This is a genomic window from Nesterenkonia alkaliphila, assembly GCF_009758175.1.
GTDB classification, from domain to species: Bacteria; Actinomycetota; Actinomycetes; order Actinomycetales; family Micrococcaceae; genus Nesterenkonia; species Nesterenkonia alkaliphila.
Map to the genome: position 1 here is coordinate 1 of NZ_WRPM01000080.1, position 56,436 is coordinate 56,436.

The window sequence follows — 56,436 nt, forward strand, 5'->3', positions numbered from 1 at the left end:
CTTTGTGCAGTCGGTCTCCGGTTCGGGCTCCTCCTCCGGGTCATCCAACTCCGGCTCCTCCGGTTCGGGTTCCTCACCATCCGGCTCCTCCGGCTCTGGGTCTTCCAGCTCGGGATCTTCTGGCTCCTCCGGCTCCTCGAACTCTGGGAGCAGCAGCGGGCGGACCGGGCCCAGCAGCGGCCAGCACCGGCAGAGCGCCCAGGGCCCCTACAGTCAGGCCTGGGACCGTCTGGCCCAGTGTGAGTCCTCTGGTAACTGGTCCATCAACACCGGAAACGGCTACTACGGCGGACTGCAGTTCTCAGAATCCTCATGGCGCTGGGTGGGCGGCTCCGGCTTGCCCCACCAGGCCTCTAAGCAGGAGCAGATCGAACGCGCCTACCAACTGTGGCAGCGTCAGGGTTGGGGTGCCTGGCCCTCCTGCTCACGGCAGCTGGGACTCTCCGGAAACCCGGGCGGCTACGGGGACAGCTACTACGAGGTTCATGGCTCCGGCGGCTCGGGCCCTGCCGGACCGGCCGCCGCTTCGCCTGACAGCCAAGGGCTGGCTACCTACTCAGTGCCGCTGCGGGAGGAGCCCAGCTCCAGTGCAGAGCGCCTGGCACAGATCCCGCGCGGGGCAGTACTGACCACCGGCGAGCGCACCGGCGGCTGGCTCAAGGCGCAGTACGACGGGTTCACCGGCTGGGTCAGGGCCCAGTACATCACCCCCGCCTGAGCGGCGCCGGGGCGGGTATGCGGTCCTGCCGCGTGCCGAAAACAGGGGGCGACGGGGCTGCCGCAGCAGGTGCCCTGTCTCCCCCTTGTTTCCCGCTCCCGGGCACCGGCCGGTGCCTGCGAGGGCAGGCAATCTCATTCCGCTTGGCGATCCTTGCGCTCCCGGTAGGCATCCTCCCCGGGGCCGGCGAACTCACGGTTTCGCTCCACGGCGTCGATCGACCCGGTGAACAAGCCCTCCTCGACTGAGCCTTCAGCATCAGTAGCTTCCGAGGGGGTGGCGGCGGTCAGTGGTGAGCCGGCGTCGTCGTCCTCCGGGACCACTCCCAGCTGGCCGGTGGGCACCGATTCCGGTCGCCCGCCCAGGGCCTCCTCCTTGGTGATGAGCATGCGCTGGGTCATCACCGCATAGGGATGCTCAGCACGAAGGAAGTTCACCAGGTCCTCCCGGATCAGGCAGCGCAGGTCCCACAGCTCCCCGGAGTTGCGGGCCGAGACCACCACCCGGACCGTCACATGCCCCTGCACTGCGTCAGTGACCTGCAGGTTGGAGGTCTCACCGTCCCAGAGATCAGTGGTGGACAGCAGCCGCCTGAGCCGCCCGCGCAGCGCATCCATCGGTACCCGCCAATCCACATCCAGCTCCACAGCACCCAGCAGCTCGGTGCCCACCCGGGTCCAGTTCTCGAAGGGGGTGGAGACAAAATAGGCGCTGGGATAGATGAACCGGCGGCCGTCCCAGGACTTCAGCACCACAGTAGAGAGCGTGATCTCCTCCACGGTGGCGAAGTTCTCCTCGATGACCACCACATCGCCGACCCGGATCGAATCGGTGAAGGCCAGTTGAATCCCGGCGAAGAGATTGGCCAGCGTGGACTGCATGGCCAGGCCTGCCACCACCGAGACCACACCGGCTGAGGCCAGCAGCCCGGCGCCCAACCCGCGGACACTCTCGTTGAGCAGCAGCACCGCCGCTACGGCCAGGGTGATGATGATCGCCGCCAGGATCCGGCCGATCAGATCCATCTGGGTCTGAACGCGCCGGCCACGCCGGTCCTCCACTCCGGGCTGTTCCTCGCCGATGTACTTGGCCAGGATCACCGCCTCCACAATCTTGACCACGCGCAGCGCCCACCAAGCCACCGAGATGATCACAGCGATCAGCAGCCCCACATACACCGGCCCGTCCCACCACTGATCCTCCACTGCGTAGCGGACAGTCAGCGCCGAGCCGGCAAAGAGCAGGATGCAGAAGAAGGGGGTCCGGGTACGGTTGATCCTCCGCTTCACGGTGGGTCGCCGCCGGAAGAACTGCTTGAGCACTGTGGAGGTCACCAGGGTGGCGGCCAGGGCCACCAGCGCCGAGATGCCCACCCCTACCAGGATGCCGATCAGCGGCCCGGCCCCGGATATCAGCTCCTCGAACTCTTGAGGGACAAACTCCTCCACATCGGTGGTGATTCCCTCTGCGGGATCATCGGCTGAAAGCATGGTCAAGGGGGTGGAGGGGAAGCTCATCATGGCCGAAATTGTGGCACGCCCAGCTCAGGGGGAACAATGGGCCTATGCTCACTCTCACCGATCTGCGCGGCCGCGACGTTGATATCGCAGCCATCCTGCCCCGGGCTGACCAGGACATTTCAGCCACCCTCGATACTGTGGCCCCTCTTTTGGAGCAGGTGCGCACTGGCGGTGAGTCCGCGCTGCTGGATCTCTCAGAGAAGTACGACGCCGTCCGCCCACCTTCTCTGCGGGTACCCGCCCAGGTGCTGGAACAGGCTCTGGAGCAGCTCGATCCGGTGGTTCGGGATGCCTTGGACGCTTTGATCCTGCGTGCCCGGGAGGTGCACAATGCCCAACTGCCCGCGGCCTCCGTGGTGTCTCCCGGACCGGATGCCAAGATCACCAACCGGTGGGTTCCGGTGCAGCGGGTGGGCCTGTACGTGCCCGGTGGGCAGGCAGTCTACCCCTCTTCTGTGGTGATGAACGTGGTGCCCGCACAGGTGGCCGGCGTGGCTCAGCTGGCCATCTCCTCCCCCCCGCAGAAGGAGCACGGCGGCTGGCCGCACCCCACGATTCTGGCAGCAGCCCAGCTGCTGGGTGTCGAGGAGGTCTATGCGGTTGGGGGTGCCCAGGCGGTGGGGATGTTCGCCTACGGTGTCCGGGATGACTCGGGCGTCGTCGTACCTCCGGTCTCCTTGATCACCGGGCCCGGCAATATCTATGTGGCCACCGCCAAACGAGCAGTGCAGGGCATAGTGGGCATCGATGCTGAGGCCGGCCCCACCGAGATCATGGTGCTGGCCGACTCCACCGCCCCGGCCAATCTCATCGCCGCCGATCTGGTCAGCCAGGCCGAGCACGATGAGCTGGCCGCAGCCGTGCTGGTGACCGACTCCGCGGAGCTGGCTGAGCGTGTCATCTCCCAGGTGGAGGAGCGGGCGGCCATCACCCGGCACCTGGACCGAGTCAAGCAGTCGTTGGCTGGCCGCCAGTCGGCCGCACTTGTGGTGGACTCCATGGACACCGCAGTGGAGGTGGCCAATGAGTACGGTGCCGAGCACCTGGAGATCATGACCGAGGACGACGCCGCCTACGCAGACCGGATTCACAACGCCGGAGCCGTGTTCCTGGGTCACTACACTCCGGTCTCCCTGGGCGACTACTGCGCCGGGTCCAACCATGTGCTGCCCACTGGGGGTGCCGCCCGGTACTCCTCGGGGCTGAATGTGACCAGTTTCCTGCGCTCCCAACAAGTGGTCCGCTATGGCCGGGACGGGCTCTCTCAGGTGGCCGGGCATGTGCAGGCCCTGGCCCAGGCCGAGGACCTGCCCGCGCACGGGGAGGCTGTGGCCGCCCGGTTCCAGTGAGCGGTACCGCGGGCACGGGACCGGAGCTGGGGCAGATCACAGCCGGGCAACACTTGAGTTGCGAACTGGGAACAACCTTCAACCCAGCTGTCACACTGGAGAGCAACCTATTACCGTAGGCAGACGGAATACCAGGAACACCAGCTAGAGCTTGTCTGTGAGGTGAGTACCGGTGCGCCGTGCATCCCCCATCCCTGAAACCGCAGCACTGCCCGCCGCGCTGGGCATAGCTGTCCTGCTGCTTGCCGGCTGCCAGGGTACAGCTGATGAGCCCGTTGAGCACGGTACCGCCACCGCCGAGGAGCAGCCGCCGCTGGATGAGCCCGCCGATGAGCCGGGCACCCTGGACCCCGAGGGGGAGAGCGCAGAGGCCGGAGCAGATGATCCGCAGAGCCTGACCGAGCAGAACGAGGATGAGCCGGATCCGGAGCAGAGCGTTGAGCACGAGACCGGCCAGCCTCGGGACACCGGCGCACCTGAGGACCAGGATCAAGCAGAGGGCGAGGAGGCAGCCGAGGAGCCGGAGGCTGATAATGACGTCCTCGACGTCACCGAGTTCTCCGCTGAGCCTCAACGCTCACGGGGATTCCCCGATCTGCTCACTGAGGTTCCCGAGGACTCCGAGCTGCTGCTGGGCGAGGTGCGTGCAGGGGTCCACGAGGGCTACCACCGGATCGTGTTCGACCACGTGGGGGAGGGGGCTCCCGGCTGGAGCGCGGAGTACGTGGACGAGGCCGTGGAGCCCGGTTCCGGATTCCCCATGGAGCTCGAGGCTGAGGCCATTCTCTATGTAGGGGTGGTGGGACTGGTCCCCGGCAACGCAGGCCAGGAGCAGGGCCAACTGGAGCTGCGGGAGTGGAACGACCCCCAGAACACCATGTTCACCGATGTGGCCACCACATTCGTCCATCACGGTTCGGCCAACTACTACATCGGCTTGGATGCCGAGCGCGAGTTCCGGGTATCCGTCTGGGAACATCCCAACGGTCCCCGGTTGATTATCGACGTTCTGGTCTAGTCACTGCCGGTGCTGGGCACGCCCATCCGCTTATCGGCCGCCCACTGCACCACCGGGTCCGGGATGAACCTCAGTGAGGCCGTCAGCGCACGGTACTGAGCGCTGGGCACACAGACCGCGGCGCCCTGCGCATTGGCAGTCAGCCCCTGGCGCACCACATCCTCAGGGTCCAGCCACATCCACCTCTTGGCACCGGTGACGCTGATCCCGGAGCGCTCGTGGAACTCGGTGCGCACCAGACCCGGGCACAGAGCGGTGACCGTGATGCCCTCGGGCTTCAGCTGAGCATGCATCGCCTTGGAGAAGTTCACCACCCAGGCCTTGGCCGCCGAATAGGTTCCGGTGGGGGTGAACCCGGCGACGGAGGCCACATTGATGATCCGGCCGGCCCGCTGAGCGGCCATCGCCCGCGCTGCGGTATGGGTCAGCTCCATAGGGGTCTGCACATGGAGGCGCAGCAGGTCCCGCTCATCGTCCAAGTCATTGTCCAAAAAGCTGCCGGCCAGTCCGTGCCCCGCATTATTGACCAGCAGATGCACCGGATGCGCTGGATCAGTCAGCCGCTCCTGCACCGCTCCCACGCCATCGTCAGTAGTCAGATCTGCAGCGATGGTCTCCGCGCGGATCCCGTATTGAGCTTCCAGCGCCTCTGACTGGGCCGCCAGGCGCTCCTCCGTGCGGGCAGCCAGTACCAGGTCATAGCCCTGGGAAGCCAGCTGCCGGGCGAAAGAAGCTCCGATGCCCGCGGTAGAACCGGTGATCACTGCTGTATGAGTTCCCATGAGAGATATCGTAGAACCCAGCGTTGCCCGGTCAGGGGAAAAACGTTCAGCCCAAGTCCAGCATGGTGTGCCAGCAGGAAGGAGCCAGCCGATGCGGTGGAGCAGACGCGGAGAATGGGGACCGGAGCTCTTCGGCGGGCGCCGGCTGCGCTCCGATCAGTGGGCACCCCTGGAAGCCACGGTCTACGCTGCGGACATAGAGGCGGTGGAGCAGGCCTTGGAGGAGCTCACCGGGTTCATGGACTACTTCCGCGAGGATGTGGACGGGTCACCGATGACCGGGGTCACCGATGGGCAGCTGGCGGTGGTGCACAGCACCGGGACTGACAGCTTCGGGCGCCGGCTGCTGCAGGTCACCTTCTACGCCGCCGGACCAGTGGGGGAGTCCAGTCCCGACGCCTTCGAACGCCTGCGCCGAGCAGCCTCAGCCCTGGTGGATGAGCTCAACGCCCAGGGCATCGAGGTCCAGGAGATCCGCTGGGCCGAGCAGCCCTACATCATCCGGCCGTTCTGAGCTGTGCTGAGGCAGCGACCTGAGTCCCAGTCCAGGATCGTGTAGCGAAACTGCGGGAACTTCGCCCGCAGAAGCGTGAGTTCCCACAGTTTCGCTACGAAATTGCCCCGGAGGCCGGCGGAATGACCGTGCAGCGCTGGCGCTAGGAGTGCCGAAGGTAATCCAGCTGCGCGGCAGCGATCATGCTGATGATCCTGGGGTCCAGCTCGCTGCGCTCGCCGTAGATATGCCGGCCCAGTTCCTCGGCATTCATCGGGCCGTGCTCAGCCAGCAGACCGCGCACCTGCTCCAGCCTCTGCTGGCGGTGCTCAATGTACTGCTCCACCACTGGACCGAGCCGCTCATGGACCGGTCCGTGGGCGGGCAGCAGCAGGGCATCGCGGTACTCTGCCAGCCGGTGCAGCGAGTCCAGATAATCGGTGAGCGTGCCATCGGGATAGTCGAGCATAGTGGTCCCGCGCCCCAGCACCGTATCCCCGGTGAGCACCGCCTGCGCCTGCGGAAGCCAGAAGCACACCGAGTCTGAGGTGTGCCCGGGAGTGTGCAGCACAGTGAGGGAGCTGCCTGCGGCGGCGATGCTCTCCCCTTCGCGGAGCGGAAGCACTGTGCCCTCGCCCCCAGGCAGGCATACCCCCGGGTCTGCCCCGCGCACCGGGGCGCCGGTCCGTGCCGAGAGCTGTTTAGCGGCCCCCAGGTGATCGCGGTGCCGGTGGGTCACCAGGATCTGGGTGACAGTGCGCTGACCTGCCGTCTCCAGGATCGCCCGGATGTGCTCAGGGTGGCCCTCAGGGCCTGGATCGACGACGACGACCTCCGCAGCCTGCGGGTCACCGACCAAGTAGGTATTGGTGCCCTCCAGGGTCATCGGGGAGGGATTATCGCAGGTGATCTGCTGCACGTCGGTGGGCAGCGGTGTGGTCCTCATGGCACCTAGCCTACGCCGGGGCCTGGCGCATAGTCTGGTGGGTGACGAGGTCCCCATACCGGAAAGAGCTGATCATGAGCGAGCCGAAGAAGACCGCAGAGACTGAGTACTCCACCAAGGGCGCCTATGTCACAGGCGAGGAGTTCACCCGCGACACCAACTACATCGAAGACCGCGTGGTCGCTGACCTACAGGCAGCGCAGGAGGCTCCCACGGAAGAATCCTTCAGCATCGGTGACCCTCGCATCCAAGGCCTCACCGAAGGTGCTCAGGCCTGGCCGGTGGAACCCGGCCGGTACCGGCTGGTGGCCGCCCGCGCCTGCCCCTGGGCCCATCGCTCCATCATTGTCCGGCGTCTGCTGGGTCTGGAGGATGTGATCTCACTGGCGGCCCCGGGGCCGGTGCACGATGCCCGTTCCTGGACCTTCGACCTCACTGAGGACGGGCGCGACCCGGTGCTGGGCTCCGAACGGCTGCAGGAGAACTACTTCGCCCGGTTCCCCGACTACCCACGCGGGATCACCGTGCCTGCTCTGGTGGACGTGCCCTCCGGGGCAGTGGTGACCAATAACTACCCGCAGCTGACCTTCGACTTCTCCACCCAGTGGAAGGCCTTCCACCGCGAGGGGGCCCCGGATCTGATCCCGGAGGGGCTGATCGATGACATGCTGCCGGTGATCAAACGGATCTTCACAGAGATCAACAACGGGGTCTACCGGGCCGGGTTCGCCGGCTCACAGCGGGCCTACCAGGAGGCCTATGACCGTCTCTTCGCCGCCCTGGACTGGGCCGAGGAGCGGCTGGCCGGCCAGCGCTACCTGATGGGGGATCACATCACCGAGGCAGATGTGCGCCTGTTCACCACTCTGGTGCGGTTTGACCCGGTGTACCACGGGCACTTCAAATGCAACCGGCAGAAGCTTACTGAGTTCCCGAACCTCTGGGGCTACGCCCGTGATCTGTTCCAGACCCCGGGCTTCGGCGACACTGTGGACTTTGACCAGATCAAGGCCCACTACTACGTGGTGCACGAGGACATCAACCCCACCCAGATCGTGCCCGTGGGTCCTGATCTTGACTCCTGGCTGAGCGAGCACGGCCGTGATTCTCTGGGCGGCTCACCCTTCGGCGAAGGCACCGCACCCGGCCCCATCGCCCCCGAGGAGCAGCCTCCCGGGGCCAACCCGCTGAAGAGCTAAGGGTATGACATGTAGGCTGGAAATATGGCAGCACGTGATGAGCTGAACGGGCCCTTCGAGAAGCGCTACGTAGCACTAGGGGACTCCTTCACCGAAGGAGTCGGGGATATCGACCCTTCCAGCCCGAACGGCGTCCGCGGTTGGGCCGACCGAGTGGCCGCGCAACTGATCGAGAACGGCGGCTCCTGGGGCTACGCAAATCTGGCGATCCGGGGCAGGAAGCTCCAGCAGGTGCTCGACGAGCAGCTTGATGCGGCACTGGCCCTGGCGCCCACCTTGGTGACCATCTACGCCGGCGGCAATGACATTCTGCGCCCGGTGGTCAATCTGGACGGGATGATGGAGCGCTACCGCTGGGCCCTGGAGAAGCTGGTCGACAGCGGCGCACAGGTGGTGGTCTTCACCGGGTTCGACTCCGGCAAGGCCCCCATGTTCCGGGCTACTCGCGGGCGCACCGCCATTTATAACGAGCACGTGCGCAAAATGGTCGATGACCTTCAGCTGGGCCTGGTGGACTTCTGGCATATGAAGCGATTCCAGGACTGGCGGCTGTGGGATCCGGACCGGATGCACCTGAGCATCGAAGGTCACATCTGGATGGCCAAGGAAGTGCTGTCCGTATTGGGCGAGAAAGACAGCATAGAGGAGCCGGAGCTGGAGGAACCGCCGGTGACCTCACTGCCGGAGAAGTTCATCGGCGAGGTCACCTGGACCAAGGACTATCTCTACCCTTGGGTCAAGCGGCGGGTAACCCGGAAGTCCTCCGGCGATAACCTCTCCCCCAAGTACCCCAAGCTCACCCAAAGGATCTGGTAACGAAGCGCCCACAGAACCTCTGGGGCCTGGCCCGGCTGTTCGCTGGGGCAGCGTCAGTGGGCACACTCTTCGAGGTGCTGGGCGTACCCGCCGGCATGCTGCTGGGCTCCATTATCGGGGCCGCTGTGGTCAACCAACGGTGGCGAGCCCGGTGGAAGCCGGCCGAGGTTCCGGTGCCCCTGCGCCAGGCTGGTTTGGTGACCATGGGATTCGTCACCGGGGTCCTGCTCACCGTTGAGTCCCTTACCTCCACGGCACTGATCGCGCTGCCGGTGGCGGGGGCCTATCTGCTGATCAGCGGGCTCAACCTGGGGCTGGTGACCCTGTTGATGTCGCGCTATGGCGTGGATCCGGCCACCGCAGCCTTCGCGGTCATCCCAGGCGGGCTCGGCGAGGTGATGGCCATGGCCATGGATCGCGGCGCTGAGACAACAGTGGTGCTCACCGTGCATGCCGTGCGGCTGTTCACCCTGGTGCTGATCCTGCTGCCCATCCTGCTGTGGGTGCTGACCTGATGGGCACCCTGTTGCTCGTAGCAGTGATGGCCGGCTCGGTTCTCGCCGCTCTGCTCTTCCGCTGGGCCAAGCTGCCGCTGTGGCCGCTGACCGGGGGACTGGTCGGTGCGGCCGCTGTGAACCTGAGCTTCGGGTTGGCAGTGGAGGTTCCCGGCGTCGTCGCCCTATTGGCCCAGCTGGTGATCGGTGCGGCCATCGGGGCCAGCATCGGCCCGGAGATCTTCCGGCACTTCGCCAGGATCGTGGCACCGGGCACCCTCGCGGTGGTGGTGGTGCTTGGGGCAGGACTGGCCTTCGGCTGGCTCTTCGCCGCCCTGGGGCTGCTGGAGCCGGCCGAGTCAGTCTTCTCGCTGATGCCCGGCGGGGTGGCTGAGATGGTTGCCGCTGCGGTGGCTCTGGGGTACGACGGCGCCGTGGTCATCGGTGCCCATATAGTGCGGCTGTTCACCGTAATCTGGTCCGTGCCCCTGTTCCTCTGGGCGGCTGAGAAGATCTACCGCCGCTGGATTCAGCCGCCGGAGACCCCCGGCCCGTGACTCAGCGCGGGAGCAGCGGGCTCCAGGGCCTTCTCACTGGACCTGCTCGTGGAGCTTCTGCACCTGGGCGCCGAGGATCTCATCGAAGACCTCATCGTCGATGCCCGATTCATTCAGCAGCAGCACATGATTGTGCCCGAAGCTGTAGCCGGCCATATGGAAGGTCGGCTGAGGCTCGCCGTAGACCTCCAGGCTGATATGAACTCCTTCGGCTGAGGAGGTGGTGGGGACCTCGATCAGGTCGCCGTCCGGATCCACATAGCCATCGCAGGCATCCGAAAGCTCCTGGTAATAGGGCCGGAAGAGCTCGTGCTCATCAGGGGTGGCCACGATCATGATCTGCACATCGTGCTCCCCGTCCGAGACGGTGGCCTCCAGGGCATGGGTGGCCGTGACCTCAATGGAGTCGATCGCGTCCATGGCCGCAGAGCATTCATCCTCCAGGACCCATCCCGGAAGCGTCAGACTCTTGCTGAACGGCAGGCCATCACCGGAGATGTCCCCGTGGGTGCTGATCGGCTCCTGGAGCAGAAAGCCCTCCGGGAACTCCTGGACCTCGGAGTCGGCATACTCGCCATCCTCCAGCAGGGCATCGCGCAGCCCCACGGAGTCCAGCGGCTCATCCAGGGACCACTCAAGGTCACCGGAGACAGTCTCATCCTGGGGATCCTCTTCGGCAGGATCTTCGGCAGGATCCTGGTCATCATCCTCGGCCTGGTCATCCCCGGACTGCTCAGTCTCAACGGGGTCAGGCTCCTCGGTGGTGTCCTCTCCAGAGCCCTCCGGGGGTGCAGCCTCGGCGGTGCCCGTGGTGTGCACCGGCTCGGCGGGCCGTTCCTCCCCGGCGGAGCAGCCGGCCAGCAGCAGTGCTGCGAGGCTCAGCGCTGCGCAGCCCCTGATTCCCTGAGTGGTGGTGGCATGTGCCATGTGGTCTCTCCCCTTCTCGTGCGTTTGCTTAGATTTGCAATAGTAACCTGTTGTGGGGTCACTGCAGAAACGGGGAGTGCTCCGCGGCCACTCGCGGTGCTCAGCCCAGTACAGCGTCCAGGGTCTTTTCCCAGATGCTCAGGGCATCATCCACCTGGGCCTCGGTGACCACCAGGGCTGGGATGAACCGGACATTCTGACCGTACATACCGTTGGTCAGCAGCAGCAGCCCGTTCTCGGCGGCCTTCTTGTGCACCGCAGCGGCCGCAGCACCGTCCGGATTCCCGGCAGAATCGGCGAACTCCACACTGACCATCAGGCCCAGCCCGTGCACATCAATGACCTGGCTGTGCCTCTGCCCGATCCGCTGCAGGCCTGCTTTCAACTGCTCGCCGCGGGCGGCAGAGTTGGCCACCAGACCTTCCTCCTTGATGACATCAAGGGTGGCCAGGGCGGCCGCGCAGGCCACAGCATTGGCCCCGTAGGTGCCGCCCTGGGACCCGGGCCAGGCCTTGGCCATGACCTCTTGGGAGGCTGCGATACCGGAGATCGGGAACCCGGAGGCGATGCCCTTGGCGAACATCTGCACATCAGGCTTCAGCCCGAAGTGCTCCTGGCCCCAGAACCTCCCGGTGCGTCCGAAACCGGTCTGCACCTCATCGACAACCAGCAGAATCCCGTGCTCATCCGCCCGCTCGCGCAGTCCGGCGAAGAATCGCTCAGTGCCGGGGATATAGCCGCCCTCGCCGAGTACCGGCTCCACCAGGAAGGCGGCGGTGTCGGCAGGATTGGACTGGGTCTGCAGCACAAGGTCCAGCTCGCGCAGCGCGAAGTCCGTGGCCTGCTCAGCATCCCAGCCATAGGCCCGGTAGTGCGAGGGATTGGGGAAGGGGGAGACCACGACGCCGCCCATCAGAGGGGAGAACCCGGCCCGGAACTTGGTGCCGGAGGTGGTCAGGGAGGCTGCAGCGACAGTCCGCCCGTGGAACCCGCCCTGGAAGACCACAATATTTGGGCGCCCGGTGGCCTGCCGGACCAGGCGCAGCGCCGCCTCAGCCGCCTCGGAGCCCGAGTTGGCGAAGAACAGCGAGTCCAGGCCGCTGGGCAGCACTTCGCCCAACCTGGCGGTGAGCTGCTGCAGCGGCTTATGCATGATGGTGGTGTACTGGCCGTGAATCAAAGTCCCGACCTGCTCCTGGGCGGCGGCTACCACCTTAGGGTGGCAGTGCCCGGTGGAGGTCACGCCGATCCCGGCGGTGAAATCCAGGTGGCGGTTGCCGGCGTCGTCGTAGAGGTATACGCCTTCACCATGAGTGGCGACCACCGGGGTCGCCTGCTTCAACTGGGGGGAGAGCTGGGCCACGAAAAACTCCTGTTCGGATTGTTGACAATCTGCATCCTGATCTAGGCTACACATATGACTTCAGTTGCCCAAGACCAAGAGACCGCAGTTGTTGAGGCCGCCCCTAAGCAGCTCTACATCAACGGGCAGTGGCGCGAGGCCCGCAGTGGAGCCACCCTTCAGGTGCTGGACCCCTCCACCGGGCGTACGCTGTGCCGGGTCGCCGATGCCTCTGAGGAGGACGGCTGGGATGCACTGCGAGCCGCTGAGGCCGCACAGCAGGAATTTGCCGCGGTCCCCCCGCGCAAGCGCGCCGATATGCTCATGCGCGCCTTTGAACTGATGCATGAGCGCAAGGATGACCTCGCCCTGCTGATGACCCTGGAAATGGGCAAACCTCTGGCTGATGCCTATGGGGAGGTCAACTACGCCGCCGAGTTCTTCCGGCACTTCGCCGAGGAGGCCACCCGGATCAGTGGCAATTACCAGACCGCCCCGGCGGGCAATGCGCGGTTTATCGTGCGCAGGGAGCCGGTGGGTCCCTCCATCCTCATCACCCCATGGAACTTCCCGTTGGCTATGGGCACCCGGAAACTGGGCCCGGCCATCGCCGCCGGCTGCACCAGTGTGCTCAAGCCCGCTGAGCTGACCCCGCTGTCCATGCTGGCCCTGGCGCAGGTTCTGGAGGATGCCGGAGTGCCTGCGGGGGTGGTCAATATTGTGGTGACCTCCACGGCGGGGAAAGTGATGGAACCGCTGATCCGCTCCGGGATCGCCCGCAAACTCTCCTTCACCGGTTCCACGGCGGTGGGCAAGAAACTGCTGGAGCAGTGTGCGGAGAAGGTGATGCGCACCTCTATGGAGCTCGGCGGCAATGCCGGGTTCGTAGTCTTTGATGACGCTGATCTGGATCAGGCGGTGGAGGGCGCGATGCAGGCCAAGATGCGCAATTCCGGCGAGGCCTGCACCGCGGCCAACCGGATCTTTGTGCACCGCAGCGTGATCGAGCCCTTCGCCGAGAAGCTGGCCGAACGAATGGGCGGACTCAAAGTCGGCCGTGGCGTGGAGGATGGGGTGCAGGTGGGCCCCATGGTGGACGCCAAGCAGCAGGCCAAGGTCAAAGAGCTGGTCGACGACGCCGTGGGCAAAGGGGCCCAGGTGGTCCTCGGTGCCGAGACCGGGGAGGGGGAGGGCTTCTTCTACCAGCCCACAGTGCTGAAGGAGGTGCCGCCGAGTGCCCGGATGTGGAACGAGGAGATCTTCGGGCCGGTCGCCCCGCTGACCCCCTTCGAGACTGAGGAGGAGGTCATCGAATGGGTCAATGACACGCAGTACGGGCTGGTCAACTATGTGTTCACCCATGACCTCACCCGTGCTCTGCGGGTGGCCGAAGCATTGGAGTCGGGCATGGTGGGGCTCAACCAGGGCGTAGTGTCCAATCCGGCAGCACCCTTCGGCGGGATCAAGGAGTCCGGTCTCGGGCGCGAGGGCGGGGATACCGGCATCGACGAGTTCCTGGAGACCAAGCTCATCGGCATCCAGATGTAGATCGATCTGTCTCAGAGGTCTGTCCCTGTGGATGAGCAGAAGGTGACGATGAATGCCACCTAATCTGGCGGCGTCGTAGGCTTCTGCTCAGAATCGCGGGCCTGAACGGTTGTACTGGGCAGTAGGTGACGACGTCCTCCCTGTGAGGATGACATGTCGTCGTGTACTGCCCAGAGCGGGCAGGAACGGGAATAGGGGAGTCGGCGGCGTCGTTGCGGGTACGTGAAGGCAAAGTTGAGTGCACCTGACTCAAGTCAGTTTGACAAGGGTCCGCTCAAGTTTCAGACTTGAGCCGAACTCGCTCAACTGCGAGATGCACGCCTGAAGATGTCCTGACGAAAGGAGCCCAGATGTCCCGCGCAGTCGGAATTGACCTCGGAACCACCAACTCAGTGGTGACCGTCCTCGAAGGTGGCGAGCCCACCGTGATCGCCAATGCTGAGGGTGCCCGCACCACCCCATCCGTGGTGGCCTTCTCCAAGACCGGCGAAGTGCTGGTGGGCGAGGTCGCCCGCCGCCAGGCGGTGTCCAACCCGGACCGCACCATCGCCTCCGTCAAGCGCCATATGGGCACCGACTGGAGCACCGAGATCGACGGGAAGAAGTACACCCCCCAGGAGATCTCCGCCCGCACCCTGATGAAGCTCAAGCACGACGCCGAGTCCTACCTGGGCGAGGATGTCACCGAGGCCGTCATCACTGTGCCCGCCTACTTCAACGACGCCGAGCGCCAAGCCACCAAGGAGGCCGGGGAGATCGCCGGCCTGAAGGTTTCGCGCATCGTCAACGAGCCCACCGCAGCCGCCCTGGCCTACGGCCTGGAGAAGGGCAAGGAGGACGAGCAGATCCTGGTCTTCGACCTCGGCGGCGGCACCTTCGACGTCTCCCTGCTGGAGGTCGGCAAGGATGAGGACGACTTCTCCACCATCCAGGTCCGCGCCACTGCCGGTGACAACCGGCTGGGCGGCGACGACTGGGACCAGCGGATCATCGACTGGCTGGTCCAGCAGGTCAAGGCCAAGGAGGGGGTGGACCTCTCCAAGGACAAGATCGCCGTGCCGCGCCTGAAGGAGGAGGCCGAGCGTGCCAAGAAGGAGCTCTCCTCCACCACCAGCGCCAATATCAACATCCCCTACGCCACCCAGCATGAGGGTGCCCCGGTGCACGTCAACGAGACCCTGTCCCGGGCCAAGTTCGAGGACCTGACTGCCGATCTGCTGGAGCGGACCAAGAAGCCCTTCCACGATGTGCTCAGTGAGGCCGGGGCCAAGATCTCCGAGATCGACCACGTGATCCTGGTGGGCGGTTCCACCCGGATGCCCGCGGTGGCTGAGCTGGTCAAGGAGCTCACCGGCAAGGAGGCCAATAAGAGTGTCAACCCCGATGAGGTGGTAGCCGTGGGCGCTGCCCTGCAGGCCGGTGTGCTGGCCGGTGAGCGCAAGGACGTGCTGCTCATCGATGTCACCCCGCTGTCCCTGGGCATCGAGACCAAGGGCGGAGTGATGACCAAGCTCATCGAGCGCAACACCGCCATTCCCACCAAGAAGTCTGAGGTCTTCTCCACCGCGGAGGACAACCAGCCCTCGGTGGCCATCCAGGTCTTCCAGGGCGAGCGCGAGTTCACCCGGGACAACAAGCCGCTGGGCACCTTCGAGCTCACCGGCATCGCTCCCGCCCCGCGCGGTATGCCTCAGATCGAGGTCACCTTCGACATCGACGCCAACGGCATCGTGCACGTCTCCGCCAAGGACAAGGGCACCGGCACCGAGCAGTCGATGACCATCACCGGCGGCACCTCCCTGGACAAGGAGGACATCGACCGCATGGTTGCCGACGCTGAGAAGCACGCCGAGGAGGACAAGAAGCGCCGGGAGGCCGCCGAGAAGCGCAATGCCGCCGAGGCCACTGCCTACTCCGTGGACAAGCTGCTCAAGGACAATGCCGAGAAGCTCCCCGAGGAGGTCAAGACCGAGGTCCAGGCCGATGTAGATGCGCTGAAGAAGGCTCTTGAGGGAACCGACAATGATGATGAGGTTTCTGCCGCATTCGAGAAGCTGCAGGCCTCCCAGGTCAAGATCGGTGAGGCGCTCTATGCCCAGGGCGCTGACTCTGCCGCCCCGGGTGCTGAAGAGGCACCTGCCGGCGATGCCCCGGCGGACGAGGATATCGTCGATGCTGAGGTCGTGGACGAGGACGACGACGCCGAGAGCAGCAAGCAGTAACAGGCCCAAGAGGACTTCCCCCGGCTGCACCGTCTCAGAGATGGTGCAGCCGGGCCCTGACAGGAGGACACTGCGATGGCAGAGGACAAGTACAACCCCGAAGAACCGATCCGGTTCACTGATAAGCGCAAGTACCGGCCCGATGATGCCGAGAAGCTGGCGGAGGGCGAGGCCACAGCGGAGGACCGGGAGGCCGCAGCCACTGATCCCGCGGCTGATCCCTTAGCTGAGGCGGAGCGGATTCTGGCCGATGTTCCCGATGAGGCCATTGAGGTGCAGCAGGCCCACGAGGAGCCCGCCGGTGAGGAGGGCGACGGTGCTGATCCCGCCGGCGGGGAACCCCCGTTGGGCTCTGGTCAAGCCGAAACGGCGCCGGACTTCGCCCCTGAAGACCCGGAGGTCGCCGAGGAGCCGGAACTGCGTGAGGTCCCGCTGGACCAGGCCGCAGGCGGGGTCGAAACCGAACCACAGAGCCGGATCGAGGCTGCTGAGGAGGAACTGGCCCAGCAGGGCGGCGCTGGTCCCGGCGGCGGGGAGACCCCGCTCGCCTCTCAGCCGCTGGAGGCGGCTTTCACGAGTGACCGTGAGGCCGAGTTGGAGAACGACCTGCGCCGGGTCCAGGCCGAGTATGTCAACTACCGCCGCCGGGTCGAACGTGACCGGGCGGTGGAGAAGGACCGGGTCAAGGGACAGCTGATTGCTGACCTGATGCCGGTGCTCGATGACATCGCTGCCGCCCGGCAGGCCGGAGACCTCCAGGATGGTCCCTTTGCCCATATCGCCTCGCGGCTGGAGCAGGTGCTGACCCAGCAGGGTCTCTCCGCAGTCGGGGCAGTCGGGGAGAGCTTCGACCCCAACGCCCACGAGGCGATCATGCAGCAGCCCAGCGAGGAGGTTGAGGCCGACCATATCGCCGTGGTGGTACGTTCGGGCTACCGCTTCGGCGACCGGCTGCTGCGCGCAGCCCAGGTCATCGTTTCCACCGGCCCGGAACAGAAGACAGAAGAGTAAACCCGAGGACTCCCAGGTAGGAGGTGTTCATGGCTTCACAGGACTGGATAGACAAAGACTTCTACAGCGTGCTTGGCGTGGCCAAGGACGCCTCCGCCGAGGAGATCAAGAAGGCCTACCGCAAGCTGGCCCGTCAGCATCACCCGGATAAGAATCCCGGCGATGTCAGCGCTGAGCAGAGGTTCAAGGATATCTCTGAGGCACACTCGGTGCTCTCGGATCCCGAGCAGCGCCAGCAGTACGACGCCATCCGTGCCATGGGCTCCGGAGCGCGTTTCTCCGGCAGCCCAGGCGGGGAGGGCGGCGGCTTCGAGGACCTGTTCGGCGGCCTCTTCGGCGACCGCGGGGAACCCGGCGCAGGCCGCTTCCCCGGCGGGTTTGAGGATATTTTCGGCGGTATGGGCTCCCGGTTCGGCTCCCGCCGCGGCGCCCCGGCCAAGGGTGCCGACCGCACCGCCAAGACCACCATCTCCTTCAAAGGCGCGGTCCGCGGCACCACAGTGGGGCTGCGCGAGCCCAGCGGCAACGTGATTGATGTGCGGATCCCGGCCGGCATCCGAGAGGGCCAAAAGGTCCGGGTCAAGGGCAAGGGCCAACAGGGTCCGGGAGGCTCCGGTGATCTGTTGGTGGAGGTCTCGGTGCAGGACCACCCGTTCTTTGAGCGCGACGGGGACAATATCCGCATCCACCTGCCGGTGAGCTTCGACGAGGCGGCGCTGGGCACCACCGTGGAAGTGCCCACCGTCCACGGCGAGAAGGTCAGGATCCGCGTCCCGGCAGGTTCCAGCACAGGGAAGACCCTGCGCCTCAAAGGCCAAGGAATCCACCGGAAGAACACCCGAGGAGACATGCTGGTGGTGCTCGAGGTGGTGGTCCCGGAGCAGCTCAATGAAGCGGCCGAAGCCGCTGTGCGGGCCTTCGCAGAAGCAACACGCGGATCTGACCCGCGGGAAGGTCTGCTGGCCAAAGCAGCGTTGTAATGGGACAGAGTTGCCATGGGACAAAGGAGGTGAACAGCGTGGCCTACAGTATTCGGATCCGGGAGAACATCGCGGAGTACAGCGAGGACCCACGGATGTTGGCCGCCGCTCATCGGCATGATCCGCTCTTCGTCATCTCCGTGGCCGCCGAATTGGCCGATATGCACCCGCAGACCCTGCGCCAGTATGACCGGCTCGGCCTGGTCACTCCCCGAAGGCAGGGCGGACGTCACCGGCGGTACTCCCCCTATGACATCGAGCAGCTGCGCCAGATCCAGCAGCTCAGCTCTGAAGGCGTCTCCCTCGAGGGGATCCGGCGAATCCTGGCCCTGCAGAACCGGGTGGAGGACCTAGAGTCCGAGGTCGCCGAGCTGCGCCAGGCTCTGCGAGAGTCGCAGCGCAATCCCACCGGGACCCGCGTCTTCGCCGTGGGCTCCGGCGGTGACGTAGTGACTGTGCCCCGCGGTCAGCGGCCACGGCCGGCCGGGCGCGAACTGATCATCTGGCGAGATCGGCAGCGGGAGCGCTAGCGAGCGCCCACACTTGAGCCTGACCGGCAGCAGGTGGGGACCAGCACGTAGACTGAACGGGTGAAAATTTCCAGGTGGGCAGGCGGCGTCGTACTCTGTGCCGCTGTGCTGAGCCTGGCCACCTCCTGTGGTCAGGAGGAGGAACGCACGGAGCCTGACGGTGCGGTCCAGGCCACCGCCGATGCCATCGCCAGCGGCGACTTCTCCGAGCTGCCCCTGGCCGAAGGTTCGGCGCAGACCCTGGCTGATGCGGCCGAGAACCTCCACGAACCCTTCGGCGAGTTGACCCCCGAGGTCCAGGTCAGCGAGATAGAGGTAACCGAACCTGCTGAGGATTCGGTGCGCCCGCCCACTGCTGAGGCCACCTTTGAGCACAGCTGGGACCTCGAGGAGATCGGCGTGGAGGGTGAAGAGTGGAGCTACACCACCACCGGCTCCTACACCTACGATGAGGAGACCGACACCTGGCTGCTCGACGGATCCACCCAGCTCCTGCTGCCCGGCTATGCCGGCCACGAGCCGATCAGCATCTCCACCACGGCCCCGGACCGCGGCCGGATCATGGACGGCACCGGACGCTCCATCGTGCACAACCGCGATGTGGTGCGTATCGGGCTCGACAAGACCCAGCTGGAGTCCGAGGAGGAACAGACTGCCGCCGCCCGGGAACTGGCCCAGGTGGTGGGCATCGACCCGGAGACCTATGAGCAGCGGGTGCTCTCCTACGGCGAGCAGGCCTGGGTGGATGCGATCACCGTCCGCATCGACGGCGGCCACGTCAGCGCCGCCGATGTGGAGGACATCCCCGGGGTGCACCTGATCTACGAACAGATGCCCCTGGCAGAACGTGCCGATTTCGCCCCCAATCTCCTGGGCCGGGTCGGTGAGGTCACCGCCGAGCACCTCGAGAACGATCCCACCCTGAACCCAGGGGATATGATCGGGCTCTCCGGCATCCAGTCGGTGCACGAGGACACCCTGCGCGGCAGCCCCGGTATGCGGATCACCATGGGTGAGACCGAACTGTACTCGGTGGCTCCCCAGGAGGGGGAGGACGTGCACACCGGCCTGCTGCCGCGGGTCCAGGACCTGGCCCAGGACATGGTGGACGAACAGGAGGTCACCGCGGCCATCGTGGCCATCCGGCCCTCCACCGGGGCCATCCTGGCTGCGGCCAGCCACAACACTGAGTCTTCCTCTGTGGACACTGCCACCCAGTCCACCTACGCGCCCGGCTCCACCTTCAAAGTGGTCTCCGGGCTGGCCATGCTGCGTGACGGGCTCAGCCCCAGCTCCACCGTGCAGTGCCCTAACTCCGTGATCGTGCACGGCCAGCAGTTTCAGAACGTGGTGGGCTTCGACAGCCAATATGTAGGCAGCATTCCCTTCAGCACCGCCATGGCAGTCTCCTGCAACACCGCCTTTGTAGCAGCCTACGACGACGTCACCTCCGCTGATCTTGCCCAGGCGGCAGTTGACCTGGGCATGGACAACAACGTAGGTATCGGAGTCCATGCCATCAAGGCGCAGGTCCCGGAGGATGCTGAACTGAACCTGCATGCCTCAAACCTCTTCGGCCAGGGCACCGTGGAAGCCTCAGCCCTGGGAATGGCCGCAGTCTCCGCCTCAATCGCCGACGGGCGCACTGTGCACCCATGGCTGGTGGAGCGTGAGGACCATCCCGCAGAGGGCGGGCTCACCGAGGATGAGGCCGCGGCTCTGCGGGAGTTGCTCAGCGGGACCGTCGAGTACGGCACTCTGAGCTTCCTGGACCCCATCCCCGGCCCCCACGTCTACGCCAAGACCGGTACGGCTGAGGCCGCCGGAGACGCCCCGCACACCTGGGTGATCGGCTCCCAGGGGGATCTGGCGGTGGCGATCTTCCTCGAAGAGGGCGAATGGGGCTCCACCGATAACGGCCCGCTGCTGCGCCAGTTCCTCATCGAGGCCGGTGAGATCCTCGAAGACTACGAGGATTAGACTTTCTCCCTATGGCCGAAACTGAGCAGAGACATCACCGTAAGCCGCTGTCCTTTGTGCGGCGCTCCAACCGGCTCAAACCCAGCTATCAGCGGGCCTGGGACACCGCACTGGGACGTGAGCTGCTTGATGTGCCCACCGGGGACCGGGACACTGCCGTGGCTGAGGGGTTCAGCATCGACTGGGCGGCCGAGTACGGCAGGAGGGCCCCGCTGATCGTGGAGATCGGCTCCGGCTCCGGGGAGGCGGTGGCCGCTGCGGCCGCGCACAACCCGGACACCGACTTCCTGGCCATTGAGGTCTACCGCCCCGGGGCCGCCCAACTGGCCTCCCGGATCCGGCGCGAGGGACTGAGCAATGTGCGGGTGGCCTGCCTGGATGCGGTGGAGGTGCTGGACAAGCTGCTGCCTGCAGCATCAGTGGCGGAGCTGTGGGTCTTCTTCCCCGATCCCTGGCATAAGTCCAAGCATAAGAAGCGCCGCCTGGTCCAGCCGCTCTTTGTGGAGAAGGCTGCCCGGGTGATCGCTCCCACCGGGGTATGGCGGCTGGCCACCGACTGGGCAGATTATGCGGTGCAGATGCGCGAGGTGATCGGAGCCTCGGACCTGTTCGGCAACCCGCATGCAGGAGAACAGGCCGGGGAGCAGTCCCCGCTGACCGCCGTGCGGCTGGGCGATCTGGACGCTGCCAGCCTGGGCAAGCCCACCCAGCCGCTGCCGCTGGCAGAGGCCCTTGACCACGAGGGCGGTTGGGCGCCGCGCTTTGCTGCCCGGGTGGTCACCGATTTCGAGCAGAAGGCGCTGGAGGCCGGGCGCAGGATCTTCGACCTGACTTACCTGCGGCGGCCTTAAATTTAGCGCCCTGTGAGGCGGGGAACGTAGTGACGCCGACTTTATGGTGTGGAGGCCGCGGCCACTGTTGGAGTACCGAAGGTGAGACACATGCGCCCGCCGCTGGGATATTAGAGCGCCAGGCGATAGCCGCGTTTGACCACAGTCTGCACCGCATCCGGGTCGGGCAGTGCCTGGCGCAGGCGGGAGACCCACATTTCCAGTCCGTGCACCGAGCCGCAGTTCGGCAGCACCCGGAGCAGATGCTCGCGGGAGATGACCGCGCCCTGTGCTTTGACCAGCACGCGCATCACCGACATCGGCCCTGGGGCCAGACGCACCGGCTCCTCACCGGGCAGGCACACCAGGTTGTTGATGATCTCCACCGTGCCCCGTGCTGTGCGCGCGCGCAGATAGTGGTGCTCCTCCACCACGTCCCGGGCCAGTTCCCCCATAGTCACCTCCTCGCTGACTCAGCGTAGGTCCAGGCCGTTACCCGCCCTTGACGTCGGTGTAAACCCAAGGTGACCGACTTCCCGCACTGCGGAAGCGCAGCGGCGACAGCACTGCGTCCCGCTTCCGCCGCACCCGAATCCGGACACATTCGACACTCAGGGTTGCAATCGCAAATTACTTGGTTTACAGTTGCAACGTAACCATTTGCTGGAGCAAACACACTGGAAGGTGTTGATCATGGAGCCGAACGCAGCTCAGACCCGGACCGCCACCCGCAGCCTGCGCCGTAGGGCACTCTCCGCCTGTGCTGCAGGTGCAACGGCACTCGGAATCACGCTGGGTGCCGCCGCGGTGCCGGCCCAGGCGGATGTCTACGAGGGTCTCGATGAGGAGATGCTCGACCAGCTCATCACCCAGCTTCTGGAGGAGCTCGAGAATGGTGGCGAGTTTCCTGAGATCCTCGACCAGGCCGCCGCCGATGATGATGACTCGCCGGAGGATGAGGAGGATCAGGATGCCGGCCTCGGATTCGGCTCTGACTCGGAGGGCGAGGACGAAGGGGCAGGGCAGGGGGATCTCGATCAACGCCCTGACCGCGATGAGGCGGAGCCTGAGGACGGGTACAGCTGGATACTCGATGAGCCGATGAGCGGCGATGACCTGGTGCAGGCTCTGCTTGAAGCGGAGGATCTTCCCGAGAACTGGGAGGTGGATCGCCAGTACGTCGATGAAGCCTACGCCCAGGCCTCTGATGCTGATGACATCCAGATCACCGAGGAAGGCGTTGTGGTCGGCGGCCCGGAGAGTGAGGGCTATCTGAACAAGGACTTCAGCCTGACCGGTTTTCAGGTCAGCGCTGAATGCGAGCAGGCGGTCCAGGACTTTGACGACATCAGGGAGGAAACCGAATACCTGGTGATCCTGCCGGTCTCAGTGGACGGCAACTTCGCCATGGTGGCCCTGGCCAGCACACCGGTGGAGCATGACCTCTACTCCGGCTACTACAGCGACATCATCGAAGAGTGCGGCACCTCCATCACCCAGGGCCCGGTCAGCGTGGAGATCGAGCCCTATGAGACCTTTGACGGCTTCAGCGTGGAGTTCAGTGACGGGCTCAGTGCCGAGCAGGTCCACATCGGCGGCGCCAGCTTCGGGCACAACCATGTGTTCTTCGTTGCCGAGGGTGATATCGACTCCGAGGAGATCCAAGGGGTCGTCCAGGCCCAGATCGATGCACTTGACGAGGCGGTGAACTGAGCTGTTCACACCTCGAACAGACCGGGGGAGCGGAAACCACAACTGAATAGTCAACTGAATAGCCGGAGGGTCCCGCGGGGGTGCGGGGCCCTCCGCTGCATGTGTGCGGCCTTCGGCAAGGTCAGCAAATCAGGGGCTTATCGGAAGATCGGCATCTCATGAGCCGCTGATTCTCCGATATCCCTCTGATACGTGGTGTGGCGGCGTCGTACTTCTCCTGCTGTCCATCTGTTGCGAACGATTTGCAAGAACGGATGAAACTAGGTGAGAATGACTTGCATGAACAAAAAGATGAGCACTCTCACCTCAGTAGCACTGATCTCAGCCCTTGCCCTGGCCGCCTGCGGCGATGACAACGGCGAGGCGGAAGAGACGGAGGAAGACCAGGTGGGCACCGCCGATGCTGAAGACGGCGACGACCATGACGATGACGATCATGACGACGATGATCACGGCCACGAGGAAGAGGAGGAGGACGAGGCCGAGGCACTAGAGCCCTCCGACCGCCCCACCCATGAGGCAGGCGGGCCGCAGCCCCGGCTGGTGGTCACCTACGATGGCGGAGTCGCGGTGCTGGACGGGGTCAGCATCGAGGTGCTCGGCGACTTTGACGCCGAGGGCTTTGTGCGCGTGAACAAGGCCGGCGATGGCCGCCATGCCTTCCTCAGTGAGGGTGACAGTTTCCGGCTGATCGATAGCGGCACCTGGGGTGTGCCGCATGGAGATCACGATGACTTCTACACCACCGACCCGTATCTCTCCGATGTGACCTTGGATGGTGAGACCCCTGCCCATGTGGTCTCCCATGACGGTATCGGGGCATTGTTCTTCGACGGCACGGGGGAGTATCACGCCATCGACCTCTCGGAGCTGGATGTGGAGGCCGATGCGATCGAGACCATCGCGGATTACGAGACTGAGGGGGTCCACCACGGTGTGGCCGTGGTCAATGAGGACGGCTCCCGCTTGGAAACCCTGGAGGACCGCTCTGGCGCTCGGTTCCTTGATGCAGACGGGGAGGAGATCGCCCGCAGCGAGGAATGCCCCGGGGTCCACGGGGAGGCTGCCGGCCCAGAGGGCATTATCGCCGTGGGCTGCGAGGACGGCGTGCTGGTCTGGGACGGGGCTGAGTTCGAGAAGCTGAGCACCGGCGAGGAATACTCCCGCATCGGCAACCTTTTCCCGGCCGAGGGGTCGCCGGTCTTTTTGGGCGACTACCGCACTGACCCAGACGGCGAGGAGCCGATGACCTCAGTGGCTCTGGCCAATGTGGAGACCGGCGAGATCACCACCGTTGACGTGGGCTCCCCCTACAACTGGCGCAACCTGCAGCGGGGGCCCGAGGGTGAGGCCCTGGTGCTCACTGAGGATGGTCAGCTGCACATCATTGACCCCGAGACTGGTGAGACCCTCGACCAGATCCAGGTGCTGGACGAGTGGACCGAGCCCGAGGAGTGGCAGACTCCCCGGCCAGCCATCCGCGCCAACGGTGACCTGCTCTACATCACGGACCCGGACAGCCAGCAGATCCATCTGTTGGACCTGGCTGAGGGTGAGATTATCGCCACCGGTGAGGTTGACTTTGTGCCCAACGAGATCATCGTGCTCGACGGCCGCGCAGTAGAGGGTGTCTCTTCCGATTACGACGACGATCACGGACATGACCACGATGGGCATGACCACGATCACGACCATGATCACGACGACGATGACCACGACGACCATGATCACGACCATGACGACGAGGATGATGATCACGATCACTGATCCTCGATAAAGACCCCCTCTTCACAGGTGCGATGAGGGCGAACCCCTGACGCATGCGGGTCAGGGATGGAGGGGTCCGGCAGTCTGCGCAATGCAGGGCGCACTGCCGGGCCGCTTCTTTGTGCTCAGGACTTCACCAGGCGGTAAGGAGCGCGGACGAGCTACACCCCCGGATCGCGGGGATGGGCGGAGCGGCCGCGCAGGACGAGTCCGGCGATGAACCCGACCACGCCTGCGCCCATCAGGATGTAGCCGACCATGGTGAGGTCCACGGCGTCTATGCGGTCGGCCACCGCGAAGCTGAGGATTGCGCCGATCACAAACAGAACGATAGATCCGCCGATGGTCATCGGAGGCCTCCTTGGTTGGGGTTCGGTTGCAACAGTCCTGAGCGTCCAACACCACTCTTGGGGGAACCTGGGCTGGACGTTGACCCCAGCTTGACGTGTGCTCTTCGGCGTCTGAGGGAAGATGGCGTCGTCGTCGGCTGTTGCCACCGGTATGACTACCAAGAATTTCACTGTCACCGGAATGTCCTGCGGCCACTGTGAATCCGCGGTGCGCAGCGAGCTGGCCGAGCTCACAGGGATCGAAGAGATCGCCGTCTCAGCCTCCACCGGTGAGCTCAGGGTCACCCTCGCTGAGGGTGCAGACCTGCCGGACTCCGCCATCATCGAAGCTGTCGACGAGGCCGGCTACCAGGCAGTGCCCGCACCATGACCCAGGACGCCTCCTCCCGCACCGAGGCCCAGCGCATCGAGCTGGCCATCGGCGGAATGACCTGTGCGGCCTGCGCCAACCGGGTGGAGAAGAAGCTCAACAAGCTCGAGGGCGTCACCGCCAGCGTCAACTACGCCACGGAGAAGGCCTGGATCTCCGTCGCCGAGCCCAGCACTGCGGATGACCCTGACCGGCAGCAGTTCCTCGATACCCTCATCAGCACTGTGGAGAAGACCGGATACACTGCAGAGCTCCCCCCGGATGTGGCAAGCGACGACGACGCCGCCGGCTCCCCAGCTGCCCGAGACCTGAAAATCCTGCGGACCCGGCTGATCATCGCCGGAATCCTCACCGCACCTGTGGTGCTCTGGGCCATGGTCCCAGCCACCCAGTTCGACTACTGGACCTGGGTCTCACTGGCGCTGAGCCTGCCGGTGGTGCTGTGGGCCGGCTGGCCCTTCCACCGCGCCGCCGCGCTCAACGCCCGCCACGCCACCGCGACTATGGACACCCTGATCTCCCTGGGTACTTTGGCTGCCTTGGGCTGGTCGCTCTACGCTCTGCTCCTGGGTCATGCCGGAGACCCGGCCATGCGCCATGAGTTCAGCCTCTTCGACGAGCCCTACTGGCTCTCGGGGCACTCCATGGGTGCTGCGAATGTGTACTTCGAGGTGGCTACTGCCGTCACCACCTTCCTGCTGCTGGGCCGATACTTCGAGAAGCGCTCCAAGGCCAGCGCCGGGGCCGCGCTGCGCTCGCTGCTGAACATGGGCGCCAAAGACGTCGCCGTGCTGAAAGAGGGCCGGGAGATCCGGCTGCCCATCAAAGAGCTCTCGGTGGATGACCAGTTTGTGGTGCGCCCGGGGGAGAAGATCGCCACCGACGGCACGGTGGTCTCCGGAGCCTCAGCAGTGGATATGTCCATGCTCACCGGAGAGTCGGTACCGGTGGAAGTTGCCCAGGGCGACCCGGTGGTCGGGGCCACCATCAACACCTCCGGCCGGCTGGTGGTCCGCGCCTCCCGCATCGGCGCTGACACCCAGCTGGCTCAAATGGCGCAGTTGGTGGAGCAGGCCCAGTCCGGCAAGGCCGAGGTGCAGCGGCTGGCTGACCGGATCTCCGGGATCTTCGTACCCATCGTGCTGCTGATCACCGCCGTGACCCTGGTCCTCTGGCTGATCCTGGGTGCCCCGGCCGAGGCTGCGTTCACCGCAGCGGTCGCCGTGCTGATCATCGCCTGTCCCTGCGCCCTGGGACTGGCCACCCCCACTGCGCTGCTGGTCGGCACCGGACGCGGCGCCCAGCAGGGCATTCTCATCAAAGGCCCGGAGGTGCTGGAATCCTCCCGCGGGCTCGACACCGTCGTGCTGGACAAGACCGGCACCGTCACCACCGGGGCCATGCAGGTTACCTCCCTGCTCTCCGCCAGGCAATGGGGTGGTGAGAATGAGGGCTCCCGGTTGAGCCGAGCGAAGACCAGCGCTGGTGCTGAGTCTTCCGAGGCGATTGAGGAGAGTGAGCGAAGCGACTCCCAGCTGCTGCGCCTGGCCGGCGGGCTGGAGTCCGCCTCCGAGCATCCGGTGGCTCGCGCGATCACCAATGCGGCCCGTGAGTCCCTGGGCTCCACCCAGGGCACGCTGCCGCCACCCTCCCAGTTCCGCAATCACGAGGGCCGTGGGGTATCCGGCATCGTGGAGGGTCACCAGGTGCTGATAGGCCGCCGGCACCTGATGGGAGCCCACGGCGTCGTACTCCCTGAACAGGTCAATGGACTGATCTCCCGCGCAGAGTCCCGCGGGTCCACCGCCGTGCTGGTCGCCGTGGACGGGGAGTTCTCCGGGGTGATCACCGTGGCGGACACGGTGAAGCAGACCTCCGCTGAAGCCGTGGCGCAGCTCAAGGCCCTCGGTATGGAGCCGGTGCTGCTCACCGGGGACAACCAGGGGGCTGCACAGCGCGTGGCCGATGAGGTCGGCATCCAGCAGGTAATCGCTGAGGCTCTCCCCGAGGACAAGGTGCAGGCCGTCAAAGAGCTGCAGGCCGCAGGCAGGACCGTGGCCATGGTCGGCGACGGGGTCAACGACGCCGCTGCCCTGGCCCAGGCGGAGCTGGGGATCGCCATGGGCACAGGAACAGATGTGGCCATCGACGCCGCCGATATCACCGTGATCCGCGGTGACCTGCGCTCAGTGGCCGATGCGGTGCGGCTGTCCAGAAAGACGCTGCGCACTATCCGGCAGAACCTCTTCTGGGCCTTCCTCTACAACACTGCGGCCATCCCCCTGGCGGCCGCAGGTCTGCTCAACCCCATGTTGGCCGGAGCCGCCATGGTGCTCTCCTCACTGTCGGTAGTGGCCAACAGCCTGCGCCTGCGCCGCTTCGGCTGAACTGCGGCCCCCGTTCTAGAATGCGGAAGTGATTACTCCCGGGCGCGGTGTGGCGCTGATGCTGCTGGGTTCGCTGGCCATGGCGGGCTCGGCCTCCATCATCTTCAACCTCGGTGCCGAGCCGATGACTGTGGCAGCCTTCCGCTGCCTGCTGGCCGTTCCTATGCTGCTGCCTCTGGTGCTCTGGGAGCTGCGCCGGGTGGACCGGGGCCAGGCGCTGCCCAAGTCCACCCTGATCGGGGCGGCCGTGGCCGGGGTGGCCATCGGGGTGGACTACAGCTTCTACAACACCTCCATCGGACTGATCGGCCCGGGCCTGGCAACAGTGCTGATCAATATCCAGATTGTGATCCTCCCGCTGATCGCCTGGGCGCTGGAGGGCACCCGGCCTATGAAGCAGCTGGCGGTGATCGTGCCGCTGATGGTGCTGGGGGTGGCGTTTGCGGCAGGTGCATTCGACGACGCCGCCCTCAACTGGTTCGGCATTGTGGCCGGGCTGATTGCCGGGGTCGCCTATGCCAGCTATCTGGCCATCATCCGCAGGACCTCCCCGCCCACTATCCGACCCGCTCCGTTCACGGTAGTGACCATCGTCTGCCTCACCGCCGGGCTCACTGCCGGTGGTGCCGCCGTGGTCTCCGGCCGCTTTGAGCTGCCGGGCGCCGGGGTCGACTGGCTCTGGCTGGTCGCCCTGGCCTTCGTGGGGCAGGTGGTGGTCTACCTGTGCTTCAACATTGCGATGACCGGTCTCAACGAGGTGCTGGCCAGCACCCTGATGCTGACCGGGCCGATCTTCGCGATCCTGCTCGGCGTGCTGCTGTTCAGCGACATCCCCACGGCCTGGCAGTTGGCCGGATGCGCAATGATCATCGCCGGAGCCTGGTGGGCCGCCGCGGCGCAGCGGCGCAATCATCAGGCCGGCGGAGAATAGTGCAGTGAGCAGCAGACTCGAAGGTAGGCCGGGGCGGGGATTCGCCCTCATCGCTACCAGTGCGGCCAGTACCCAGACCGGGGCTGCGGTGGGGTCCTTCGCCTTCGGCACCCTGGGCCCCTTGGGGGTGGTGGCCGTGCGGCAGATTGCCGCTGCGATAGCTCTGTGCTCCATCTCCCGCCCTTCATTGCGCAGCTTCACCGCCTCGCAGTGGAGGGCGGTGGCGCTGCTGGCCTTCTTCTTCGCCACGATGAACGCCGCCCTCTACACCGCCCTGGATCGGATCGGACTGGGCATGGCGGTGACCATTGAATTCCTGGGACCGCTGGGGGTCGCCATCTGGTCCTCCCGCCGAGGCCGGGACATCTGCGCGGCCGGACTGGCGCTGCTAGGGGTGATCGTGCTGACTCGGCCCAGCCCCACCACCGACTTTCTGGGCATCGGTATTGCTCTGGTCGCTGCCGTTTGTTGGGCCGGCTATATCCTCACCAACCGGGTGGTGGGTCAGCGAGTCCAGGGGGTGCAGGGCACTGCAGCGGCCACCATCCTCTCCTCGCTGGGCATGTTGCCAGTCCTGGCCATCATCGTCTGGCATCTCCAGCCCCCGTTCGAGGCCTACCTCTTCGCGGCAGTGGCCGGGCTGCTCTCCACAGCGGTGCCCTACGCCTTGGACCTGATCGTCCTGCGGCACATCAGCCCGCTGGTCTTCGGGGTCGGGATGTCGCTGAACCCTCTGTTCGCTGCCGTGATCGGACTGCTTCTGCTCCAGGAGCAGCTGCCGCTGATTGCCTGGGGCGGGATCCTGCTGGTGGTGCTCAGCAATGGTCTGACCCTGACCGGAACAGGTTCCGCCGCCGGTGCTGCCCCCCATGTGAAGATGCTCAGGCGCCGCTGGCGCCGCCGGCCCCGGAGGAGCACCTGAGGGTGTGGGCTGCGGGTCAGCGGATCAGACCGGCCAATCTGCGGGCAGTGTCGATGAGCTCCACCCGTTTCAGACTGTCGATCTCGGGTTGGGTGAACCAGGCGACGTCGTCTGTGGAGCCCTCGGCCTCTGCGGTGAGCTGTCCGCCGGTGATATGTGCCCGGTAGACGATCCGGAGGTTCTGCAGGGGGATACCTGCCCGCTTGGACTTCTTCAGCCGCTTCTCACCAGGGACCACCAGATTGTCGATGCCCAGCAGCTCGTCAATCTCCACGTGATATCCGGACTCTTCGAAGACTTCGCGGACCGCGGCATTAGCCGGATCCTCTCCGGGGTCGATGCCGCCGCCGGGCAGGGCCCAGCGATGATCGAACTCAGCGGTCAGGCGCGGCAGCAGCATCCGCCCCGTCTCATCGGTGATAACCGCATAGGCGGCGATGCGAATGTCCATAGCTGCGACGCTATCAATTCAGCTGCCTGAGCGGTTGTGCGGGCCAGGTCGTGACGTGCGCGCCGCTGGGACTAGGGAACCGACTCCCAGATCTCGATCACAGCCGGGATGAGTGATACCACCAGCAGCCCGGCCATGACTACGTTGAACGCCCGCATGTGGGCCGGTTTGGATATCACCTTGCCGGCGCCGACGCCCAGCAGCGCCCATACGGCTGTACACGGGGTGCTGAAGAGCAGCGCGACGAGGGCGATCATCAGCACCTCGGCAAAGAAGTTCTCCCAGAACCCGGTGTAGGTGGACACCGCGGCCACCACCAAGGTCCAGGCTTTGGGGTTGACGAACTGGAACAGCGCCATCTGCACGAACCCCGGTGGTCTGCCCTGCCCACGGGCCTGCACATCAGTGGGGGCCGCAGCAATATGCCATGCCAACCACAGCAGGTAGAGCACCCCGATGGGCCGCAGCACATCCAAGACCCAGGGCCATTGGGTGAGCACTCCGCCCAGCCCCAGGCCCACCAGGATCAGCATCACCGGGAACCCCACATTGACCCCGGCGATGCACGGGATTGTGCGCCGGAACCCGTAGTTGGCCCCGGAGGCCATGGCAATCGTGTTATTCGGTCCCGGTGTCCCGGCTCCGGCTAGGAAGAACAGGATCAGCGGCAGAAACGTCGTCACAGTCAGAACCTACTTCCCCGCCGTGAGAACGGCATCCTCAGTGCAGCTTTTTCCACCAGCCGGACTCATCCTGCGCCGGCTGAGGAGCCGGGAGTTCACCGCCGCAGCCGCACAGAGGATGACGATGCCGCCGCCCCCTACCGTCAACATTGTCAGCGGCTCGCCCAACAGCAGGGCAGCCCAGCACAGACTCATCACCGGCTGCACCAGCTGAACCTGGCTGATCCGGGATACCGGACCGATGCCCAGCCCCCGGTACCAGGCGAAGAAGCCTAGGAACATGGACATTACGCCCAGATAGAGGAACGCTCCCCACTGCGCGGCAGTGCCCGAGGGCGGCTGGTGCAGCGCAGCCAGCACAGTGAGCACCACCATCAGCGGAAGGCTCATCACCAGGGCCCAGGAGATGGTCTGCCAGGCGCCGAGTTCGCGGGCCAGCAGGCCCCCTTCGGCGTATCCGAAGGCAGCCACGATCACAGCAGCCAGCAGCAGCAGATCAGACCAGTGCAGTCCGCCGAATCCCCCACCGTGAACGGCGGAGAAGCACACTGCGGCCACGGCCCCGCATCCGGTGGCTATCCAGAAGAGCACACCGGGGCGCTCCTTGGCCCGCAGCACGGCCACCACTGCAGTGGCCGCCGGAAGCAGCGCGATGACCACTGCCCCATGGCTTGCGGTGGAGACGGTCAGGGCGTAGGAGGTCAGTACCGGGAAGCCGAGGACTATCCCTGCTGCCACCACTGCCAAACGGGCCCACTGCCTGGTGCGGGGAAGCCGCTGCCGCAGCAGTCCCAGCGCTAGTGCTGCGAGCACCCCAGCGATCACGGCTCGGCCGGTGCCTACGAACATGGCGTTCAGGCCATCATCCGCCACGGCGATCCGGGTGAGGGGAACGGTGAGTGAGAAGATCCCCACCCCCAGGAGGCCCCATAGGACGCCTTGGGCGGGAGACCCCGGTGTGAGTAGCGGTGTCGGGCTAGAAGAAGTAGCGCTACTATCTATTTTCATGCAACAGGATAGCAGTCAGCGGATCATCCAGGGACTCTGCCGATGGATCGATGCCGCATCGCCGGGGGCCAAGCTGCCCAGCACCCGCAGCCTGGTTGCGGAGTACTCCGCCAGTCCGGTCACCGTGCAGAAGGCGCTGCGCAGCCTGGCCGCGCAGGGGCGGGTAGAGACTAGGCCGGGGGTGGGCACCTTTGTGCGCTCAGTCCGGCTGGCCCGGGCTCATGACTACTCCTGGCAGACCGGTGCACTGGGTGCCGGCCGTAGCCGCTCAGTGCAGATGGCCGCCGCACTGCGCCCGGCCCGCCCCGGCACTATTGATCTCAGCTCAGGGTTTCCTGATCCGCAGCTGCTGCCGGAGCGGCTGATCCGCGCCGCCTTCAGCCGAGCCGCGCGGAACCGTTCCTTCCTGACCGGCCCCGCGCCTGCTGGGATGCAAGAGCTGCGCGCCTGGTTCGCTGCGGAGCTGGCTGCCCAGGTGCCCGCCTCGCTGGCCGCGCCCACCCCGGATGACGTCGTCATCTTTCCTGGCAGCCAGGGCGGGCTCAGTGCCGCCTTCCGTTCCCTGGCCGGGCCGGGGGAGCCGCTGATCATGGAATCACCTACCTACTGGGGTGCGATCCTGGCCGCGGCACAGGCGAATGTGGAGATCGTGCCGATCCCTAGCTCCTCTGAGGGGCCGGACCCGGCTGATCTGGAGCGGGCCTTCGCGCAGACCGGCGCCCGGGCGTTCTATGCCCAGCCCAACTATGCCAATCCCACCGGCGCGCAGTGGAGCCGGGAGCGGGGCCAGCAGGTGCTGGAGACGGTCCGCCGGCATAAAGCCTTCCTCATCGAGGATGACTGGGCCCATGACTTCGGCATCGATTCGCAGCCTCAGCCGCTGGCCGCCCAGGATGAAGCTGGTCATGTGGTCTATCTGCGCTCGCTGACCAAAAGCGTCTCCTCTGCGGTCCGGGTGGCCGGAGTAGTGGCCCGCGGCCCGGTCCGGGACCGACTGCTGCATGCCGCTCAGTCGGAGTCCATCTACGTCAGCGATATGCTCCAAGCCGTGGCCCTGGATGTGGTCAGCCAGCCTGCCTGGAAGAGCCACCTGCGCGATGTCACCGAGCAGTTGGGCTCGCGGCGCGACCTGCTGCTGCGCAGCCTCGCCGAGTCTGCGCCCCAGCTGAGCGTGGCGACCCGGCCCAAAGGTGGGCTGAACCTCTGGGCGCGGCTGCCCGACGGGGTGGACCTGGATCAGTTCGCCCGCCGGGCTGAGATGGAGGGGGTCAGCCTGGTGCCCGGAGATGAGCTGTTCCCCGCCGAGCCGGTGGCCCCCTATGTGCGCCTGACCTATGCCGGGCGCGATCCAGGCAGCTACCCAAAGGCGGCCCAGATGCTCGGCCGCCTGCTCTGAGGGCCTCGCCGCGTTGGCTGCGCAGCCTGTGCGGTACTTCGCGGGCATATCAGCCAGAAATGCTGCACACACTGCGCACTCGATGGCTGGTGGGCGGCGGCGGAGGACGTCTGCGGGGGAAGACGGCACCGGGTTGCGGCTGCGGCGGAGTGAGGCACCGGGTCGCGGCATCGGGGGACGGAAGCACCGGCTCAGGCAGCGGGAGAGCGGCAGCTCAGGGCAGCGCAGCGTTGAAGGCCTGGGTCAGGGCCGCACGGCAGGCTGTCACCGCCGGTGACTCCGTGGAGGAGCGGCGGGCTGTGGTGAAGATGGTGCGCACCGGATCCTGAGGCAGCGGTTTGAGAACCACGCCGGGTTGGGCTGAGTCACGCTCGGCCCCGGCTCCACCCCAGCCGGGGCGATTGACAGGGGTGAGCGCAGCGCCGCTGCCCAGCCCCCGGCCGTTGAGGAACAGCTCGGGCAGGATGCCCACCGCCAGGCCCGCGCCGATCAGGCGCAGATGCGAGCTCAAGTCATCAGTGGTGAACCGGATATCCGGTTCAAAGCCCAGCGCCCGGCACTGCTGCAGCGACCACTGCCGGGAGGCGGTGCCGGCCGGCTCCATCACCCAGGGATAGGCATCCAGATCCTCAGGCTCCAGCTGAGCCAACTGCGGCGGAACCACCAGCCAGAGCCGATCGGTGCCCAGCGGCACTACTTCGAACTCCGCCTGCTGGGGTCGGCTGATCCCTGGGTACTGCTCGGCCACCACCAGGTCATGACGCCGCCCGGCCAAGTCAAACAGCGCCTGCTCCGGGGGAGCCTGGACCACCTCCACCCGCAGCTCCGGGTGCTGGGCCTTCAGCTGACTCAGCGCAGCAGGCACCAGGGCCAGGCCCACCGACTGGAACACCGACAGCCTCAGCAGCCCGCCCAGCTCCGGCTCCGCGGAGGACAGGCTGCGCAGTGCCTCATCCTGCATATCCAGCATCGCCTTGGCGTGCTCGGCCAGCCGCAGCCCGGCAGTGGTGAGCTGCAGGGTCCGGCCGCTGCGCTGAAAAAGTGAGGCCGCGGCGTCGTGCTCCAACTGGGCCAGCTGCTGGGAGACCGTGGAGGCGCTGTAGCCCAGAGCGGCGGCCACCCCTGAGACCGTCCCGCGCAGCCGGAACTCATGCAGCAGATGCAGGCGGTGAAGGTTGAGCATGATCAGACCATACCGATAATCCGATGCTTCCAGAAGATGCCATTCGGTTTTCCCGAAAGCTCGGCGGCCTCTCCGTACCCTGGGAACAGGCCACCCCCCGGCCAGCCGGACTAGGAGAGGACCCTTCCGATGAGCAGCCCCGCAGCCCCGCAGACCGCCCCTGAAGATCTGAGCAGGCTCTCCGATGCCGCCGTGGAGAAGGTGGCCCAGTGGTTGAAGAAGACCGAGGCCGCCGGGATCAAACCGCACAAATCCGCCAAGACCCTCTCCGCAGTGCTCTCCCATCCCACCGGATTGGACTTCACCGTGGGCTTCGTGGACCGGGTGATCCGCACTGAGGACACCAAGGCCGCCGCCAAAGCGCTCAGTGAAATCGGGGAACTGGCGCCGGACACGCTGGAGGCCCTTGAGCTCGCCCAGATCCGCACCGGCTCCGCAGTGGGCAGGCTGGCCCCCGGCGTCGTCGTACCCGCCGCCCGGAGGCGGATGCGCTCCATGGTGGGCCATATGGTGGTCGATGCCCGGGACAAGCAGTTCGGCAAAGCGGTCAAGGAGATCAAAAAGCAGGGCAATCGGCTGAACATCAACCTGCTCGGTGAGGCGGTGCTCGGCGAACAGGAGGCCGATAAGCACCTGGCCGATACCTACCGGCTGCTGCGCCGGGAGGATGTGGACTACGTCTCCATCAAGGTCTCCTCAATCGCCAGCCAGATCTCCATGTGGGGCTTCGAGGACACGGTGGACTATGTGGTCCAACGGCTCATCCCGCTCTACCAGGAGGCGGCCAAAGCCCCGGCTGGGACCAAGTTCATCAATCTGGACATGGAGGAGTACCGGGATCTGCGGCTGACCATCGCCGTGTTCAAACGGCTGCTCTCGCTGCCTGAGACCAAGAACTATGAGGCCGGGATCGTCATCCAGGCCTATCTTCCGGATGCCCTGGCCTCAGTCCAGGAACTCACCGAGTTCGCCAACGCCCGGGTGGATGCCGGGGGCGCGGGCATTAAGATCCGCCTGGTCAAGGGCGCCAACTTGGCCATGGAACGGGTGCACGCCGATATCCACGACTGGCCGGTGGTCACCTGCGCCTCCAAACAGGCCACCGATGCCAACTACAAACTGGTGCTGCACTGGCTGCTGAGAGAACAGCGGATGCGCGGAGTCCGCCTTGGCGTGGCGGGGCAGAACCTCTTCGACATCGCTTTTGCGCACCTGCTGGGGGTCTCCCGCGGAGTCACTGACCGCCTGGAGTTCGAGATGCTGCAGGGCATGGCCGCCGAACAGCAGCAGACCATCCGCGAGGATGTGGGCCAGCTGCTGCTCTACGTGCCTGCAGTCCGGCCCGAGGAGTTTGATGTGGCAGTCTCCTACCTGGTGCGCCGGCTGGAGGAGAACGCCGCGGCCGAGAACTTCATGTCCGGGATCTTCGACCTGACCCCCGGTTCTGAGGTCTTCACCCGGGAGGAGGCCCGGTTCCGCGCTTCGGTGGCTGAACTGGAACAGCTGGTGGAGGAGTACAGCAGCGGGACAGACAACGACGACGCCGCTGCAGCACCTGCCCCCAGCCACTCCCAGGACCGGCTCGCCGGCGAGGCTCAGGAGCCGGGCGACTACAGTGCGGGGATCCCCGAATTCCGCAATGAGCCCGATACCAACCCGGCCCTGGAGGCCAACCAGCGCTGGACTGAGCAGGTGATCGCCCGGGCCACCCCCGAATGGCTGGCTGAACAGGCACTGCCCGAGCAGCTGGCGGCCGCCGAGGTAGACCCCCTGGTGGAGTCGATGCGAGCCGCCGCTGCGGAATGGGCCGGGCGTCCGGGAGCCGAGCGTGCCGCCATCCTCTACCGCGCCGCTGACATCATGGCCGCCCGACGCGGGCATCTGGCCTCTGTGGCAGCCGCTGAGGTGGGCAAGGCCGTGGCCCAGTCCGATCCGGAGATATCCGAGGCCATCGACTTCCTGCGCTACTACGCGCACTCCGCGCTCGCCCTGGAGGATGTCGAACACGCCGAGTTCAGCCCTGACCGGCTGGTGATGATCACCCCGCCGTGGAACTTCCCGCTGGCCATCCCCACCGGAGGCACCGCAGCAGCTCTGGCCGCCGGGGCCGCGGTGATCCACAAGCCCTCCAATCCCACCCCGCACTGCTCCATGGCGCTGCTGGAGTGCCTTTGGGATGCCGGGGTGCCCCGCGAGGTGCTGCACGGCATCTACCCGGATGAGCGGGAGACCGGCCGCAGGCTCATCTCCCACCCCGGGGTGGACCGCATCATCCTCACCGGTGCCTCCGAGACCGCAGCGATGTTCCGCTCCTGGAAGCCGGAGCTGACCATCAACGCCGAGACCTCCGGCAAGGACGCGATGATCATCACCCCAGCGGCAGACCGCGACCTGGCCGTCTCCGACCTGGTCAGCTCCGCCTTCGGGCACGCCGGGCAGAAGTGCTCAGCGGCCTCATTGGGCATTCTGGTGGGCAGTGTGTACAGCTCCGAACGGTTCCGGCGCCAACTGGTGGATGCGGCGTCGTCGTTGGTGGTGGACTGGCCGCAGAACCTCTCCGCCACGGTGGGGCCGCTGACTGAGCAGCCCTCCGAGAAGCTGCGGCGCGCCCTGACCACCCTTGAGCCCGGCGAGGAGTGGCTGCTGGAGCCCAAGCAGCTCGACGACACCGGCCGGCTCTGGAGCCCGGGCATCAAGACCGGGGTCAAGCCCGGCAGCTTCTTCCACCTCACCGAAGTCTTCGGCCCCGTGCTGGGGCTGATGCAGGCCAAGGACCTGGAGGCTGCCATCGAATACCAGAACCAGACCGAGTTCGGCCTCACCGGTGGCATCCACTCCCTGGAGGCCGAGGAGGTCAGCCAGTGGTTGGAGCAGGTGCAGGTGGGCAACGCCTACGTCAACCGGGGCATCACCGGCGCGATCGTGCAGCGCCAGCCCTTCGGCGGCTGGAAGGCCTCTTCAGTGGGGTTGGGCTCCAAGGCCGGCGGACCCAACTATGTGATGCTCTTCGGCACCTGGCAGGATCAGCCGAACCCGGCTCGAGCCGCCCTGCCGCGCACCGCCAATGAGCAGGTGGCCCGGCTGCTGGAGGCGGTGGAGTCCAAGGGTCTGCTCGGCGATGAGCAGCTGGAGTGGCTCCAGCTGGCCGTGGCCGACGACGCCGCCTGGTGGGATAAGGAGTTCGGAGTAGCCAAGGACCCCACCGGTCTGCGCTCCGAGGCCAATATCTTCCGTTATCTGCCTGAGCAGGTGCTGCTGCGGGTCAGCGCCGATGCGCGCCCGGAGCATGTGCTGCGCGCCGGGGCTGCCGCCCTGGCCGCCGGCTCCCCGGCTGCACTCTCCGCCGCTCCCGGGCTCAGCAGGGTGACCAAGAAGGCTCTCGGGCTGCTGGGTGACCTTCTGGGCAAGCCGGTCAAGGAGGACGACGACGCCTTCGCCTCAGCCCTGGCGGCCGGACGTCATGACGCGCCTGCTGGCGGGATCCGGGTCCGGGTGATCGGCAGCCTCACCTCCCAGGTCTGGGAGGCCACCGCGCCGCGCCCGGCTGTGGCCCTGCTGGATGACCCAGTGACCGCCTCAGGCCGGGTGGAGCTGCGCTACTGGGTGAAGGAGCAGTCCATCTCGATGACCCTGCACCGCTTCGGCAACCCGAGTCCGCGCTTCCACGAACTCGCGGCTCAGCTCAAAGCCTGAGCCTCAGCCCAGCCGCCGGACAATGAGCACGGGGTCCTTCTAGCCAGTACGCTGTGCATGAATAATCGCCTAAGCCGTTGCGCGAGAAAGAGTGCGTGAGTGTCCGATCTGCTGCTCAAAGATGCTGTGATCGCGTCCCCCGGTGCAGCTGCGGGGACCGAGGCCGCGGTGGATGTACTGGTCTCCGGCGGCGTCGTCGTCGCGATCTCTGACCCCGGCCAGCAGCCGAACAGTGCCGCCGAGGTGGTGGACCTAGCGGGGCGCTGGCTGATTCCTGGGCTGTGGGACCATCATGTGCACTTCACCCAGTGGGTGATCCGCCGGCAGCGCATTGACCTGACCCATACCGGCAGTGCCGCAGAGGTGCTGGGCTTGGCGCGTCAGGCAGTGCAGCGGACTCCGGCGGGGAAGACGGTGGTGGGTTTCGGATTCCGTGATGGCCTCTGGCCCCGGCCGGCCCGACTCAGCGAGCTCGACGCAGCCACTGGTGATCACCCGGTGGCGCTGATTGCCGGTGACCTGCACTGTATGTGGCTGAACTCTGCGGCCCAGCAGCTGGTGGGAGTGCGGACTGATGAGACCGGAATCCTGCGCGAAGCAGAGTCCTTTGCTGTGATGGACCGTTTCGGTGACCCTGCCGATCTGACACTGCAGGATTACCAGGATGCTGCCCAGGCTGCCGCAGCTCGCGGAACCGTGGGGGTGGTGGACTTCGAGAACGCCGATAACACGGCACTATGGCCCTACCGAGTGGCCCAGGGTGTGAACCAACTCCGGGTGGAAGCCGCAGTGTGGCCCGACTACCTGGCCCAGACTGTGGATGCGGGTCTGCGGACCGGACAGCAGCTAGACGATTCCGGACTGGTGCGGGTGGGGCCCCTAAAGGTGATCTCGGACGGTTCGCTGAACACCAGAACCGCCTGGTGCTGGGAGCCTTATTCGGGATTGGACTCTTCGCTCCCTGATGCCTGCGGAGGGCCAACGGTGCCGCCCCAGCAGGTGCGAGAACTGATGCGCACCGCCAGAGATGCCGGCATCGACGCGGCCATCCACGCCATCGGTGACCGTGCCAACACGGAGATACTGGACATCTTCGAAGAACTCAGCATGCGTGGCAGCATCGAACACGCACAGCTGCTTCGCTGGGAGGATGTTGAACGCTTCGCCCGCCTCGGCGTCACCGCCAGCGTGCAGCCGGAACATGCCATGGATGACCGCGACGTGGCGGAGGTGTACTGGCCCGGGCGCACCGACCGGAGCTTTCCGCTGCGCAGTCTTGAGGAAGCGGGGGTGGCCCTGCGCTTCGGCTCTGATGCCCCGGTAGCGCCTTTGGATCCCTGGCTGGCGGTTGCAGCAGCGGTCAGTCGCAGCCGGGACGGCCGCGACCCCTGGCATCCCGAGCAGCGCATCGCCGTGGGCGCGGCACTTGCCGCCAGCTCCGGCGGACGCACTGAAGTCAGCGTGGGCGGACCAGCTGACCTGGCGGTGCTGGAGCGGAATCCTTACTTATCCACAGGGGATCAGCTGCGGAGCATGCCCGTGGCCGCCACTCTGCTGGCTGGACGCTTCACCCACCGCGCACTGTAGGGCCATCCTGCTGCTGAATTGAAGGCGTGGGCTGCCACATTTCCGCTGCGAGTTGCACCTGAGTAGAGCATAAGCTCTAATTGGAGCGTGAACTCTAACTCGGCAAGCCTGGGCTCCCAGAACCCCGCTCCTGAACACTCTGAATCCTCACTGCCCGCCTTACACGCCGCGCGCTCGGGGAACCGAAGAAGCACTCGATCTGAGGCCACAAGAACCCACATCCTGAATACCGCAAGAAACCTGTTCAACGAGTACGGCACCGCGGCCGTCAGCACCAACCGGATTGCCGCTGAGCTCGGCATGAGTCCCGGGAACCTCTACTACCACTACGCCGGCAAGCGGGACATCATCCGGGACCTGCTCGCCGAGATGATCGCTCAATACGCCCAGCACTGGGAGCAGGGTGGCGCGGGGGACCAGGTGCCGGGGCTCGATCACCTCCGTCAGGGAATGCTGCACGGCAGCGAACTGGCGTGGCGATACCGGTTCTTCGGGCGCGAGCTGGTGGCACTGTTGCGCGCAGACGCCGAGTTGGCAACCGCCTACCGTCAGGCCTACCAGCACCGGATGGCCCAGTGGTCTGCGGCCGCGGAGCAGCTGGTCCAACTGGGGCTGCTGCAACCGCAGTCCCCCTTGCCGGATCTCACGGCAGCAGTCTGGTTGGTCACCGAGAACTGGTTCACCTTCCTGGAGATCACCGGCGAGGCCGACCGCCCGGACAAGGTCTCGCGCCAGCTCGAGGTTGTCTACGCCGTCCTTGAGCCTCACCTGACACCGGCGGCCCGTCAGCTCTGGAAGGACCGAGATCGCGATGAAGCATGAAACCCAGGGGCAGGATGGTGCAGAGAGCGCCCGGCGCCTCTCTCGCAGGAGTCTGCTGAAACTGGCCGGCGGGGGTGCGGGTTTACTCGCCCTGGCGGGATCTGGTGCCATCACGTGGCGCGCAGTTGACAATGGTGTATTCGCCGAGGGATCCGGGCCCGCCTACGAGCCGTGGAACCTTCCAGTTCCCACCGGGCGGGCAGATTTGGTGCGCGCGGCCATCCTCGCGGCCAATGCACACAACACTCAGCCGTGGATCTTCCGAGTGGCGGAGAGCTACATCGACCTCTTCGCCGATCCAACCCGGACGATCGGGACCATTGACCCGCTGCTCCGGGAGCAACAGCTCTCGCTGGGCTGCGCCCTGGAGAACCTGCTGATCGCGGCACCAGCCCTAGGTCTGCATGCCGCCGCGGAGCTCGCACCGGACCCAAATGACCGTGGACATATCGCGCATATTGAGCTGCGCGAAGCCTCCCGGGAAGCCTCTGCGCTCTATGACGCGATTCCTCTGCGGCATACTGACCGTGCCGCATACCGCACTGACCGCGCCGTACCCCGAGAGACCCTGGACCGCTACCGCAGGGCCGCCGAGGATCACGGCGTCTCACTGGTGTGGTTGAGCGACCCCGAGGCCAGGCACGCCTTCAGTGACGCTACCGTCAGGGCCACCGAGGCGATTATTGCAGATCCGGACCAGGCTGCCGATGACTACCGGTGGTATCGCGCGGACTGGCAGGAGATCCAGACCCTGCGCGACGGCGTCACCATCGATGCCTCCGGGCAGCCGGCACTGATCCGCGGCGCTGCCAAGATCCTGCCCACCACTCAACAGCAGAATCACGACGGCTGGCTGCGCGGTACCCGTGACACCCAGGTCAGCACCGCCGCTGCGTTCGGGGCGCTGGTGGTGGCAGACGGGAACGATTTGGCCGACCGAGTATCCGCAGGCCGCGCCTATCAACGGCTGCACCTGAGGGCTATCGGCGACGGGCTGGCCATGCAGCCCCTGTGTCAGGTCCTCGAGCGGGCAGATCGGGAGGAATCCACCGGGATCGGCGAGGATTTCTCGCGGGAACTGGCCGGACTGTTTCCCGGGCAAGGGCGGGCGATTATGACATTCCGCATCGGATACCCCACCGTGGCCGCGCCGCCGAGCCCCCGCCGGGCGGTGGAGAAGGTTCTCATATAGGCGGCACAGGATTCGCGCCGTCCCAGGCCGGACGGGCACTGAGATCTGAGCGTTTGCGCATTCGGTAACGCAGGAGTACCTTAATTACATTCACTAAAATTCCGGCAAGCTCATGTTGCGTAATCCAGGCCGGGTGGATTCGTCGATAGTACCCGAGGAACCGTGACCGCTCAGACCCTTCCCGCGCGCGCCGATGCTGCGCAGCTGCCCCTGGCATCAGCCGGTGCGCGGCGGCTGTTCGTGGTCGCATCAGGTCTGCTGCTTCTGCTGGGACTGAGCTGGATGAGTCTTTTTGTGGGTTCTGGAGATATCTCGGCAGGCACCGTCAGTGACACGCTGAGCCGATGGGCCGCAGGTGATCTGCCCGTAGGCGCCCGGAACACCACGGAGCTCCTGATCCTGGAACGGCGCCTCCCGCGCACTGTGCTGGCCATCGTCGTAGGCGCAGCCCTGGGGCTGGCTGGTGTGCTGATGCAGGCGCTGACCCGCAACCCGCTGGCGGATCCCGGCTTGCTCGGGGTCAACGCCGGAGCATATGCAGCAGTGGTCCTCGGTTCTGCGGCCATGGGAGTGACCATCGGTTTGGCCCACGTCTGGCTGGCCATTGCTGGTGCGCTCATCACTGCCGTGGCGGTCTACGTGATCGGCACCAGCGGTTATTCCGGCAGCAGATCGGCCAAGCTGATCCTCACCGGCGTGGCCATCGGGGCAGTGCTGAGCGGGCTCAGCTACGCGGTCACCCTGGCGATGCCCACCGTCTTCGACCGAGTGCGGTTCTGGTCCGCAGGCTCCCTGCAGGGGCGCAGCTGGGATGAGCTCAACGCCGTGCTGCCCTTCATGATTCTCGGCGCACTGATCGCAGCACTGCTGCCGCGGGCACTGAATGCGCTTTCCCTGGGTGACGACGCCGCTATCGCGCTGGGTGCCCGTCCCGGCCGGACCCGGGTGGCGGGACTGGCAGCAGTAACACTGCTCTGTGGTGCAGCCACAGCGGCAGCTGGGCCGCTGAGCTTTATCGGACTGATGGTGCCGCACGCGCTGCGGATGCTGCTGGGCCCGGATCACCGCTGGCTGATTCCGCTGAGCCTGCTCGCCGCACCGGCGCTGGTGCTCGCCGCGGACATCCTGGCCCGGTTGGTGGTGGACTCCGAACTTCCTGCTGGTGTGGTCACCGCCTTCCTCGGCGCCCCCGTGCTGATCCTGCTGACCCGCCGAAGGGCGGTGAGAGCCCTGTGAGCATCGACACAACGCCGCAGCTCTTCGGCCCGGGCTCGCGAACCCTGCGCCGTGGTGCCTTCAGCCTGCGCATCCAGCGCCGCAGCCTGATCGTGACCTTCCTACTGCTTATTGCGGCGCTGACAGTGGGCTGGTGGAACCTCATCAGCGGCTCCGCAATGCTGGGCGCCTCCGAGGCCCTGGCTGCACTGCTGGGCACTGCCGATGAAGGAACATCCCGAGTCATCCTGGAATGGCGGGCGCCGCGGGTGGTCTTCACACTGCTGGGCGGAGCCGCCCTTGCCCTGGCCGGCGCGGTCTTCCAATCCCAGACCCGCAACCCGCTGGGCAGCCCGGACATCATCGGTTTCTCCACCGGGGCCTATACCGGTGCATTAGTCGTAGCAGTATTGGGCCTCAGCGGTCTCTGGGCTACACCAATCGGTGCGATCCTGGGCGGGATAGTCACCGGTGCGGCCGTGTATCTGCTGGCCTGGAAGCGCGGGGTCTCCGGGATGCGCATCATCCTGGTGGGCATTGGCGTGAGCATCTTCCTAAGTTCGCTGAACACCTATCTGGTCACCACGCTGCGGCTGGAGGCTGCTATGGCGGTGGCCACCTGGGGTGCAGGTTCAGTCAATGACATCACCTGGTCCCATGTGCTGCCGCTGCTGGGCATTGGAGCAGTGGCCCTTCCGGTGATGCTGGCCAACGCACGGAATATGCAGCTGATGGAAATGGGCGACGACGCCGCATCAGGCTTGGGCATCCACCTGGAACGCACCCGGCTGATCCAGTTCTTCTGCGGGATTGTGCTGGTGGCAGTGGTGACCGCTGCGGCAGGACCGATCGCCTTCATCGCCCTGGTGGCTCCCCAGCTGGCGCTGCGCCTGACCGGTGCAGCCGCCGGCTCATCCCATACCGGACAGCTCATCCCTTCAGCAGCCATGGGTGCGCTGCTGCTGACCCTCAGCGACTCGCTCGCACGCGCCCCTATGATCCCCGTCAGCCTCCCGGTAGGCGTTATCACGCTCATCCTCGGCGGGGCCTATCTTGTCTGGCTGCTGATGAGCATGGGCCGGACCTCCAGGAAAGGAGCCTGAGAATGACGATCACCGAAATCCGCGAGGAGGCAGTGGCGGAACTGCCGCGGCTGAAGGCTGAGCCCCGGCTGGCTGCGGCAGACCTGGCCTGCGGTTATGACGAGCGCTCCGTGCTCAAGGAGCTGAACCTGCAGATCCCGGAGGAGTCCTTCACCGTCATCATCGGTCCCAACGCCTGCGGCAAGTCCACTCTGCTGCGCAGCCTGGCCCGACTCATCCGTCCCGCCGCCGGAGAGGTTCTGCTCGACGGCGATGCCATCAGCTCTATACCCACCAAGCAGCTGGCCCGTACTATCGGTCTGCTGCCGCAGACCTCACTGGCTCCTGAAGGCATCACTGTGGCTGATCTGGTTTCCCGCGGCCGTCACCCGCACCAGAGCCTGCTGCGCCGCTGGGGCCGCGAGGACGAGGCTGCAGTCCGCCACGCATTGGAAGTTACCGGCACCACGGAACTTGCCACCCGGGCTGTCGATGCACTCTCCGGCGGGCAGCGCCAGCGCGCATGGATCGCCATGACGCTGGCCCAGCAGACACCGATCATGCTGCTGGACGAACCCACCACCTACCTGGATATCGCACATCAGATCGAGGTTCTGGAACTGTGCACCCAACTCCAGCGCGAGGGGCGCACCCTGGTGGCCGTGCTGCACGACCTGAACCAGGCGCTGCGTTATGCCACCCATCTAGTGGCCATGCGCGAGGGCCAGATCATCGCCCAGGGTCACCCGGAGGAGATCGGTACCGCTGAGCTGGTGCGCGAGGTCTTCGGCATTGATTCCCTGGTGATCGGCGACCCGGAGACCGGCCGCCCGCTGGTGATACCCCGGGCCCCTGCGGCCTAGCAAACACCCTGAGAACCTACCCAAGTGACTGCTCGCACCAGTTCTATTGAGCCCTGCGTCCTAAGAGGAGAATCCATGAAGAACCCGCTACTGTCATTGTCCGCCATTCTGGCGGCCTCCGCCTTGGCACTTACCGCATGTGGCGGTGAGGGTGATGGAGACCACGCCACAGATAGCGCTGCGGACGGTGCGAGCCCCGCAGCCGAGGGCGCGGAGGACGGCGTGCTGGCAGTGGTGGAGCATATGTATGGCCCCACTGAGGTGCTTGAGCCCCAGGGCGGCGAGCTGCGCGTAGTGGCCCTGGGCTGGTCCGATGCCGAGATCGCCTTGGCCCTGGGTGTGGAACCCGTCGCCGTGCATGACTGGCAGAGCTTCGGGGAGGAGAGCCACGGCGTCGGACCGTGGGCCGCCGACCTCTTTGACGAGGTGGACCCTGAGGTCATCCCGCGCACCGACGGCGATCTGGACTATGAGTACATCCAGTCGTTGGCCCCGGATCTGATCCTCAACGTCAACTCCGGCTATGACGAGGCTGAGTACCAGCGGCTCAGCGAGATCGCGCCCACTGTTTCTGGTCCCGAGGGTGCTGCTAACTACAACCCCGGGTGGGAGAAGCAGACCCAGCTGGTCGCCGATTCCCTGGGTCTCTCTGCCGAGGGCACCGAACTGATCGAACAGACCCACGCCAAGATTGAAGAGGCCCGTGAGGCACATCCTGAGTTTGAGGGGGTAGAGGCGGTCACCGGCTCCAAATTCGGTGAAGCCTATGGGCTGAACCTCTCCGGGGATATGCGTTGGGACATTATGGAGCTGCTGGGCTTCGAGATGTACGGCCCCGCGGCTGAACTGAATAACGGCGAGGACTTCTACGCCGATATCGCTGAGGAGCAGGTGGAGACCTTCGACGCGGATGTCGCAGTGCTCTACCCCATCGGCTACACCCTGCAGGAGCTGCAGGCTGACCCGCTGATCTCATCCCTGGACGTGGTGCAGCAGGACCGCGCGGTGTTCCTAGAAAGTGACTCAGAGTTGTCGATGGCTTTCAGCGCAGGGTCTCCGCTGAGCATCGAGTTGGTGCTCGAGGAGTTGACCCCGCAGCTGGCAGAGGCCGTGGAGAACCTCGACTGATGCAGCAGACCGCTGTTCGTCCGGCCACCCGTGCCTACCTGACTCAGGTGGTGCGGGTGGTCCGGCTCTCACCGCAGTTCCTCCGCATCACCCTCACCGGCGAGGATCTGGAGCATTTCGGTCCCGCCGGAACCGCCTCCACTGGGCTGGAAGCCGCGGCCTCTCCGATGGCCTGGGACCAGCGCATCAAACTGTTTCTGCCGCGGGAAGACGGCAGCCTGCCCGAGCTCGGGCTCTTCGCCGACCCGCCGGCCTCCATTATGGAGTGGTACACCGCCTGGCGCGCACTTGATCACGCCGAACGCAACCCGATTCGCACCTATACCGTCCGGGCCATCCGCACCTATGCGCGGGAAGTGGATATTGACTTCGTAATCCACCATGACGAACACGGCCACGCCGGTCCCGCAGCGGCCTGGGCGCTGGCAGCGGGGCCAGGCGATGAGCTGGTGATCATAGGTCCGGACCGGCGCTCGGAGGAATCAGGCGGCGGCATCGACTTCACCCCGGGGAGTGCCCGTGACCTGATGCTGGCCGGGGACGAGACGGCGGTGCCGGCGATCTGCGCGATTCTGGAGAGTCTGCCCGAAAGCTACAGCGGTGAGGCTTTCCTGGAGGTGCCCAGCAGTGACGATGTCCTGGATGTGGCCTCACGGTCCAGCGTGCGGATCTACTGGCTTCCGCGGAACGGGGCACTGCACGGTAGCGCCCTGAACTCAGCCGTAGCGGATTGGGGTACCCGCCGGTCAAAGATCTTCGCCGCCCGGCGCGCCGCCTGGGAACCGGGGCGTGAGCCGGTGGGCGCGCTGACCGGTACACCTCAGGAACTGCCCGAACTCGGCGACGACTCCATGCTCTGGGAGACCGCCGCCCCGGAGGGTTTCCGCGAGTACGCCTGGCTGGCCGGCGAGGCCGGGGTCATCACGGGCCTGCGCCGTTATCTGGTCAAAGAGGTGGGGCTCTCCCGCAAACAGGTTTCCTTCATGGGCTACTGGAAGCACGGCCGTCCCGGCGCCTAGCGGCTAGTCGGCCGAGTCTCTATCGGGGCGGGATGGCCGATGCACCGTAGCGCACGATGTTTTGGAGATGACAGCGGGTTCTCGTGCGCTATTGCCCATGGCGGCTCTTGCTGAGGGCTCATATGCGCAATAGGTGACGATATCGTGCGGCGGTGGCCGCCTCGTCGTCGCAAACTGCGCACGTGGGACAATGGGAGAGATGTCTGAGAAACCTGCCCCCGCGCCGCGCTCATCTGCTGCCCGCCCCCAGGTCAAGCCCCGCGCCGAGGGCTGGACCCAGGCGGTGGACGCCGAGGGCCGGCCCAAGCTGCAGTTCGCCCAGTCCAAGCGCGTCAAGCAGCCGCCCACCCATCTGGCCGATCTGAGCCTGGACGAACGCATCGCCTGGGCCAAGGAGATGGGCCTGCCCGGCTTCCGCGCCAAACAGCTCAGCGTCCACTACTTCCAGCACTACACTTCGGACCCGGAGCAGATGACCGATCTGCCCGCCGAGACCCGCGAGCAGTTGGTGGCAGAGTTCCTGCCCCCGCTGCTCACCGAGGTCCGCCGCCTGAAGACCGACGACGGCGCCACCATCAAGTTCCTCTGGAGGCTCTTCGACGGTGCCCTGGTGGAGTCGGTGCTGATGCGCTACCGCAGCCGGATCACCCTGTGCATCTCCAGCCAGTGCGGCTGCGGGATGAACTGCCCCTTCTGCGCCACCGGCCAGAACGGGCTAACCCGCAATATGTCCACCGCCGAAATCGTGGACCAGATCGTTCAGGCCAACCGGGCCATAGCCGCCGGAGAATTGGACCCGCCGACTGCCGAGGAGGTCAGAGAGGAATCCGACCATGCCGGCCTCGGCGAGGAATCGGACTTCGCCGAAGGTGAGGCAGCGGAACTGAGCCCGATCAAAGACGGTGCTACGGGCACCCAGGCGGTCAGGGCGGCGTCGTCCTCTGCTCAGGGTGAGAAGGCAGGCCCGCAGCGGGTCTCCAATATGGTCTTCATGGGCATGGGCGAGCCGCTGGCCAACTATAAGCGCGTGATGAACGCGGTGCGCCGGATGATCGATCCCGCGCCGGAGGGTCTGGGCATGTCCGCCCGCGGGATCACGGTCTCCACCGTGGGCCTGGTGCCTGCGATCCGGAAGCTGGCCGATGAGAACCTGCCCATCACCTTCGCCCTGAGCCTGCACGCCCCGGACGATGAGCTGCGCGATGAGCTGATCCCGGTCAACTCCCGGTGGAAGGCCGATGAGGCCATCGATGCCGCCCGCTACTACTACGAGACCACCGGGCGCCGGGTCAGCATTGAGTACGCGCTGATCAAGGACATGAATGACCACCCCTGGCGGGCCGACCTGCTGGCCGAGAAGCTCAACGCCCGCGGCCGCGGCTGGGTGCATGTGAACCCGATCCCGCTGAACCCCACGCCCAACTCGGTGTGGACCTCCAGTGAGCCCAAGGTGATGCAGGAGTTCATCGACCGGCTCAATGCCGCCGGAGTGCCCACTACGCTGCGCGATACCCGCGGCAAAGAGATCGACGGCGCCTGCGGTCAGCTGGCTGCCTCCGAGACTTGAGGGGACACCACGCGCCGCGATGCCTAGAGCTGTTCGGACTGCCTAGAGCTATAGCATGCGGCACTGTCCACAGCTCTAGGCGGATGGAAAGGATATAGATGACGACGACGCCCCCCACCCCTGCGGTGCCCCAGCAGCAGCCGCAGCCCAGGCCCGCCCGGGGCAGCTACGGCTGGCAGAAGTTCATGCGGATCGCCTTCCACGTGGTGGCCATCCTGGAGGCCATCACCTGGACCGGGCTGCTGTATGCGATGTACATGCGCCATATCGTCGGGGTTCCGGAGGCTGAGGACCCGGTGCCGTTCTGGGGTATGGTGCACGGGATTGCGTTCGTGGTCTTCTGCGGGGTGGTCACCATTGCCTGGTTCACCTTCCGCTGGAGGCTCTGGGAGTGGGTGGTGGCGCTGGGGATGGCGGTGCCTCCGCTGATGACCATTCCCCTGGAGGTCTGGTACTCCCGCACCGGCAGGCTCAAGCCCCGTCCAGCCCCGGCAGGCGGCAGCGCCCCGGGGAACTGATCACTCTTCGTCCTCCGCGGCCTCTCGCAGCCGGGCTCGGCGGCGGTGGTGCAGCACCATGACGGCCATCGCCGCCAGGCTGGCGATGAAGCCGATGCCGGTCACTATCAGGCCGGTGGTGAGCATGAAGTTCTGCAGATCCCTGCCGGCCACCTCCACCTCGAAGAGGAAAGGCACCAGCGCCTCGCCGCGGATCAGGTGATACAGCATGGCCGCCCAGGCGCCGAAGCCCAGTGCGAGATGGACACCGGTCCAGGTGAGGGTCCGGGCCAGCGGGCCGCGGGACTGCAGCTCCCATTCGTCGACTCCGCGCCGTTTGGCGTACCAGCCGGTGGAACCGGCGGTGAGCGCCAGGAGGAGGAAGAGCGCTATGGTGGCCGCCGGATAGCCGAAGACTGCGGCCACCAGCGCCAGGGCGAGGCTGCCCAGGATGGTCAGCTCGCCGTTGAATGCCTTCGCTTCGAGGTAGACGGAGCGCTCGCGCTCGTCGGGGAGGGAGATGTGTTCGATATCGATCATCTGCTCGGCTGCCCGGTCGATGAGCTTCCTGCGGGTCATGATGCTCCCCCTGTTCCCAGTGCGGCCTGGTGATCCGTTTCGCCGAAGAGTTCCTCGACGCTGGCTCCCAGCTCGGCACCGATGCGCAGCGCCAGGTACACCGAGGGGGCATAGTCGCCCCGCTCCAGGGACACAATGGTCTGCCTGCTGACGCCGACTGCTTGCGCCAGCTGAGCCTGGGTGAGCCCCCGGGCCCGGCGCAGGGTGCGCACTCGCGGCGTGGTGCTCTCAACGATCCTGGGAACCATGACTCCATGACAACTTAACTTGTCACCGAGTGTCAAGAGTACTTGTCACTTCGGGTCATGCGCGGTCAGAGGTGAAACATAACCTTTTCCGATCCGAGACCCGGCCGTGACCCTCATCTGAGGTTCTGTTCAGCCAGGGTTCCCAGAGTGGAGAACGACAGCTGGACCCGACCAAGGTGGATCATGCGGTACACACGCCACATCACAACGACGACGGCACTCAGCTCAGCGGCCCTGCTTGCCCTGGCGGCCTGCGCGCCCGAGGACGATCTGGAGCCTGAATCCGACCCGGAGCCCGCCGAGACTGAGACGGTCACTGAGGAGCCTGAGGACGAGAAGGACCCTGAGGAGACTGAACCTGCCGAGACAGACGGGCCGCCGGACGATGAGCTTCCCCCGGGCGGCACCGACCGGATGGCCGATGAGGATATCCAGCCCGATGTGCATGGTGAGATCCAGGAGGGCGGCCACTTCTCCCAGGAGGGGGAGGAAGTCGGGGTAGCCGGGCTCTCTGGGGAGGACGCACCCCTGGAGGTTTGGTCAGAGCCTGGCGCGGAGGCCGAGGTGGTTGGTGAGCTCGGGCCCACCGATGCGGCACTCTTGGGCGGCCGCGAGGTTCGTCACGCGGATCACCAGCCCGGCTCCTGGACCGAGGTGGAGCTGGCCGACGGCTACGGCTGGGTGAACACAGTAAATACCGATGGAAGCCTGTACTACTTCGGCTTGGGTGAAGACATCACCGAGGAGTACGTCGATGAGGTCCCGCCCGCTGAGGATCCACAGCTCATCGCAGAGGGCGTTGCCGAGCGGATGACGGATGACTACGAGCAGGGCACCACGGAGGACGGCGAGGAATACGGGGCCTCCTGGACTCTGGTCAGCACCCCGGAGGACCACGGTGAGGACTTCTACCGGCTGGACGTGCTGGGAATGATGGACGACTCCCGGGCCGGGTACCGGCTCTTCGCCACCGTGGAGGAACACGATGACGGCTATCAGCTCGCTCAGGTGGAACGCACCCAGATCTGCTCCCGCGGAGTCAGCGATGACGGCCTCTGCGTCTGAGAAAAGGACACAAGAAAGAACACCCAACCGAAGGTGAAGAATAATGCAGAACATACGGAAGATCACGACGACGCCACTCACCTTCAGTGCCGCAGCACTGTTGGCGCTGAGCGCATGCGGTGTGGAGGAGGACACAGAACCCAACGGGGAGAATGAGGAGATCGCCACTCCCACTGAGGAGCAGGAGCCTCCTGAGCAGGAGCCTACCGAGGGTGAAAACGGCAATGGCGAGGAGGCGCCCGAACCCACGGAGGAGGAAACTGAGGAGCCCGGTCCGGAGAACGGCGAGAACGGCGAGCAGCCTGATGTCGAACTGCCCCCGGGCGGGGCCGAGCGGATCGCCGAGGAGGACATCGATCCTGAGACCCAGGGTGAGCTCGTCGAGGACGGCGACTTCTCCGATGAGGGCGAGCCGATCGGATTCAATGAGCTGGCCGCCGATCGCGAGCCCATCGAGGCTTTCGCAGCGCCACCGGCCAGTGACGCTGATGAAGACCGGGAAGTCGCAGCGGAGCTGAGCGCCGAGGATACGGTGCTGCTGGGCGGCCGTGAGGTTCTGGCAGCCCGCGCAGATGGGATCTGGGTCGAGGTCGAGCTGGCCGATGGCTACGGCTGGGTGGAGATCTTCGTTCTGGAGGGCTATGAGCACCCTGACGGGCCCGATGGTGGCGGGGAGCCGATCGACGGCTGATCCTACGTTTCAGGCCGCGGTCGGCCGCATCCGGCCATAGGCCAGGGAGATCACCACCACCGCCACTGCGATCAGCAGCAGCGAGAGCGCCATCGCCGCATCGGGATCCGCCTCACGCTGCAGGTAGATCTCAAGCGGCAGCGTCCGCGTCACCCCCTGCTGATTGCCGGCGAAAGCCAGCGTGGCCCCGAACTCGCCCAGGCTGCGGGCAAATGCCAGCACTGCTCCGGATACCAGGCCCGGAGTGATCAGCGGCAGCGTAATATGCCGCAGCAGCCGAGTTCGTCCGGCGCCGTCCACCGCCGCGGCGTCGAGCACTTCCTGGTCCAGACCGCGGAGTGCGGTCTCCACGCTGATCACCAGAAACGGCATGGACACAAAGGTCATGGCCAGCACCACCGCAATGGAGGAGTAGGCGATCTGTACGCCGAGCACCTCCAACGCCCCTCCCAGCAGGCCCTGCCGGCCGAAGGTGTAGAGCAGTGCGAGCCCGCCCACCACTGGCGGCAGCACCAGCGGCAGCAGCACCAGAGAACGCAGCAGGGCCAGTCCGCGGAATCGCGCGTGAGCCAGCAGCAGCGCCAGCGGCACCCCCAGCAGCAGGCACAGCAGGGTGGCGGTCAGTGCCGTCCATAGTGAGAGCCGCAGGGCAGCCAATGATGATGCCGAGCTCAGTAGTCCCGGCAGCTCGGCCCAGTTCAACCGGGTCATCATCCCGGTCATCGGCAGTAGGATGACCGCCGCTCCCAGCAGCCCAGGAATCAGCACCCAAGCCGGGGGGCGGGAGAGACTGCGTCTGGCAGTGTTCAGCATGATCAGTCCACACTTTCCCAGGTCATTGCTGATCCCTGCGGCTCAGTGAAGCCAGCCCCGGCCAGAACCCTCCGGGCCTGCTGGTTATTGAGCACAAAGTCCACAAACTCCTGGCCTGCCTCGGGGGAGTCCGCCCGCTCCAGCAGGGTGAGTGGGTAGCGGTTGGGGTCCATCTCAGCGCCTTCGATCTCAATGGTCTCGACTTCACCGACGCCCTGCCGGGCGTCGGTGTTGTAGACCAGCCCGGCATCAGCCTCCCCGCTGCGCACCCGGCCCAGCACATCGGTCACCGAAGTCTCCTCAGAGACCGGGGTGATCTGCACCCCGAAAGCCTCCGCGGCACGGGCGGTGGCGGCACCACAAGGCACCTGGGCAGCACAGATCACTGTCTCAACAGCATTGTCCTCGAGGCTCTCAATGGAGGCCACATTCGAAGGGTTCCCGGCCGGGGTGACGATCACCAGATAGTTCTCTGCGAAGACCTCAGCCTCTCCTGAGACCAGTCCCTCGGCGGCGGCGCCCCGCATAGTCTCCTCATCGGCAGTGGCCAGCACATCTGCCGGAGCACCGTTCTCCAACTGTTCGACCAGCCCGGAGGAGCCGGCAAAGTTGAACCGGACCTTGGTGCCGGTCTCCTCGGTGTAGAGCTCACCGATCTCTTCGAAGACCTCATGCAGCGAGGCCGCTGCAAAGACGGTGATCTCATCCTCAGCTGCTGCTGCGCATCCGCCTAGTAGCAGCGCACAGCAACCGGCGCTGAACAGGGCAGGTAGTGATCGCATCGGCTCCAAGCTTAGGACCTTGGGCGCGCAGCGCGCCGATAGGGTGGAGGGATGAAACCTTCACGGCGCTCTGCTGTTCCCGGATTCGAAGTGATGAGCATCCTGGCGGAGATTGAAAGTCTGCGCTCAGCAGGCCGGGACATCATCTCGCTCACCGCGGGGGAGCCCGGCTCCGGGGCGCCGCCGGCGGTCAATGCCGCCGCAGCCCGGGTGCACGCTGAGAACACTGTGTTGAACTATTCGCCGGCCTTCGGGATCATGTCGCTTCGTCAGGCGCTGGCGGAGCACTACCAGAACTGGTACGGCGTGGAGATTCCGGTGGAGCGGATCGCGGTGACCACCGGCTCTTCCGGGGCGTTCATGCTCAGCTTCCTGGCTGCATTCGACCCCGGGGACAGAGTGGCGCTGGCCCGGCCCGGCTACCCCGCCTATCGGAATATCCTGGCCAGTCTGGGTGTGGAGGTGGTGGATCTGGACTGTGGTCCGGAGGTCCGCTTCCAGCCCACTCCCGAACAGCTGGAGGCCGAGGTGGCCGCCAACGGTCCCATCCAGGGGCTCATGGTGGCATCCCCGGCCAACCCCACCGGCACCATGTTGGACCGCGAGCAGCTGGCTGCGCTGACCAGCTGGTGCCGCAACAACGGGGTCCAGCTGATCAGTGACGAGATCTACCACGGAATCACCTTCGCCCACCCCGGGGTCAGTGCCGCAGAAATCGACGACGACGCCCTGGTCATCTCCTCCTTCTCCAAGTACTGGGGGATGCCCGGGTGGCGGCTGGGCTGGAGCATCCTCCCCGAATACCTGGTGGACCCGGTGGCCAGGCTCGCCGGGAACGTGGCGCTCTGCCCACCGCACGGCTCACAGATCGCCGCCGTGGCGGCCTTCACCCAGGAGTCCATGGGCTTCGCCGAAGCTCAGCTGGCGGATTATGCCAAGGCCCGCGCTCTGGTGCTGGACGCACTGCCGGAACTGGGCTGGGGCCAGAGCGCACCCGCGGACGGCGCCTTCTACGTCTACGCACATCTTGGGGAACATCTGCAGCGTCACCAGGACGCAGCAGGCTATGCCCGAGCCTTGCTTCACCAGGCCGGGGTGGCGGTGGTGCCAGGAACCGACTTCGACCCGGTCAACGGTCACGAATGGATCCGGCTCTCCCTGGCACCAGGTTCCGCGGTGGTCGCCCAGGGCATCGAACGCATTCGACACCACCACACCCAGGGCTGAACCCAGACCTCGGCACCCAGCAAAGACTATGCATTTTCCCAGGTCAGAAGGGTTGTGGGTAGGCCTCTGCGCCAGTAGCGTGAGAGTGCTGGTAGGAACACCACGGCCTCCCGGGAGCTGAGCGTTCTGGCCGGTTCGACTGTGCGCACCTGCGCTGATCACCGAAACCGCCATGCCCCTTGCCGTCACATCGTGACCGATGAGGAGCCCTCACATCCCTTAGGAGTGCAATGTTCGGGGCTGATGCATAAACAGACCCTGCAGTACCACGCCACCCCGGAAAAACCAGACGCCGTCTACGCCAGGAAGTTGCAAGAGGTGATCGGTGGCCAGTACGGGGAGATCACAGTAGCCATGCAGTACAGCTTCCAGGCCTGGAACGCCCATATTCCGGGAAAGTACCGGGACCTGCTCTTCAGCACCGCAGCTGAGGAGTTCGGCCATGTGGAGATGCTTGCCACCATGGTGGCGCAGTTGCTTGAAAAGGCCCCTTTAGGCATCACCGAAGACGCCCTTCAGGATGACCCGACAGTCGCTGCGGTGATCGGCGGCACCGATGTGCAGGAGGCTATTGCTGCCGGTGCCGGGGCACGGCCGGTGGACAGCAACGGCAATCCGTGGAATGCAGGCTATGTCACCGCCAGCGGAAACCTCCTGGCCGATTTCACCTCCAACATCAACGCTGAGATGCAGGGCCGGATCCAGGTGGCTCGGCTCTATCACATGACCGATGATCACGGGGTTCGTGATCTGCTCTCGTTTCTGCTGGCCCGGGATACCCACCACCAGAACCAGTGGTTGGCTGCCGCCCAGGAGCTCCAGGAGAGTGGTCTGGAAGAGGTGCCGGTGCCCAGCAACTTCCCCCAGAGCAAGGAGCATCAAGAAGTCTCCTACCAGGCCATTAATTTCTCCGACGGCGAGGAGATGGCCTCAGGCCCCTGGGCATCGGGGCCGGCGCCGGACGGGATCGGTGAATTCACCTACGTCCCGGTTCCTCCCGAGGGTGTGCCAATGCCCCCGCCGACCCGTCCAGACGCTCGCTTCTATGGCACTACCGATATGCCAAACGTGATGGAGAAGGCCGCCGGAACCGTTCAGGACAAGCTCAATAAGGAGTAGGCACCCGCTGCAGGCGGTACCACCGGCGTAGGGATCGCCTGCAGCCGGTGGCCCGGCTGGAACGCCGCTGATTATCGCCTGGGCACCGTGTTGTGTTGGGACTGCTACCCTGCCGGACATGCAGAAGACCACCAAGAAAAAGCTCATCACCTCATTAGCTGCCGCAGCCCTGCTGTTCGGTCTGGCAGGCTGCGACAACGGGGAGGATGATGCCCCCGAGGAGAACGACGCCGCCGAGGAGCAGCAGGTGTCCGAGGAGGGCCAGGATGACCAGGCCCCGGGCGAGGAGATGGAGATGCCCGAGCCTGACCTTGAGGACGTTCCTGAGGTTGTCGCCGAGGTCAACGGCGAGGAGATCTCCGGGGATGACTACAGTCAGCTCTACGAGTCCCAGTACATGCAGCAAGCCATGATGGTCCAGATGACCGGTGAACCGGTGGACGAGGAGGCACTGCAGGAGCAGACCGTGGAGAACCTTGTGGGCATGGAGCTGCTGCAGCAGGAGGCAGAGGCCTCCGGGTACCAGGCCAGTGAGGAGCAGGTCGATGAGGCCCTCGAGACCATGGCTGAGCAGAACGGCATGGAGACCGTCGATGACCTGATGGAGCTGGCCGAGGAGCAGGGCATCGCCGAGGATGAGCTCCGGGAGGACATTGCCGCTGAATTGGCTATCGAGCAGCTCATCGAGGAGCTCGAGGTCGAGGAGCCCACCGAGGAGGAGGTCGAGCAGGCCTACGAGGACTATGTGGCCCAGGCCGAGATGATGGACGGCACGGAGGGTGCCGAGGAGCCTGAGATTCCTGAGCTGGAGGACATGCGAGACG

General features: G+C 65.7%; 53 protein-coding genes (1 of these 53 only partly in view). 38 read left to right on the forward strand and 15 right to left on the reverse strand.

All coding sequences use genetic code 11. From position 1 onward, the window contains the following. Positions 1-718 (forward strand): transglycosylase family protein (locus GNZ21_RS11210; RefSeq protein ID WP_157324368.1); only part of this gene is annotated, 718 nt, incomplete at its 5' end. 134 nt (positions 719-852) lie between these two features. Here the strand turns inward: GNZ21_RS11210 and GNZ21_RS11215 are convergent. After that, complete coding sequence (locus GNZ21_RS11215) at positions 853-2,238, reverse strand: mechanosensitive ion channel family protein (protein WP_157324370.1); 1,386 nt, start codon at positions 2,236-2,238, stop codon at positions 853-855. Between the two features lie 44 nt (positions 2,239-2,282). Here GNZ21_RS11215 and hisD point away from each other — a divergent pair, with 44 nt between their 5' ends. After that, positions 2,283-3,587, forward strand: coding sequence for a histidinol dehydrogenase (hisD, locus tag GNZ21_RS11220; RefSeq protein WP_157324372.1), 1,305 nt, complete (start codon positions 2,283-2,285; stop codon positions 3,585-3,587). A gap of 172 nt (positions 3,588-3,759) precedes the next feature. Continuing rightward, positions 3,760-4,605, forward strand: a complete 846-nt coding sequence (locus GNZ21_RS11225; RefSeq protein ID WP_157324374.1) for an AMIN-like domain-containing (lipo)protein — start codon at positions 3,760-3,762, stop codon at positions 4,603-4,605. On the opposite strand, the gene GNZ21_RS11230 is transcribed toward GNZ21_RS11225, so the two are convergent. Continuing rightward, on the reverse strand, positions 4,602-5,387 hold the full coding sequence (locus GNZ21_RS11230) for an SDR family NAD(P)-dependent oxidoreductase (protein WP_157324376.1): 786 nt from the start codon (positions 5,385-5,387) through the stop codon (positions 4,602-4,604). The two genes, GNZ21_RS11225 and GNZ21_RS11230, sit on opposite strands and share 4 nt — an antisense overlap. A 91-nt stretch (positions 5,388-5,478) precedes the next feature. On the opposite strand from GNZ21_RS11230, the gene GNZ21_RS11235 reads away from it, so the two are divergent. After that, the gene (locus GNZ21_RS11235) at positions 5,479-5,901 is read left to right on the forward strand and encodes a hypothetical protein (RefSeq protein ID WP_157324377.1); all 423 of its coding nucleotides are present in this window, start codon (positions 5,479-5,481) and stop codon (positions 5,899-5,901) included. A 142-nt stretch (positions 5,902-6,043) separates the two neighbouring features. On the opposite strand, the gene GNZ21_RS11240 is transcribed toward GNZ21_RS11235, so the two are convergent. Continuing rightward, positions 6,044-6,826, reverse strand: a complete 783-nt coding sequence (locus GNZ21_RS11240) for an MBL fold metallo-hydrolase (RefSeq protein ID WP_157324379.1) — start codon at positions 6,824-6,826, stop codon at positions 6,044-6,046. Between the two features lie 74 nt (positions 6,827-6,900). Here GNZ21_RS11240 and GNZ21_RS11245 point away from each other — a divergent pair, with 74 nt between their 5' ends. The 4 genes from GNZ21_RS11245 to GNZ21_RS11260 are packed head-to-tail and all read left to right on the forward strand — an operon-like array spanning position 6,901 to position 9,892. Next, a complete protein-coding gene (locus GNZ21_RS11245; RefSeq protein ID WP_157324386.1) occupies positions 6,901-8,025 on the forward strand; it encodes a glutathione S-transferase family protein in 1,125 nt (374 codons plus the stop codon). 24 nt (positions 8,026-8,049) lie between these two features. Beyond that, complete coding sequence (locus GNZ21_RS11250) at positions 8,050-8,841, forward strand: SGNH/GDSL hydrolase family protein (protein WP_157324388.1); 792 nt, start codon at positions 8,050-8,052, stop codon at positions 8,839-8,841. Beyond that, positions 8,835-9,356, forward strand: coding sequence for an AbrB family transcriptional regulator (locus GNZ21_RS11255; protein WP_157324478.1), 522 nt, complete (start codon positions 8,835-8,837; stop codon positions 9,354-9,356). Before GNZ21_RS11250 ends, GNZ21_RS11255 begins: the two co-directional genes overlap by 7 nt. Next, positions 9,356-9,892, forward strand: coding sequence for an AbrB family transcriptional regulator (locus GNZ21_RS11260; protein WP_157324390.1), 537 nt, complete (start codon positions 9,356-9,358; stop codon positions 9,890-9,892). The genes GNZ21_RS11255 and GNZ21_RS11260 overlap by 1 nt, the downstream gene beginning before the upstream one ends. Before the next feature lie 33 nt (positions 9,893-9,925). On the opposite strand, the gene GNZ21_RS11265 is transcribed toward GNZ21_RS11260, so the two are convergent. Then, positions 9,926-10,819, reverse strand: a complete 894-nt coding sequence (locus tag GNZ21_RS11265; RefSeq protein ID WP_157324392.1) for a hypothetical protein — start codon at positions 10,817-10,819, stop codon at positions 9,926-9,928. A gap of 100 nt (positions 10,820-10,919) precedes the next feature. After that, a complete protein-coding gene (locus GNZ21_RS11270; RefSeq protein ID WP_188503690.1) occupies positions 10,920-12,182 on the reverse strand; it encodes an aspartate aminotransferase family protein in 1,263 nt (420 codons plus the stop codon). A gap of 54 nt (positions 12,183-12,236) precedes the next feature. On the opposite strand from GNZ21_RS11270, the gene GNZ21_RS11275 reads away from it, so the two are divergent. The 7 genes from GNZ21_RS11275 to trmB all read left to right on the forward strand — a co-directional run bounded on the left by GNZ21_RS11275 (position 12,237) and on the right by trmB (position 21,283). After that, positions 12,237-13,709 carry an NAD-dependent succinate-semialdehyde dehydrogenase gene (locus tag GNZ21_RS11275; protein WP_157324396.1) on the forward strand — a complete coding sequence of 491 codons (1,473 nt, stop codon included), beginning with the start codon at positions 12,237-12,239 and terminating at the stop codon, positions 13,707-13,709. 350 nt (positions 13,710-14,059) lie between these two features. Then, on the forward strand, positions 14,060-15,931 hold the full coding sequence (gene dnaK / locus GNZ21_RS11280) for a molecular chaperone DnaK (protein WP_157324399.1): 1,872 nt from the start codon (positions 14,060-14,062) through the stop codon (positions 15,929-15,931). Between the two features lie 75 nt (positions 15,932-16,006). Further along, positions 16,007-16,942 carry a nucleotide exchange factor GrpE gene (locus tag GNZ21_RS11285; protein WP_157324402.1) on the forward strand — a complete coding sequence of 312 codons (936 nt, stop codon included), beginning with the start codon at positions 16,007-16,009 and terminating at the stop codon, positions 16,940-16,942. Positions 16,943-16,971: 29 nt separating this feature from the next. Beyond that, entirely contained in the window at positions 16,972-17,922 is a 951-nt protein-coding gene (locus GNZ21_RS11290) for a DnaJ C-terminal domain-containing protein (RefSeq protein ID WP_157324404.1), read from the forward strand. A gap of 95 nt (positions 17,923-18,017) precedes the next feature. Next, positions 18,018-18,452, forward strand: coding sequence for a heat shock protein transcriptional repressor HspR (locus tag GNZ21_RS11295; protein ID WP_157324480.1), 435 nt, complete (start codon positions 18,018-18,020; stop codon positions 18,450-18,452). Between the two features lie 60 nt (positions 18,453-18,512). Beyond that, complete coding sequence (locus GNZ21_RS11300; RefSeq protein WP_157324406.1) at positions 18,513-20,432, forward strand: penicillin-binding transpeptidase domain-containing protein; 1,920 nt, start codon at positions 18,513-18,515, stop codon at positions 20,430-20,432. 11 nt (positions 20,433-20,443) lie between these two features. Further along, complete coding sequence (trmB, locus tag GNZ21_RS11305) at positions 20,444-21,283, forward strand: tRNA (guanosine(46)-N7)-methyltransferase TrmB (RefSeq protein ID WP_157324408.1); 840 nt, start codon at positions 20,444-20,446, stop codon at positions 21,281-21,283. Positions 21,284-21,393: 110 nt separating this feature from the next. On the opposite strand, the gene GNZ21_RS11310 is transcribed toward trmB, so the two are convergent. Continuing rightward, positions 21,394-21,717, reverse strand: coding sequence for a winged helix-turn-helix domain-containing protein (locus GNZ21_RS11310; RefSeq protein ID WP_157324410.1), 324 nt, complete (start codon positions 21,715-21,717; stop codon positions 21,394-21,396). A gap of 238 nt (positions 21,718-21,955) precedes the next feature. Here GNZ21_RS11310 and GNZ21_RS11315 point away from each other — a divergent pair, with 238 nt between their 5' ends. Continuing rightward, positions 21,956-22,975 carry a hypothetical protein gene (locus GNZ21_RS11315; protein ID WP_157324412.1) on the forward strand — a complete coding sequence of 340 codons (1,020 nt, stop codon included), beginning with the start codon at positions 21,956-21,958 and terminating at the stop codon, positions 22,973-22,975. A 291-nt stretch (positions 22,976-23,266) separates the two neighbouring features. Further along, positions 23,267-24,742 carry a PQQ-binding-like beta-propeller repeat protein gene (locus GNZ21_RS11320; RefSeq protein WP_198346012.1) on the forward strand — a complete coding sequence of 492 codons (1,476 nt, stop codon included), beginning with the start codon at positions 23,267-23,269 and terminating at the stop codon, positions 24,740-24,742. Positions 24,743-24,903: 161 nt separating this feature from the next. Here the strand turns inward: GNZ21_RS11320 and GNZ21_RS11325 are convergent, their stop codons facing one another. Beyond that, positions 24,904-25,092 carry a DUF6458 family protein gene (locus GNZ21_RS11325; protein ID WP_157324416.1) on the reverse strand — a complete coding sequence of 63 codons (189 nt, stop codon included), beginning with the start codon at positions 25,090-25,092 and terminating at the stop codon, positions 24,904-24,906. Between the two features lie 151 nt (positions 25,093-25,243). Here GNZ21_RS11325 and GNZ21_RS11330 point away from each other — a divergent pair, with 151 nt between their 5' ends. From GNZ21_RS11330 to GNZ21_RS11345, 4 genes are read left to right on the forward strand one after another with little or no spacing between them, the layout of a single operon-like run. Then, positions 25,244-25,462, forward strand: coding sequence for a heavy-metal-associated domain-containing protein (locus GNZ21_RS11330; protein WP_157324419.1), 219 nt, complete (start codon positions 25,244-25,246; stop codon positions 25,460-25,462). Further along, on the forward strand, positions 25,459-27,849 hold the full coding sequence (locus GNZ21_RS11335) for a heavy metal translocating P-type ATPase (protein WP_157324421.1): 2,391 nt from the start codon (positions 25,459-25,461) through the stop codon (positions 27,847-27,849). Before GNZ21_RS11330 ends, GNZ21_RS11335 begins: the two co-directional genes overlap by 4 nt. Positions 27,850-27,877: 28 nt before the next feature. Then, the gene (locus GNZ21_RS11340) at positions 27,878-28,780 is read left to right on the forward strand and encodes a DMT family transporter (protein WP_157324423.1); all 903 of its coding nucleotides are present in this window, start codon (positions 27,878-27,880) and stop codon (positions 28,778-28,780) included. Positions 28,781-28,784: 4 nt separating this feature from the next. Continuing rightward, positions 28,785-29,702, forward strand: coding sequence for an EamA family transporter (locus tag GNZ21_RS11345; RefSeq protein ID WP_229659508.1), 918 nt, complete (start codon positions 28,785-28,787; stop codon positions 29,700-29,702). A 16-nt stretch (positions 29,703-29,718) separates the two neighbouring features. Here the strand turns inward: GNZ21_RS11345 and GNZ21_RS11350 are convergent, their stop codons facing one another. The 3 genes from GNZ21_RS11350 to GNZ21_RS11360 form a co-directional block, all read right to left on the reverse strand. Beyond that, a complete protein-coding gene (locus GNZ21_RS11350; RefSeq protein ID WP_157324425.1) occupies positions 29,719-30,153 on the reverse strand; it encodes an NUDIX hydrolase in 435 nt (144 codons plus the stop codon). Between the two features lie 71 nt (positions 30,154-30,224). After that, on the reverse strand, positions 30,225-30,836 hold the full coding sequence (locus GNZ21_RS11355) for a LysE family translocator (protein WP_198346013.1): 612 nt from the start codon (positions 30,834-30,836) through the stop codon (positions 30,225-30,227). Between the two features lie 9 nt (positions 30,837-30,845). Then, complete coding sequence (locus GNZ21_RS11360; protein ID WP_157324427.1) at positions 30,846-31,844, reverse strand: DMT family transporter; 999 nt, start codon at positions 31,842-31,844, stop codon at positions 30,846-30,848. Here GNZ21_RS11360 and GNZ21_RS11365 point away from each other — a divergent pair. Next, complete coding sequence (locus tag GNZ21_RS11365) at positions 31,843-33,240, forward strand: aminotransferase-like domain-containing protein (protein WP_157324429.1); 1,398 nt, start codon at positions 31,843-31,845, stop codon at positions 33,238-33,240. The genes GNZ21_RS11360 and GNZ21_RS11365 overlap by 2 nt on opposite strands. Before the next feature lie 214 nt (positions 33,241-33,454). On the opposite strand, the gene GNZ21_RS11370 is transcribed toward GNZ21_RS11365, so the two are convergent. Continuing rightward, positions 33,455-34,423 (reverse strand): LysR family transcriptional regulator, encoded by a 969-nt coding sequence (locus GNZ21_RS11370; protein ID WP_157324431.1) that lies wholly within the window; start codon positions 34,421-34,423, stop codon positions 33,455-33,457. A 129-nt stretch (positions 34,424-34,552) separates the two neighbouring features. Between GNZ21_RS11370 and GNZ21_RS11375 the strand changes: the two genes are divergently transcribed. The 11 genes from GNZ21_RS11375 to GNZ21_RS11425 all read left to right on the forward strand — a co-directional run bounded on the left by GNZ21_RS11375 (position 34,553) and on the right by GNZ21_RS11425 (position 49,109). Continuing rightward, positions 34,553-38,116 carry a bifunctional proline dehydrogenase/L-glutamate gamma-semialdehyde dehydrogenase gene (locus GNZ21_RS11375; protein ID WP_157324433.1) on the forward strand — a complete coding sequence of 1,188 codons (3,564 nt, stop codon included), beginning with the start codon at positions 34,553-34,555 and terminating at the stop codon, positions 38,114-38,116. 99 nt (positions 38,117-38,215) lie between these two features. Next, positions 38,216-39,703, forward strand: a complete 1,488-nt coding sequence (locus GNZ21_RS11380) for an amidohydrolase (RefSeq protein WP_229659507.1) — start codon at positions 38,216-38,218, stop codon at positions 39,701-39,703. 87 nt (positions 39,704-39,790) lie between these two features. Continuing rightward, positions 39,791-40,525: a TetR/AcrR family transcriptional regulator gene (locus tag GNZ21_RS11385; RefSeq protein ID WP_157324435.1), complete on the forward strand. Its 735-nt coding sequence runs from the start codon at positions 39,791-39,793 to the stop codon at positions 40,523-40,525. Then, positions 40,515-41,717, forward strand: coding sequence for an Acg family FMN-binding oxidoreductase (locus GNZ21_RS11390; protein ID WP_157324437.1), 1,203 nt, complete (start codon positions 40,515-40,517; stop codon positions 41,715-41,717). The genes GNZ21_RS11385 and GNZ21_RS11390 overlap by 11 nt, the downstream gene beginning before the upstream one ends. 162 nt (positions 41,718-41,879) lie before the next feature. Beyond that, positions 41,880-42,953 carry a FecCD family ABC transporter permease gene (locus GNZ21_RS11395; protein ID WP_188503689.1) on the forward strand — a complete coding sequence of 358 codons (1,074 nt, stop codon included), beginning with the start codon at positions 41,880-41,882 and terminating at the stop codon, positions 42,951-42,953. Beyond that, positions 42,950-44,035, forward strand: a complete 1,086-nt coding sequence (locus GNZ21_RS11400; RefSeq protein ID WP_188503688.1) for a FecCD family ABC transporter permease — start codon at positions 42,950-42,952, stop codon at positions 44,033-44,035. The genes GNZ21_RS11395 and GNZ21_RS11400 overlap by 4 nt, the downstream gene beginning before the upstream one ends. Before the next feature lie 2 nt (positions 44,036-44,037). Further along, positions 44,038-44,877 carry an ABC transporter ATP-binding protein gene (locus tag GNZ21_RS11405; protein WP_157324440.1) on the forward strand — a complete coding sequence of 280 codons (840 nt, stop codon included), beginning with the start codon at positions 44,038-44,040 and terminating at the stop codon, positions 44,875-44,877. Between the two features lie 75 nt (positions 44,878-44,952). Continuing rightward, complete coding sequence (locus GNZ21_RS11410; protein ID WP_157324442.1) at positions 44,953-46,005, forward strand: iron-siderophore ABC transporter substrate-binding protein; 1,053 nt, start codon at positions 44,953-44,955, stop codon at positions 46,003-46,005. After that, a complete protein-coding gene (locus GNZ21_RS11415) occupies positions 46,005-47,024 on the forward strand; it encodes a siderophore-interacting protein (RefSeq protein ID WP_157324444.1) in 1,020 nt (339 codons plus the stop codon). Before GNZ21_RS11410 ends, GNZ21_RS11415 begins: the two co-directional genes overlap by 1 nt. A 199-nt stretch (positions 47,025-47,223) precedes the next feature. Continuing rightward, entirely contained in the window at positions 47,224-48,591 is a 1,368-nt protein-coding gene (rlmN, locus tag GNZ21_RS11420; RefSeq protein WP_157324446.1) for a 23S rRNA (adenine(2503)-C(2))-methyltransferase RlmN, read from the forward strand. A 98-nt stretch (positions 48,592-48,689) separates the two neighbouring features. Continuing rightward, a complete protein-coding gene (locus tag GNZ21_RS11425; protein ID WP_157324448.1) occupies positions 48,690-49,109 on the forward strand; it encodes a DUF3817 domain-containing protein in 420 nt (139 codons plus the stop codon). Here the strand turns inward: GNZ21_RS11425 and GNZ21_RS11430 are convergent, their stop codons facing one another. Next, the gene (locus tag GNZ21_RS11430; RefSeq protein ID WP_157324449.1) at positions 49,110-49,667 is read right to left on the reverse strand and encodes a hypothetical protein; all 558 of its coding nucleotides are present in this window, start codon (positions 49,665-49,667) and stop codon (positions 49,110-49,112) included. It lies immediately after the preceding gene. Beyond that, a complete protein-coding gene (locus GNZ21_RS11435) occupies positions 49,664-49,915 on the reverse strand; it encodes a helix-turn-helix transcriptional regulator (RefSeq protein ID WP_157324450.1) in 252 nt (83 codons plus the stop codon). Before GNZ21_RS11435 ends, GNZ21_RS11430 begins: the two co-directional genes overlap by 4 nt. A gap of 183 nt (positions 49,916-50,098) precedes the next feature. On the opposite strand from GNZ21_RS11435, the gene GNZ21_RS11440 reads away from it, so the two are divergent. Then, positions 50,099-50,980, forward strand: a complete 882-nt coding sequence (locus GNZ21_RS11440) for a hypothetical protein (protein ID WP_157324451.1) — start codon at positions 50,099-50,101, stop codon at positions 50,978-50,980. A 43-nt stretch (positions 50,981-51,023) separates the two neighbouring features. Then, entirely contained in the window at positions 51,024-51,671 is a 648-nt protein-coding gene (locus tag GNZ21_RS11445; protein WP_157324452.1) for a hypothetical protein, read from the forward strand. 9 nt (positions 51,672-51,680) lie between these two features. Here GNZ21_RS11445 and GNZ21_RS11450 read toward each other — a convergent pair whose 3' ends face one another. After that, positions 51,681-52,484: an ABC transporter permease gene (locus GNZ21_RS11450; RefSeq protein ID WP_157324453.1), complete on the reverse strand. Its 804-nt coding sequence runs from the start codon at positions 52,482-52,484 to the stop codon at positions 51,681-51,683. Between the two features lie 2 nt (positions 52,485-52,486). After that, positions 52,487-53,266, reverse strand: a complete 780-nt coding sequence (gene modA, locus GNZ21_RS11455) for a molybdate ABC transporter substrate-binding protein (RefSeq protein ID WP_157324454.1) — start codon at positions 53,264-53,266, stop codon at positions 52,487-52,489. Positions 53,267-53,317: 51 nt separating this feature from the next. Here modA and GNZ21_RS11460 point away from each other — a divergent pair, with 51 nt between their 5' ends. The 3 genes from GNZ21_RS11460 to GNZ21_RS11470 all read left to right on the forward strand — a co-directional run. Further along, a complete protein-coding gene (locus tag GNZ21_RS11460) occupies positions 53,318-54,493 on the forward strand; it encodes a pyridoxal phosphate-dependent aminotransferase (protein ID WP_157324455.1) in 1,176 nt (391 codons plus the stop codon). 243 nt (positions 54,494-54,736) lie between these two features. Beyond that, entirely contained in the window at positions 54,737-55,612 is an 876-nt protein-coding gene (locus GNZ21_RS11465) for a manganese catalase (RefSeq protein ID WP_157324456.1), read from the forward strand. Positions 55,613-55,730: 118 nt separating this feature from the next. After that, positions 55,731-56,436, forward strand: the 5' portion of a protein-coding gene (locus tag GNZ21_RS11470; protein ID WP_157324457.1) for a SurA N-terminal domain-containing protein. Its footprint extends 98 nt past the window's final position; the window shows 706 of its 804 coding nt (coding positions 1-706); its start codon is at positions 55,731-55,733; its stop codon lies off the right edge, out of view.

Bases quoted from the DNA above. Each gene is read 5' to 3' on its own strand.
- GNZ21_RS11310 (WP_157324410.1), bottom strand. From the start codon at position 21,717: ATGGGGGAACTGGCCCGGGACGTGGTGGAGGAGCACCACTATCTGCGC.
- GNZ21_RS11230 (WP_157324376.1), bottom strand. From the start codon at position 5,387: ATGGGAACTCATACAGCAGTGATCACCGGTTCTACCGCGGGCATCGGA.
- GNZ21_RS11405 (WP_157324440.1), top strand. From the start codon at position 44,038: ATGACGATCACCGAAATCCGCGAGGAGGCAGTGGCGGAACTGCCGCGG.
- modA (WP_157324454.1), bottom strand. From the start codon at position 53,266: ATGCGATCACTACCTGCCCTGTTCAGCGCCGGTTGCTGTGCGCTGCTA.
- GNZ21_RS11360 (WP_157324427.1), bottom strand. From the start codon at position 31,844: ATGAAAATAGATAGTAGCGCTACTTCTTCTAGCCCGACACCGCTACTC.
- GNZ21_RS11330 (WP_157324419.1), top strand. From the start codon at position 25,244: ATGACTACCAAGAATTTCACTGTCACCGGAATGTCCTGCGGCCACTGT.
- GNZ21_RS11445 (WP_157324452.1), top strand. From the start codon at position 51,024: ATGCAGAACATACGGAAGATCACGACGACGCCACTCACCTTCAGTGCC.
- GNZ21_RS11410 (WP_157324442.1), top strand. From the start codon at position 44,953: ATGAAGAACCCGCTACTGTCATTGTCCGCCATTCTGGCGGCCTCCGCC.
- GNZ21_RS11350 (WP_157324425.1), bottom strand. From the start codon at position 30,153: ATGGACATTCGCATCGCCGCCTATGCGGTTATCACCGATGAGACGGGG.
- hisD (WP_157324372.1), top strand. From the start codon at position 2,283: ATGCTCACTCTCACCGATCTGCGCGGCCGCGACGTTGATATCGCAGCC.
- GNZ21_RS11295 (WP_157324480.1), top strand. From the start codon at position 18,018: ATGTTGGCCGCCGCTCATCGGCATGATCCGCTCTTCGTCATCTCCGTG.
- dnaK (WP_157324399.1), top strand. From the start codon at position 14,060: ATGTCCCGCGCAGTCGGAATTGACCTCGGAACCACCAACTCAGTGGTG.
- GNZ21_RS11290 (WP_157324404.1), top strand. From the start codon at position 16,972: ATGGCTTCACAGGACTGGATAGACAAAGACTTCTACAGCGTGCTTGGC.
- GNZ21_RS11240 (WP_157324379.1), bottom strand. From the start codon at position 6,826: ATGAGGACCACACCGCTGCCCACCGACGTGCAGCAGATCACCTGCGAT.
- GNZ21_RS11460 (WP_157324455.1), top strand. From the start codon at position 53,318: ATGAAACCTTCACGGCGCTCTGCTGTTCCCGGATTCGAAGTGATGAGC.
- GNZ21_RS11235 (WP_157324377.1), top strand. From the start codon at position 5,479: ATGCGGTGGAGCAGACGCGGAGAATGGGGACCGGAGCTCTTCGGCGGG.
- GNZ21_RS11440 (WP_157324451.1), top strand. From the start codon at position 50,099: ATGCGGTACACACGCCACATCACAACGACGACGGCACTCAGCTCAGCG.
- GNZ21_RS11245 (WP_157324386.1), top strand. From the start codon at position 6,901: ATGAGCGAGCCGAAGAAGACCGCAGAGACTGAGTACTCCACCAAGGGC.
- GNZ21_RS11265 (WP_157324392.1), bottom strand. From the start codon at position 10,819: ATGGCACATGCCACCACCACTCAGGGAATCAGGGGCTGCGCAGCGCTG.
- GNZ21_RS11320 (WP_198346012.1), top strand. From the start codon at position 23,267: ATGAGCACTCTCACCTCAGTAGCACTGATCTCAGCCCTTGCCCTGGCC.
- GNZ21_RS11430 (WP_157324449.1), bottom strand. From the start codon at position 49,667: ATGACCCGCAGGAAGCTCATCGACCGGGCAGCCGAGCAGATGATCGAT.
- GNZ21_RS11250 (WP_157324388.1), top strand. From the start codon at position 8,050: ATGGCAGCACGTGATGAGCTGAACGGGCCCTTCGAGAAGCGCTACGTA.
- GNZ21_RS11215 (WP_157324370.1), bottom strand. From the start codon at position 2,238: ATGATGAGCTTCCCCTCCACCCCCTTGACCATGCTTTCAGCCGATGAT.
- GNZ21_RS11325 (WP_157324416.1), bottom strand. From the start codon at position 25,092: ATGACCATCGGCGGATCTATCGTTCTGTTTGTGATCGGCGCAATCCTC.
- GNZ21_RS11390 (WP_157324437.1), top strand. From the start codon at position 40,515: ATGAAGCATGAAACCCAGGGGCAGGATGGTGCAGAGAGCGCCCGGCGC.
- GNZ21_RS11435 (WP_157324450.1), bottom strand. From the start codon at position 49,915: ATGGTTCCCAGGATCGTTGAGAGCACCACGCCGCGAGTGCGCACCCTG.
- GNZ21_RS11365 (WP_157324429.1), top strand. From the start codon at position 31,843: ATGCAACAGGATAGCAGTCAGCGGATCATCCAGGGACTCTGCCGATGG.
- GNZ21_RS11375 (WP_157324433.1), top strand. From the start codon at position 34,553: ATGAGCAGCCCCGCAGCCCCGCAGACCGCCCCTGAAGATCTGAGCAGG.
- GNZ21_RS11335 (WP_157324421.1), top strand. From the start codon at position 25,459: ATGACCCAGGACGCCTCCTCCCGCACCGAGGCCCAGCGCATCGAGCTG.
- GNZ21_RS11275 (WP_157324396.1), top strand. From the start codon at position 12,237: ATGACTTCAGTTGCCCAAGACCAAGAGACCGCAGTTGTTGAGGCCGCC.
- GNZ21_RS11315 (WP_157324412.1), top strand. From the start codon at position 21,956: ATGGAGCCGAACGCAGCTCAGACCCGGACCGCCACCCGCAGCCTGCGC.
- trmB (WP_157324408.1), top strand. From the start codon at position 20,444: ATGGCCGAAACTGAGCAGAGACATCACCGTAAGCCGCTGTCCTTTGTG.
- rlmN (WP_157324446.1), top strand. From the start codon at position 47,224: ATGTCTGAGAAACCTGCCCCCGCGCCGCGCTCATCTGCTGCCCGCCCC.
- GNZ21_RS11370 (WP_157324431.1), bottom strand. From the start codon at position 34,423: ATGCTCAACCTTCACCGCCTGCATCTGCTGCATGAGTTCCGGCTGCGC.
- GNZ21_RS11260 (WP_157324390.1), top strand. From the start codon at position 9,356: ATGGGCACCCTGTTGCTCGTAGCAGTGATGGCCGGCTCGGTTCTCGCC.
- GNZ21_RS11415 (WP_157324444.1), top strand. From the start codon at position 46,005: ATGCAGCAGACCGCTGTTCGTCCGGCCACCCGTGCCTACCTGACTCAG.
- GNZ21_RS11285 (WP_157324402.1), top strand. From the start codon at position 16,007: ATGGCAGAGGACAAGTACAACCCCGAAGAACCGATCCGGTTCACTGAT.
- GNZ21_RS11425 (WP_157324448.1), top strand. From the start codon at position 48,690: ATGACGACGACGCCCCCCACCCCTGCGGTGCCCCAGCAGCAGCCGCAG.
- GNZ21_RS11450 (WP_157324453.1), bottom strand. From the start codon at position 52,484: ATGCTGAACACTGCCAGACGCAGTCTCTCCCGCCCCCCGGCTTGGGTG.
- GNZ21_RS11465 (WP_157324456.1), top strand. From the start codon at position 54,737: ATGCATAAACAGACCCTGCAGTACCACGCCACCCCGGAAAAACCAGAC.